Annotated in this window: 50 protein-coding genes and 1 pseudogene (2 of these 51 cut by a window edge); 22 read left to right on the forward strand and 29 right to left on the reverse strand. The window is 62.0% G+C overall.

All coding sequences use genetic code 11. The features are described from left to right. Window positions 1–914 carry the 5' portion of a proline racemase family protein gene (locus tag AMK02_RS27100; RefSeq protein WP_064807803.1) on the reverse strand. Its footprint begins 139 nt before the window's first position, so the window shows 914 of its 1,053 coding nt (coding positions 1–914); it begins with the start codon at window positions 912–914; its stop codon lies off the left edge, out of view. Window positions 915–1,205: 291 nt separating this feature from the next. On the opposite strand from AMK02_RS27100, the gene AMK02_RS27105 reads away from it, so the two are divergent. Continuing rightward, window positions 1,206–2,207, forward strand: a complete 1,002-nt coding sequence (locus tag AMK02_RS27105; protein WP_064807805.1) for an Ldh family oxidoreductase — start codon at window positions 1,206–1,208, stop codon at window positions 2,205–2,207. Window positions 2,208–2,235: 28 nt separating this feature from the next. Here the strand turns inward: AMK02_RS27105 and AMK02_RS27110 are convergent, their stop codons facing one another. The 12 genes from AMK02_RS27110 to AMK02_RS27165 all read right to left on the reverse strand — a co-directional run bounded on the left by AMK02_RS27110 (window position 2,236) and on the right by AMK02_RS27165 (window position 13,485). Continuing rightward, entirely contained in the window at window positions 2,236–2,913 is a 678-nt protein-coding gene (locus AMK02_RS27110) for a GntR family transcriptional regulator (protein ID WP_064807807.1), read from the reverse strand. Window positions 2,914–2,997: 84 nt separating this feature from the next. Continuing rightward, window positions 2,998–3,753, reverse strand: a complete 756-nt coding sequence (locus AMK02_RS27115; protein WP_064807809.1) for an SDR family NAD(P)-dependent oxidoreductase — start codon at window positions 3,751–3,753, stop codon at window positions 2,998–3,000. Window positions 3,754–3,822: 69 nt separating this feature from the next. Next, window positions 3,823–4,587, reverse strand: a complete 765-nt coding sequence (locus AMK02_RS27120) for an SDR family NAD(P)-dependent oxidoreductase (RefSeq protein WP_064807810.1) — start codon at window positions 4,585–4,587, stop codon at window positions 3,823–3,825. 9 nt (window positions 4,588–4,596) lie between these two features. Next, entirely contained in the window at window positions 4,597–5,631 is a 1,035-nt protein-coding gene (locus AMK02_RS27125; protein WP_064807812.1) for a proline racemase family protein, read from the reverse strand. Beyond that, window positions 5,628–7,118 (reverse strand): aldehyde dehydrogenase family protein, encoded by a 1,491-nt coding sequence (locus AMK02_RS27130; protein WP_064807814.1) that lies wholly within the window; start codon window positions 7,116–7,118, stop codon window positions 5,628–5,630. The genes AMK02_RS27125 and AMK02_RS27130 overlap by 4 nt, the downstream gene beginning before the upstream one ends. 34 nt (window positions 7,119–7,152) lie before the next feature. Next, complete coding sequence (locus AMK02_RS27135; RefSeq protein ID WP_064807998.1) at window positions 7,153–8,403, reverse strand: NAD(P)/FAD-dependent oxidoreductase; 1,251 nt, start codon at window positions 8,401–8,403, stop codon at window positions 7,153–7,155. A 22-nt stretch (window positions 8,404–8,425) separates the two neighbouring features. After that, window positions 8,426–9,460, reverse strand: coding sequence for a proline racemase family protein (locus tag AMK02_RS27140; RefSeq protein WP_064807816.1), 1,035 nt, complete (start codon window positions 9,458–9,460; stop codon window positions 8,426–8,428). Window positions 9,461–9,548: 88 nt separating this feature from the next. Further along, entirely contained in the window at window positions 9,549–10,427 is an 879-nt protein-coding gene (locus AMK02_RS27145; protein ID WP_064807818.1) for a dihydrodipicolinate synthase family protein, read from the reverse strand. A gap of 30 nt (window positions 10,428–10,457) precedes the next feature. Then, the gene (locus AMK02_RS27150) at window positions 10,458–11,123 is read right to left on the reverse strand and encodes an amino acid ABC transporter permease (protein ID WP_064808000.1); all 666 of its coding nucleotides are present in this window, start codon (window positions 11,121–11,123) and stop codon (window positions 10,458–10,460) included. A 12-nt stretch (window positions 11,124–11,135) separates the two neighbouring features. Further along, a complete protein-coding gene (locus AMK02_RS27155; RefSeq protein WP_064807820.1) occupies window positions 11,136–11,798 on the reverse strand; it encodes an amino acid ABC transporter permease in 663 nt (220 codons plus the stop codon). Between the two features lie 9 nt (window positions 11,799–11,807). Then, window positions 11,808–12,590, reverse strand: a complete 783-nt coding sequence (locus tag AMK02_RS27160) for an amino acid ABC transporter ATP-binding protein (RefSeq protein WP_064807822.1) — start codon at window positions 12,588–12,590, stop codon at window positions 11,808–11,810. 64 nt (window positions 12,591–12,654) lie between these two features. Beyond that, entirely contained in the window at window positions 12,655–13,485 is an 831-nt protein-coding gene (locus tag AMK02_RS27165) for a substrate-binding periplasmic protein (protein WP_064807825.1), read from the reverse strand. 200 nt (window positions 13,486–13,685) lie between these two features. Here AMK02_RS27165 and AMK02_RS27170 point away from each other — a divergent pair, with 200 nt between their 5' ends. The 4 genes from AMK02_RS27170 to AMK02_RS27185 all read left to right on the forward strand — a co-directional run bounded on the left by AMK02_RS27170 (window position 13,686) and on the right by AMK02_RS27185 (window position 17,121). Then, the gene (locus tag AMK02_RS27170; RefSeq protein WP_064807827.1) at window positions 13,686–14,405 is read left to right on the forward strand and encodes a GntR family transcriptional regulator; all 720 of its coding nucleotides are present in this window, start codon (window positions 13,686–13,688) and stop codon (window positions 14,403–14,405) included. Window positions 14,406–14,407: 2 nt separating this feature from the next. Continuing rightward, a complete protein-coding gene (locus tag AMK02_RS27175; RefSeq protein WP_145924257.1) occupies window positions 14,408–15,193 on the forward strand; it encodes a pyrroline-5-carboxylate reductase in 786 nt (261 codons plus the stop codon). A gap of 5 nt (window positions 15,194–15,198) precedes the next feature. Then, window positions 15,199–15,645, forward strand: a complete 447-nt coding sequence (locus AMK02_RS27180) for a DUF5086 family protein (protein WP_064807831.1) — start codon at window positions 15,199–15,201, stop codon at window positions 15,643–15,645. A 288-nt stretch (window positions 15,646–15,933) separates the two neighbouring features. Then, window positions 15,934–17,121, forward strand: a complete 1,188-nt coding sequence (locus AMK02_RS27185; protein ID WP_064807833.1) for a hypothetical protein — start codon at window positions 15,934–15,936, stop codon at window positions 17,119–17,121. An 86-nt stretch (window positions 17,122–17,207) separates the two neighbouring features. Here AMK02_RS27185 and AMK02_RS27190 read toward each other — a convergent pair whose 3' ends face one another. Continuing rightward, complete coding sequence (locus AMK02_RS27190) at window positions 17,208–17,756, reverse strand: cupin domain-containing protein (protein ID WP_020919480.1); 549 nt, start codon at window positions 17,754–17,756, stop codon at window positions 17,208–17,210. A gap of 142 nt (window positions 17,757–17,898) precedes the next feature. Here AMK02_RS27190 and AMK02_RS27195 point away from each other — a divergent pair, with 142 nt between their 5' ends. After that, window positions 17,899–19,233, forward strand: a complete 1,335-nt coding sequence (locus AMK02_RS27195; protein ID WP_064808002.1) for an aspartate aminotransferase family protein — start codon at window positions 17,899–17,901, stop codon at window positions 19,231–19,233. 48 nt (window positions 19,234–19,281) lie between these two features. Here the strand turns inward: AMK02_RS27195 and AMK02_RS27200 are convergent, their stop codons facing one another. Further along, the gene (locus AMK02_RS27200) at window positions 19,282–19,764 is read right to left on the reverse strand and encodes an Lrp/AsnC family transcriptional regulator (protein WP_064807835.1); all 483 of its coding nucleotides are present in this window, start codon (window positions 19,762–19,764) and stop codon (window positions 19,282–19,284) included. Window positions 19,765–19,870: 106 nt separating this feature from the next. Here AMK02_RS27200 and AMK02_RS27205 point away from each other — a divergent pair, with 106 nt between their 5' ends. From AMK02_RS27205 to AMK02_RS27215, 3 genes are read left to right on the forward strand one after another with little or no spacing between them, the layout of a single operon-like run. After that, a complete protein-coding gene (locus tag AMK02_RS27205) occupies window positions 19,871–21,082 on the forward strand; it encodes a diaminopropionate ammonia-lyase (RefSeq protein WP_064807837.1) in 1,212 nt (403 codons plus the stop codon). Next, window positions 21,079–22,326, forward strand: coding sequence for a Zn-dependent hydrolase (locus tag AMK02_RS27210; RefSeq protein ID WP_064807839.1), 1,248 nt, complete (start codon window positions 21,079–21,081; stop codon window positions 22,324–22,326). The genes AMK02_RS27205 and AMK02_RS27210 overlap by 4 nt, the downstream gene beginning before the upstream one ends. Then, window positions 22,323–23,483 carry a M20 aminoacylase family protein gene (locus AMK02_RS27215; RefSeq protein ID WP_064807841.1) on the forward strand — a complete coding sequence of 387 codons (1,161 nt, stop codon included), beginning with the start codon at window positions 22,323–22,325 and terminating at the stop codon, window positions 23,481–23,483. The genes AMK02_RS27210 and AMK02_RS27215 overlap by 4 nt, the downstream gene beginning before the upstream one ends. Before the next feature lie 442 nt (window positions 23,484–23,925). Here the strand turns inward: AMK02_RS27215 and AMK02_RS27220 are convergent, their stop codons facing one another. From AMK02_RS27220 to alr, 3 genes are all read right to left on the reverse strand, one after another. After that, window positions 23,926–24,945 carry a helix-turn-helix transcriptional regulator gene (locus AMK02_RS27220; RefSeq protein WP_064807843.1) on the reverse strand — a complete coding sequence of 340 codons (1,020 nt, stop codon included), beginning with the start codon at window positions 24,943–24,945 and terminating at the stop codon, window positions 23,926–23,928. 79 nt (window positions 24,946–25,024) lie between these two features. Beyond that, window positions 25,025–26,293 carry a D-amino acid dehydrogenase gene (locus AMK02_RS27225; RefSeq protein WP_064807845.1) on the reverse strand — a complete coding sequence of 423 codons (1,269 nt, stop codon included), beginning with the start codon at window positions 26,291–26,293 and terminating at the stop codon, window positions 25,025–25,027. 30 nt (window positions 26,294–26,323) lie between these two features. Continuing rightward, window positions 26,324–27,457, reverse strand: a complete 1,134-nt coding sequence (gene alr / locus AMK02_RS27230) for an alanine racemase (protein ID WP_064807847.1) — start codon at window positions 27,455–27,457, stop codon at window positions 26,324–26,326. Between the two features lie 123 nt (window positions 27,458–27,580). Between alr and AMK02_RS27235 the strand changes: the two genes are divergently transcribed. Then, window positions 27,581–28,045: an Lrp/AsnC family transcriptional regulator gene (locus AMK02_RS27235; RefSeq protein WP_064807848.1), complete on the forward strand. Its 465-nt coding sequence runs from the start codon at window positions 27,581–27,583 to the stop codon at window positions 28,043–28,045. Window positions 28,046–28,156: 111 nt separating this feature from the next. On the opposite strand, the gene AMK02_RS27240 is transcribed toward AMK02_RS27235, so the two are convergent. Together AMK02_RS27240 and AMK02_RS27245 are read right to left on the reverse strand one after the other, a co-directional pair. Beyond that, on the reverse strand, window positions 28,157–29,884 hold the full coding sequence (locus AMK02_RS27240; RefSeq protein WP_442966376.1) for a putative bifunctional diguanylate cyclase/phosphodiesterase: 1,728 nt from the start codon (window positions 29,882–29,884) through the stop codon (window positions 28,157–28,159). 145 nt (window positions 29,885–30,029) lie between these two features. Next, on the reverse strand, window positions 30,030–31,907 hold the full coding sequence (locus tag AMK02_RS27245; protein WP_064807852.1) for a HAMP domain-containing methyl-accepting chemotaxis protein: 1,878 nt from the start codon (window positions 31,905–31,907) through the stop codon (window positions 30,030–30,032). 690 nt (window positions 31,908–32,597) lie between these two features. Here AMK02_RS27245 and AMK02_RS27250 point away from each other — a divergent pair. Genes AMK02_RS27250 through AMK02_RS27265 form a run of 4 tightly spaced genes read left to right on the forward strand, consistent with a single transcriptional unit; the run spans window position 32,598 to window position 36,436 of the window. Further along, window positions 32,598–33,911, forward strand: coding sequence for a CmpA/NrtA family ABC transporter substrate-binding protein (locus AMK02_RS27250; protein ID WP_064807854.1), 1,314 nt, complete (start codon window positions 32,598–32,600; stop codon window positions 33,909–33,911). A gap of 56 nt (window positions 33,912–33,967) precedes the next feature. Continuing rightward, window positions 33,968–34,861: a nitrate ABC transporter permease gene (ntrB, locus tag AMK02_RS27255; protein ID WP_064807856.1), complete on the forward strand. Its 894-nt coding sequence runs from the start codon at window positions 33,968–33,970 to the stop codon at window positions 34,859–34,861. Window positions 34,862–34,872: 11 nt separating this feature from the next. Then, window positions 34,873–35,670: an ABC transporter ATP-binding protein gene (locus AMK02_RS27260; RefSeq protein WP_010021888.1), complete on the forward strand. Its 798-nt coding sequence runs from the start codon at window positions 34,873–34,875 to the stop codon at window positions 35,668–35,670. 46 nt (window positions 35,671–35,716) lie between these two features. Next, the gene (locus tag AMK02_RS27265) at window positions 35,717–36,436 is read left to right on the forward strand and encodes a 4'-phosphopantetheinyl transferase family protein (protein ID WP_064807858.1); all 720 of its coding nucleotides are present in this window, start codon (window positions 35,717–35,719) and stop codon (window positions 36,434–36,436) included. On the opposite strand, the gene AMK02_RS27270 is transcribed toward AMK02_RS27265, so the two are convergent. Genes AMK02_RS27270 through AMK02_RS27280 form a run of 3 tightly spaced genes read right to left on the reverse strand, consistent with a single transcriptional unit; the run spans window position 36,409 to window position 41,990 of the window. After that, window positions 36,409–37,767: a lysine N(6)-hydroxylase/L-ornithine N(5)-oxygenase family protein gene (locus AMK02_RS27270; protein WP_064807860.1), complete on the reverse strand. Its 1,359-nt coding sequence runs from the start codon at window positions 37,765–37,767 to the stop codon at window positions 36,409–36,411. The two genes, AMK02_RS27265 and AMK02_RS27270, sit on opposite strands and share 28 nt — an antisense overlap. Beyond that, entirely contained in the window at window positions 37,764–41,753 is a 3,990-nt protein-coding gene (locus AMK02_RS27275; protein WP_064807861.1) for a non-ribosomal peptide synthetase, read from the reverse strand. The genes AMK02_RS27270 and AMK02_RS27275 overlap by 4 nt, the downstream gene beginning before the upstream one ends. An 18-nt stretch (window positions 41,754–41,771) precedes the next feature. Continuing rightward, window positions 41,772–41,990 carry an MbtH family protein gene (locus AMK02_RS27280; protein ID WP_064807863.1) on the reverse strand — a complete coding sequence of 73 codons (219 nt, stop codon included), beginning with the start codon at window positions 41,988–41,990 and terminating at the stop codon, window positions 41,772–41,774. 193 nt (window positions 41,991–42,183) lie between these two features. Here AMK02_RS27280 and AMK02_RS27285 point away from each other — a divergent pair, with 193 nt between their 5' ends. The 3 genes and pseudogenes from AMK02_RS27285 to AMK02_RS32420 all read left to right on the forward strand — a co-directional run bounded on the left by AMK02_RS27285 (window position 42,184) and on the right by AMK02_RS32420 (window position 45,788). After that, window positions 42,184–43,173, forward strand: a complete 990-nt coding sequence (locus AMK02_RS27285; RefSeq protein ID WP_189637045.1) for a GNAT family N-acetyltransferase — start codon at window positions 42,184–42,186, stop codon at window positions 43,171–43,173. Continuing rightward, window positions 43,170–44,587 (forward strand): annotated as a pseudogene (locus tag AMK02_RS32415) (MATE family efflux transporter). The gene AMK02_RS27285 and the pseudogene AMK02_RS32415 overlap by 4 nt, the downstream one beginning before the upstream one ends. A 10-nt stretch (window positions 44,588–44,597) precedes the next feature. Next, entirely contained in the window at window positions 44,598–45,788 is a 1,191-nt protein-coding gene (locus tag AMK02_RS32420; protein WP_064808004.1) for a PLP-dependent transferase, read from the forward strand. Here the strand turns inward: AMK02_RS32420 and AMK02_RS30890 are convergent. Next, window positions 45,676–46,332, reverse strand: coding sequence for a sigma-70 family RNA polymerase sigma factor (locus tag AMK02_RS30890; RefSeq protein ID WP_082929725.1), 657 nt, complete (start codon window positions 46,330–46,332; stop codon window positions 45,676–45,678). The two genes, AMK02_RS32420 and AMK02_RS30890, sit on opposite strands and share 113 nt — an antisense overlap. Before the next feature lie 165 nt (window positions 46,333–46,497). Here AMK02_RS30890 and AMK02_RS27300 point away from each other — a divergent pair, with 165 nt between their 5' ends. The 3 genes from AMK02_RS27300 to fhuB are packed head-to-tail and all read left to right on the forward strand — an operon-like array spanning window position 46,498 to window position 49,816. Continuing rightward, a complete protein-coding gene (locus tag AMK02_RS27300) occupies window positions 46,498–46,989 on the forward strand; it encodes a GNAT family N-acetyltransferase (protein ID WP_064807867.1) in 492 nt (163 codons plus the stop codon). Window positions 46,990–47,021: 32 nt separating this feature from the next. Then, window positions 47,022–47,852 (forward strand): iron-siderophore ABC transporter substrate-binding protein, encoded by an 831-nt coding sequence (locus AMK02_RS27305; protein ID WP_064808005.1) that lies wholly within the window; start codon window positions 47,022–47,024, stop codon window positions 47,850–47,852. After that, the gene (gene fhuB, locus AMK02_RS27310; RefSeq protein ID WP_064807868.1) at window positions 47,852–49,816 is read left to right on the forward strand and encodes a Fe(3+)-hydroxamate ABC transporter permease FhuB; all 1,965 of its coding nucleotides are present in this window, start codon (window positions 47,852–47,854) and stop codon (window positions 49,814–49,816) included. Before AMK02_RS27305 ends, fhuB begins: the two co-directional genes overlap by 1 nt. Window positions 49,817–49,914: 98 nt before the next feature. On the opposite strand, the gene AMK02_RS27315 is transcribed toward fhuB, so the two are convergent. From AMK02_RS27315 to AMK02_RS27325, 3 genes are all read right to left on the reverse strand, one after another. Then, window positions 49,915–50,655, reverse strand: coding sequence for a metallophosphoesterase (locus AMK02_RS27315; RefSeq protein ID WP_064808007.1), 741 nt, complete (start codon window positions 50,653–50,655; stop codon window positions 49,915–49,917). Window positions 50,656–50,863: 208 nt separating this feature from the next. Beyond that, the gene (gene fhuF / locus AMK02_RS27320) at window positions 50,864–51,649 is read right to left on the reverse strand and encodes a siderophore-iron reductase FhuF (RefSeq protein ID WP_064807870.1); all 786 of its coding nucleotides are present in this window, start codon (window positions 51,647–51,649) and stop codon (window positions 50,864–50,866) included. A 4-nt stretch (window positions 51,650–51,653) separates the two neighbouring features. Then, complete coding sequence (locus AMK02_RS27325) at window positions 51,654–53,828, reverse strand: TonB-dependent siderophore receptor (RefSeq protein WP_064807872.1); 2,175 nt, start codon at window positions 53,826–53,828, stop codon at window positions 51,654–51,656. Window positions 53,829–54,210: 382 nt separating this feature from the next. Here AMK02_RS27325 and AMK02_RS27330 point away from each other — a divergent pair, with 382 nt between their 5' ends. Further along, window positions 54,211–54,885, forward strand: a complete 675-nt coding sequence (locus tag AMK02_RS27330; RefSeq protein ID WP_064807874.1) for a L,D-transpeptidase — start codon at window positions 54,211–54,213, stop codon at window positions 54,883–54,885. A gap of 14 nt (window positions 54,886–54,899) precedes the next feature. Next, window positions 54,900–55,436, forward strand: coding sequence for an OmpA family protein (locus AMK02_RS27335; RefSeq protein WP_064807876.1), 537 nt, complete (start codon window positions 54,900–54,902; stop codon window positions 55,434–55,436). 311 nt (window positions 55,437–55,747) lie between these two features. Here the strand turns inward: AMK02_RS27335 and AMK02_RS27340 are convergent, their stop codons facing one another. After that, window positions 55,748–56,221, reverse strand: a complete 474-nt coding sequence (locus AMK02_RS27340) for an Hsp20 family protein (RefSeq protein WP_064807878.1) — start codon at window positions 56,219–56,221, stop codon at window positions 55,748–55,750. Between the two features lie 232 nt (window positions 56,222–56,453). Continuing rightward, window positions 56,454–56,746 carry the final stretch of a beta-glucosidase gene (locus AMK02_RS27345; protein WP_064807880.1) on the reverse strand. The gene runs 2,173 nt beyond the window's last position, so only the last 293 of its 2,466 coding nucleotides appear in the window; its start codon lies beyond the right edge, outside the window — the gene reads right to left on this strand; the stop codon is at window positions 56,454–56,456.

Consider the following 56,746-nt stretch of genomic DNA (forward strand, 5'->3'; position numbering starts at 1 on the left):
TCGACCAGCCTGCCGGTGTAGATATTGCCGAGGATCCCCTGATGCCGGAAATCCTGATTGAGCGGCAACTCGCCCTTCGCATGCAGAACGGCCATCTTCGCGCATGTGCCAGTGCCGCAGGGGCAGCGATCGAGCGCTCCCGTCCAGGTCGCGGGATCGTCCCAGGAAAGATCACCCGTCGCCATCGTCACCGTGTTCTTCCAGTCGGCGTTCGGATCATCCGTTGGCCCCGACAGCTGCGAGATCGTGATGCCGACGCCGGGATAATGCGGATGGGCAACCGGCAATTGTTCGATGGCCGCCTGGCGGATCATCGCGGAAACACGCGCGATCTCCCGCCCGTGCGCCGGGATCAATTCGAGCCCCTTGAACTGCCTGACATCGGCGATGACATAGAACATGCCGCCCCAGCCGACATCGACCGTAACCTTTCCAAGATGCGGCACGTCGATGACGGCATCGAGATGGGCGGCAAAGGCCGGGACGTTCTTGAAGGTGACGTTCCTGACGTTGCCGTTGCTGCATTCCGCTTTGACGCGGATCAGGCCGGCGGGCGCCTCGAGCACCAGCTCGGTGATCGGCTCCTTCATCGGAAGCATGCCCATTTCCAAAAGCACGGTCACGACCGAAATGGTATTGCCGCCGGACATCATCGGATATTCGACCTGCTCGAGAATGATGTAGCCGGCATCGGCTTCCGGGTGACAGGGCGGCACGATGATGTTGCAGCAATGGGCGGGATAGCCGCGCGGCTCGCGCAGCATCAGCTTGCGCAGCTGGTCGTCGTTGCTCTCCAGCCATTTCATCTTCTCATAGACGGAATTGCCGGGAATATGCGGAATGCCGCCCGTGACCACACGCATCGGCGTGCCCGCGTGGGTATCGACTACGTGGATCGTTCTTCTGAAACCCATTTTTTTTCTCCAATGCCAGCTTTTCGGCGCGTTTACCTCAAGCGACCGTCGTGCCCGTCCACGAGAGCCTGACGAATGACCCGCGATCGCTATTGCTTTGTAATATCGTATACGATATCCAAAGATGCAGACCTGTCAATCGCCAAAGTGATGGCCATAGACACCATTGTACATTTTGGCCTGTCGGCGTTTGCCTGCTTTTGCTAGAACGCCGCATGGCCTGAACGCTGCGTCAAAGCTGGCGGATGCCCGCAAGGCATCCGAGGACAAAACAACGAATGGAGATCCGAGATGTCGGATGAGGTTTTACTCGATCAGTCTGAAGCCGAGACCTTGGCGATACGGGCCTGTCGGGCAGCCGGCGCAGCGCAATCCACCGCCCGCTCCCTGGTGGACGCCACCTTGTCCGCCGCGCTCTTTGGCCCTGCGACCCTCGGATTTCCGCACATGCTGGATTATCTCGACAGCTTTCGCGAGGGCCGCATCAACTGCCATCCAACGCCAACCTGCGAGCGACCGTTTCCCGCCTTCTTCGTCGCCGATGCCGATCGCGGTATCGCGCAGCTCGGCTTCGATCTGGCGTTAAACGATCTGGCCGAAGCGGCGCGAACTTTCGGGGTCGCCATCTTCACGCAAACGAACAGCTACACCGCGGGAGAGCTGGGCTATTATGTTCGTCGGCTTGCCGGCGAAGGCCTTGCCGGCATCGCCGCGACCAATGCAAATGCCATGGTGGTCGCCATAGCGGGCGGTCCCGCCGTCTACAGCACGAACCCGATGGCCTTCGGCTTCCCGCTCGGAGAAGGCTCGCTGCCGCTCATCATCGACCAGGCCTCGAGCGCAACGGCCTATGTCAACATCGTCGCAGCCGCAGCCGAGGGGCGCAGCATTCCGGAGGGATGGGCGGTCGACGAGACGGGCATGGACACTCGGGATGCCGCAAGAGCACTGGCCGGAGCTCTCCTTCCCTTCGGCGGGCGCAAGGGCGCCAATGTGGCGCTGATGGTGGAAATGCTGTCGGCCGGACTGTCCGGAGGCCCCTGGTCGCTGGACACGCCATCTTTCAGATCGGGAAACGCCAGCCCGGCGGTGGGATTGACCGTCATCGCAATGATGCCCGGACGCCCCGACGATGGCCTCGTCGAGCGCGCGCATCGCCAGGCAGCCCGGCTCCAGCAACACGGCGTGTTCATACCTGGCGTTGACGGGATCGAATATCGAAAATCGCGGTCCCAGAGCCTGAAAATGCCGCGCGCGGTGTTCGAGACCATCAAGCAGATCGCAGACGCCTGACGGACCGGTATCGATTTCAGAGTGCCGCTCAGCGAGGCCTTTTTGCCGGAAGATGTTCGAGAAGGGATTGGCAGGCGCTCATGATGTGAGCATAGACGAGACCGGTCGCCTTTTCTTCGTCACGCGCCCGGCACGCTTCGATGATCTGCCGATGTTCGCGGTCCGCTGTCTGCTGGCCGTGCGACAGCGTCAATTGTACCCGGAGATAGCGTTCCAGCCGGTCGTTGACGGAACGGATCGTGTTGACCAGAAAAGGTCGTTGCGCATCCTCGTAAAGACAGCTGTGAAACCGCCAGTTCAATTCCGACCAGCGCGCCACATCCGTTTCCTTGGCGAAGGCGTCGCAATAGGCGAGCGCCTTTTCAAACGTTTCCTCCGTCATACGAGGAATCGAGAGCCTGATGGCATTGGATTCCAGGATCGCTCGCACCTCGAAGATCTGGGCGATCTCAGGCCCCGAGACACTGGTAACGATTGCGCCCTTGTTCCGGTGGAATTCCACCAGGCCTTCGGCCTCCAGCCGCTTGAGCGCTTCCCGCACGGGGATCTTGCTGACATTGAACAGGCGGGCGACATCGTCCTGACGGATCGGCTCGCCTTCATCCAGCGAGCCGTCCGCGATGGAATCGCGGATGAACTTCAGGATGATATCCGAGGCGGTGGGGGCCTTCCCGAGATTGGTCACCTGAGCGGTGTTGAAAGGCATGGCCCAAGCTCCTTCTTGTTCTGCGGGGCGCGAAGATGCTTGGGATATCGTAGACGATCTCATTGCTCAAGGCCGATCGGCGCTTCAAGCCACGGCTTGCGCTCCGGTGATTTCCACCAGTGAGCCGCACATGAAGGCCGCTTCATCCGATGCCAGGAAGGCAACGAGCGCTGCCACCTCCTCCGGCCTGCCGATACGGCCGTAGGGAACGAGCTTGTCGAGATCGGCGATCGTCCGGCCGGAGCGGGTGACGCCCGCTTCGAGCATCGGCGTATGGATTTCGCCGGGGCAGACCGCATTGACCCGGACCTTGTCGGGCGCGTAGTCGCGGGCAAGATTCTGGGTGAAGGCGGCGACCGCTGCTTTCGTCGTGTTGTAGGCGATGTGGTTCGGCGCCGGGTAGAGCCCCCATTGCGAGGCAGTATTGACGATCGCGCCGCCGCCGGCGGCGATCATATGCGGCAGTGCGGCCCGGCAGAGATGGAACATCGAATCGAGGTTGACGGCGAAGCTCGTGTTCCAATCCTCGTCCGACAGCGCCAGCAGATTTCCGCGCCGGTTGATGCCGGCATTGTTGACCAGCACGTCGAGCCGCCCCTTGATCGCAAAGGCTTTCTCGATGAGGTCGACGCATTCCGATTTCCGCGAAATATCGACTCCGATGGCAATCGCCGATCCGCCAACGGCCTCTATGCCGGCGGCGACGTCACCGGCCGCTTCGGCGTTCGCGTCCGTCACCACCACCAAGGCGCCCTCATCGGCCAGCCTCCTGCAGATGGCCGACCCGATGCCGCCTCCGCCGCCCGTCACGACGGCGACCTTGCCCAAAAATCTCTTCATAACGAACCCCTTCCCTTTGTCCTCAGGCGATTGCGGACGCACTAGCGCTGCCGCACCGCTGGAGTTCCTCTACCTGATGTAGCTGCCGCCATTGACGTCGAATGTCGCGCCGTTGACCGATGCCTGCGACGGACGAAGCAGGAAGGCCACCAGTTCGGCGATCTCGGTCGGCTCGGCCATTTCACCGATCGGAATGTCGCCAACCGCCGCCTCCTTGCCGTGCCTTGCCACAAAATCCTCAGCCATATCGGTCCGCACCCATCCCGGCGCGACGGAGACGGCGACCACTCCGTCGCGACCGAAGCTCCGCGCGATCGACTTTGTCAGATTGGTGAGCGCCGCCTTCGTCGCCCCATAAGGCATGGCGTCGGCGGCGTAACCGCGCTGACCGGCGCGGCTGGCCATATTGACGATCCGCCCGCCGCCATGCTGCTTGAAATGCACGAGCGCCTCTTTGCAAAGATCCGCCGCAGCAAAGAAGTTCACCTGAAACTCCTTCTGCCAAGCCGCCCGCCAGTCGGCCGGATCGGCATCGATCGAAATCTCGTTGCGGACCCCGGCATTGTTGACGACGGCATGGATTCGTCCCGCCGCCGAAAGCGCGTCGCGCCAAAGCGCGAAGGCGCCGTCCGGACGGGAGAGGTCGGCCTGAATGATCAATCCGTTTCCGTCGAGCTGGCCGAGCAGGGCTTCCGCTCGTTGCCTGTCGCGACCGTAGTGGATGACCGGCCGCGCGCCTTCGGCTGAAAGGCGCTCGATGATGGCTGCGCCGATTCCGCCGGATGCCCCGGTGACGAGGACAGTCTGGCCAGCCAGAGGTTGAAGGTGAGACATTGCAGGCTCCTATCCGAGCAGGCCGACCTGCGGCCCCCATGTATCAGAGAGCGCAAAGCCGGCGACGAAGGGATCGTCGTCGGACATGCGCAGCTGCTCGCGGCCATAGACATAGGCGGGGCCGGTTATTCTCGGCAACACGGCAAGGCGGCCGCCCACCTCGGTTTCGCCGATCGCCTCCGCCAGGAATTCGCCGCCAATGATCGACCGCGACATCCTCGAGTCTCCGACGGCGACCTCACCGCGAGCATAAAGGGTCGCCAGATTGGCCGAGCTGCCGGTGCCGCAGGGCGAGCGGTCGACGCGGCCCGGCTGCAGCGTCGTGCAGGTTCTGACCGCACCGTCAGCCTCGCGCCCGCGAAACATCACATAGGCGATTTCGTTGACGCCACTCAGGACCGGATGGGCGACCGAGACTTGGCCAGCCAGAAGCGACTTGAGCTCGATGCCGGCTTCCGCCAGCAGCCGGGCATTTGCCGGGGCGATATCGAGGCCGAGCTGGTCGACATCGACCAGCGCGTAATAGACGCCGCCGAAGGCGACATCGACCTTGATGCGGCCCCATTTCGGCGTTTCTACCTCCCTGTCCAGCGCTTCGGCAAAACTCGGCACATTGTTGAGGCTGACCGACAGGCATCTGTTGTCACGGCAGGTGGCGCGCGCGACGATCAGGCCGGCGGGCGTGTCCAACCGCACCACCGTCTCAGGCTCCGACATCGGCACCCGCCCGCTTTCGAGAAGCGCGGTGACGACGCAGATGCAGTTGCTGCCCGACATCGGGTGAGCGCGGTCGGCCTGCAGCACGATGAAGCCGGCATCGGCATCGGCGCGGGTCGGCTCGACCAGCAGGTTCACCGACATGGCGACATTGGCGCGCGGCTCGAAGGTGACGAAGCGGCGCAGGCTGTCGTCGACAGTGTTGATGTGGTTCATCTTGTCGAGCATGGTCGCGCCCGGTATTTCGGGCGCGCCTGCGACGATGACCTTGCCGATCTCGCCCTGGCAGTGGACCTGCAGCAGGTCGAGGCTGCGGTTCCAGTTCATTCGGCCGCCTCCGGCTTGATGTACCAGCCCCAGGGATCCTCGCTGACGAAGCGGGTGATCTGCTTGGTCTCGAGATAGTTGTCGAGGCCCCAGCGGCCGAGCTCACGGCCGATGCCGGATTCCTTGTAGCCGCCCCAGGGCGCCTCGGTGAAAGTCGGCTGCGAGCAATTGATCCAGACGATGCCGGCGCGGAAGGCGGCGGCAACGCGCTCGGCCCTGATGTCGTCCTTTGACATGACGGCGGCCGCAAGGCCGAAGCGGGAATCATTGGCGAGGTCGATCGCCTCCTCCTCGGTCTTGAACGGCCGGATGCAGACGACTGGCCCGAATATCTCCTCCACCCAGGCGGCGCTGTCGAGCGGAACTTCGGTCAGAACGGTCGGCTGGAGATAATAGCCCTTGTCGAATCCTTCCGGGCGCGCTCCGCCGCAGGCGACCGTTGCACCGGCCTGCCGGGCCGCTTCGATCGCCGCGACGACCTGCTCGTGCTGGCGCTTGGAAACCAGCGGCCCCAGCAGAACGCCCTCGTCCAGGCCGTTGCCGATCTTGATCTTCTTCGTTTCCTCGATCAGCCGTTCGAGCAACCGGTCATAGGTGGTTTCCTGCACGAGGACGCGCGATGTCGCCGAGCAGACCTGGCCCTGGTTCCAGAAGATGCCGAACATGATCCATTCGACGGCCTTGTCGATATCGGCGTCTTCGAAGACGACGAGGGGCGACTTGCCGCCGAGCTCGAGGCTGACCCGCTTGATGTCGCGGGCGGCCGCCGCCATGATCTTCGAGCCGACCGGCCCCGAGCCGGTAAAGGCGAGCTTGTCGACTTGTTTATGATCGATGATCGCCTGGCCGGCGACCGAGCCGGCGCCGGTCAAGATATTGAGTACGCCGGGCGGCAGCCCGGCTTCGTCGGCAACCGCCCCCAGTTCAAGCGCCGTCAGCGATGTCAGCTCGGCGGGCTTCAGCACCACCGTGCAGCCGGCGGCCAGTGCCGGGGCGACCTTCCATGCCGCCATCAGCAGCGGATAGTTCCAGGGGATAATCGCGCCGGCGACACCGAGCGGCTCACGCACCGCCTTGGAGGTAAAGCGCTGATCGGGAAGCGCGATCGTCTCCTCGGGATTGTTGTCGAGCTGTTCGGCAAGCCCCGCATAGAAATCGAAGCAGCCGGCCGCGTCGGCGACGTCCCAATCGGCCTCGGGGAACGGCTTGCCGTTGTCGAGGACTTCAAGGCGGGCGATCTCGGCCTGGCGGGCGCGGATGCCACCGGCGATGGCCCGGAGATATCGGGCGCGCTGAGCGCCCGTCAACTTCGGCCAGCCGTCCTTGTCGAAGGCGCGGCGCGCTGCCTTGACGGCAAGGTCGACATCTTCGGCCGTTGCGGCGCCGATCGTCTGGATCACCTCTTCCGTTGCCGGGTTCGTCACCGTGCAGGTGCCGCCCTTGACCGGCTTCACCCACTGTCCATCAATGTAGAGTTCGCTTCGCATGTTCACTCCCTTTTGCCTTGCGTCAGCGTCGTGCTTAGAAGCGGTCGACGCGATAAGGTTTCATGTCCACGGGCGGCTGGACGCCCGTAACGAGGTCGGCCATCAAGCGGCCGGTCGTGGCGGCATAAGTCAGACCGAGATGCCCATGACCCGTCGCGTACCAGACGTTGCGGCGCTTAGCGGATGGACCCATGACCGGTACGGTGTCGGGCAGTGCCGGGCGGTGCCCCATCCATTCCGTCGCGCCTTCGGCCTTCAGCTCCGGCAACGCTTCCCGAGCCCGCTTCACCAGGATCTTTGCGCGCCGATAATCCGGCGGCGCGTCGAGGCCGGCCATTTCGACAGTGCCGCCGACACGGATACCGCCCGCCGTCGGCGTCACCATGAAGGCGCGCGCCGGCCAGATGATCGAGTGGCGCATCGAAATGCCGGGTTCCATGATCTGCGTGTGGTAGCCGCGTTCGGTTTCGAGCGGGATAGGCTCCCGCAGCAGGGCGGAAAGCCTCGCGGTAAAGGCGCCGGCCGCAAGCACGACCTTATCGGCCGCGACGCTGCGCCCATCCGCCAGGCGGAGGGCCGAGACGCCGGCCTCGCTTTGCTCGAAACCGGCGACATCGCCTTGAACCATCCTGCCGCCGAGCGCCTGGAACTTTTCGGCAAGAGCGAGGACGAGCTTGTGCGGATCGGTGATTGATCGGTTGTCGGGAAAGATCACGGCCTTGCCGATCTTCGTGGTCAGGGCCGGCTCAAGATCACGGATGGCATTGCCGCCAAGAATTTCGTGCCGGAAGCCGAAGCGCTCCAGGATTTCGATATGCTCGCGATCGGCCCTGAACTCGGCTTCGTCGGTATAAAGGCTCAGGCACCCCTCGGCCGTCAGCATATGCGTCAGCCCGGTCTCCTTCAGCAGCGCATCCAGGTCTTGGTAGACGCGCCGGCAGAGCACGGCGCCGGCCGCCTCCAATTCCCTCAATTTTGAGGGGCGGCTGGCAGCCAGGAATCTCAGGAACCACGGCACGAGTTTCGGCAGGTAGCCGGGCCGGATGCGCACCGGCCCTTCCGGGTCGAGCAGCCATTTCGGCATCTGCGCCCAGATGCCGGGGCGCGAGGCCGGCATGAATTCGGTGACGGCGATGCTCGCCATATTGCCGTAGGAGGCGCCCATGCCGGGGGCCGCCCTGTCCACCAGCACGACACTTTGCCCGCGCCGTTGCAGCTCATAGGCAATGGCGACGCCGATGATGCCGGCTCCCACGACCACCAGGGGGGCTTTGTTTGCACTCATATTCATTCCAGATCGTTCAACATCAAACAGTGGTCATCCAGGTGTCGGCGACGGTGAACCCCTCCTGATAGGGGTCGGTCGGATCCATGCCCATTTGATAGAAGCCCGTGATCCATGCCTGTCCTGAGATTGCCGGTATGACGGCATCATATTTTCCGACCTTCGCCAGCCCATCGATGGCGCAGGTGAAACGGCTTCCGGTGATGGATTCATGGATGAGAGTTTCGCCAGGCGCGATCAGGCCCTTGGCATGCAGCAGGGCAAGACGGGCCGAAGAGCCGGTGCCGCAGGGCGAACGATCGCAGCGGCCGGGAGAGACGACGACGCAATTCTTGGAGATCAGCTGGCCGTTTTCGCGACGCAGCGGCCCCATGAATTGCGTGTTGGTAATGCCGGGGATCGCGGGGTTGTCGGGATGCTCCACTGCAAGCTGCTCGGCGGCGGCGAATTTGAGCTTCTGCCCGATCTCGCAAAGGTCGCGGGCTTCGGAGGGATCGATCGAAAAGCCGAGAGCCGCGGCATCGACCATCGTATAGGTCATGCCGCCATAGACGATATCGACCCGGACGCTTCCCAAACCTTCGACGTCGATATGGCTGTCGAGATGATAGCAGAAGGCCGGCTGGTTCACGAGCCGCACACTCGTCACCTTGCCATCTGAACATTCGCACCGGACCCGGATCAGACCGGCGGGCGATTCCAGCGTCAGATTCGTCACCGGTTCCAGCATCGGCAGAATGCCGGTTTCCAGCAGGACGGTTGCCACGCACATGGTGTTCGAGCCCGACATAACAGGATATTCCGTCGTCTCCAGGATCACATAGCCGAAATCGGCTTCCGGATGATTGGAGGGCAGAACGATGTTGGCGTTGTGCCAAACGGCGCCGCGCGGTTCGAAGAGAACCATCTTGCGGATATCGTCCATGTGGGTTTCGAGATAGGTCCGCTTGTCGAACATGGTCTCGCCCTTGACCTGGCCGACACCGCCGACGATCACCTTGCCGCTCTCGCCCTCCGCATGACAATCGACGACGGACAGAACCTTCTTGAATCGCATCGCTTCAGCCTCCCGGTCTTTCCTGGGAACCACGAGTATGGTGGGGACCGGCCTGCCGCGGCCGATCCCGGTATCGATGTGAAAAATCCTACCAGTTGAGGATCGGCTCCATCGCCGCTCTGAACTCGGCCTTTTCCTCCGCGGTCAGCTCGCCGAGCGGCGCGCGGCACGTGCCCACGGGCAAGCCCTGAAGCTCGCAGCCATACTTGATCTTCTGCACGAACTTGCCGCTTTCGAGGATGTTCATCGCCCGATAGAGGGTCTTCATCATCTCGCGGGCCTTGCCCAGCTCTCCCGCCTTGTAGGTTCGGTCGAGATCGCAGCAGGCCTTGGCCATGCAGTTGGAAGGGCCGCAGATCCAGCTTTCCGCGCCCCAGAACATGAAGTCGAGCGCGATATCGTCCGAGCCGCTGACGAGCTGGATCTTGCCCTCATAGCGGCTGGCGATGTCGATGGCGCGCTGCAATACACCCGAGCTTTCCTTGATGCCGATCACCCGCGGATTGTCGGCAAAATGATCCATCAGCTCGAAGCTGATGTCTGAACCATCCTTAGCCGGGTAAGAATAGAGGACGAGGTTTACATCGACGGCCCCAAGCACGGATTCATAGTGCCTGATCAGTTCCGCCTGGGTTGGACGGGTATAAAAGGGCGGTGCCAGCAGGACGGTGTCATAGCCGATATCTCTGGCGAGCGCCGTCTGCTCGATCACCTCGCGGGTCGCGGGCGCATTGGTGCCGGCGATCAGGATTTCGCCGGGCCTGGCAAACTCCTTGACGAATTGCAGCACGTCGCGGCGCTCTTCCCTGGATTGGCTGAAATATTCGCCGGTCGAGCCGTTCGGCACCCAGCCGGTGACGCCTGCCTCGCGCAGATGCGTCAGAAGCTTCTCGAACGCCTTGAAGTCGATCTTGTTGTTCGCATCGAAGGGTGTGATGAGGGCGGGCATGACGCCGGAAAGTTTCATGGGATTCTCCTGTCCTGGGAACGACGGTTTTCAGATTGCAAGCTTCTTGAGGATGCGTCCCTCGATGAGGGAGACCGCCCGCGTGAGCGGGAAGGCGATGATGAAATAGATCAGGGCGACGACCGTCAGCACTTCGACGGGACGGGCGGTATTGTTCGAGATGTTCTGGCCGACGAACATCAGATCCGCCATGCCGACGGCGGAGACGAGCGCGCTCTCCTTGAACAGGCTGACGCAGTTCGACAGCAGCGTCGGGATGGCCCGCAGCACCGCCTGCGGCAGCACGACGTTGACGACCTGGACCCTCTGCGGCAGGCCGAGGGCGACACAGGCATCCAACTGCTCCCGGCCGATCGATTTGAGGCTCGCCCGGAAAGTTTCGCTCGTTATTGCGCCCATATAGAGCGTCAGCGTGATGACACCCGATGCGAGATTCGAAAGCTCGACACCGAGGATCAGCGGCAGGCAGAAGAAGATCCAGAAGAGCTGGATGAGCACCGGCGTGCCGCGGAAGAATTCGACGTAGACGCCCGCGACGGCGCGAAGGACGATGTTGCGGGACGTGCGGGCAAGGCCGACGAGGAAGCCGAGGGAGCATCCGAGCACGACGCAGATGATCGTCAGCTTGATCGTCATCCACAGGCCGAGCAGGAGCGCGTTTTCGAAGCGCAGCAGGATCGAGAAGTCGAGCGTCATCATGCTGGCCTCCTAGCTGACGAGGATCTGGCGGCGGCGTTCGAGCAGGCCGACGATCTGGGTTATCGGGAAGGACACGGCGAAATAAATGAGAGCCACGACCGTGAAGGTCTCGATCGGACGATAGGTTTCGGTCGCCAGCGTCTTGCCCTGGTACATCAGGTCCTGGATCGCCACGATCGCGACCAGCGCGCTCTGCTGGAAGATGACGATGCCGTTGGTCAGAAGCACCGGAATGGAAGCGCGGAACGCCGTCGGGAAGACGATGTAGAGCACCCGCTGCAGCGGATTGAGGCCGAGCGCGATGCCGGCGTCGAGCTGTTCGCGCGGCACCGCCTGGATCGAGGCACGATAGGCCTCGGCATTGAACGCCATCAGATTGAGCCCGAGGGCCATAATGCCCATCGTCATCGGATCGAGGAAGACATCGAACAGCATCGGCACGCAATAGAATATCCAGACGATCTGGACGATGGCCGGCGTGCAGCGGAAGAATTCGACGAACAGCATGAACGGCAGCCGCACGATCTTGATCGGGCTCATGATCAGCAGGGCCAATCCGAAGCCCAGAACGATGCCGATGATGTTCGCGGCCGCCGTCAGCTGCAGCGAAACCCACAGCCCCTGCAGCAGCGGGGCGATGGAGACGGCGTTGAAATCGAACGTGTAGTTCATCTGTGCCTCCTACTGCTTGATGTGGAAGACGCGGTCGATGAATTCCTTGGTGCGTTCCTCGCGCGGAGCGCCGAGCACCTGCTCGGGCGGGCCGTCCTCGACGACCACGCCGCCCGCACAGAAGATGACGCGCGACGCGATGTTCTTGGCGAACCACATGTCGTGGGTGACGATCATCATCGGCATGTCCTGGGCGGCGAGTTGCAGGATGACCTGTTCGACCTCGCTGACGAGCTCCGGGTCGAGCGCCGAGGTGACCTCGTCGAACAGCATCAGCTTCGGATCGAGCATCAGTGCGCGGGCGATGGCGACGCGCTGCTTCTGGCCGCCGGAAAGCTGGGCCGGATAGGCATTGGCCTTGGCGCCGAGCCCGAAGCGCTCGAGCAGAGCCTGGGCGCGGGTGGTCGCCTTCGCCTTGCCTTCTCCGCGCACTTTGCAGGGTGCGAGGATCAGGTTCTGAATGACGCTCAGATGCGGAAACAGCGTATAGTGCTGAAAGACCATGCCGATCGAGCGACGGACATGGGTGTCGATCTGGGTCTTCCTGGCAGCGCCGTCGGAAGAAATATAGGCCTTGCCATCGAAACTGATCGAGCCGCTGTCGATCTGCTCCAGGCCCATCATCACCCGAAGCAGCGTGCTTTTGCCGCCGCCGCTCGGACCGATGACGACGACGCGTTCGCCGGGCTTCATTTCGATATCGATGCCTTTCAGCACCTGGATTGCGCCGCCGCCATAGCTTTTGTGGAGCGCCTGCATTTTCACGAGGGGAAGGCTGAAGGACGTGGTCATGGCCAATCTCCGATGATCGAAGCTTGAAAGGGCCGGGGCGATCGTCGCACCGGCCCCGGCGAGGTTACTTCGCGCCCTTGAGGACTTCGTCGACGGCTTTGCGGATCAGCTCGTCGACATGGCCGGTGGCGACCCTCTCTTCGAGGAAGATATTGATCACTTCGACGTCGGCGGCCGAAAGCTGATGCGGCAGGCCGAAAGCGACACCCTGTTTGGCAAGGGCCGGCGTCGGGTTGAGCGCAACCGCCCAATCCGGGTTCGACTGGGTGAAGAGCTGGTTGGTGTCGGAGGCGTCGACCAGGATGTCGGCGCGCTTCGAGGTGACCGCCAGGCGGGTCTCGTCGTTGCCGGGCAGGCGCATGATCGTGGCGTTCTTGACCGCCGCGGAAATGGCCTTGTCTTGGGCCGTGCCTGACATGACCGCAAGAGTTACGCCCGCCTTGTCTATATCGGCCACCGAAGCGGCGCCGGCCGCGATCTTCGGATTGTTTTTATTGTAGGCGAGCGAGATCTGGTACTCCATCGCCGGGATCGAGAACTGCACGGCCATGGCGCGCGCCGGCGTCCGGTTAAGCGCGAGCGACAGATCCCATTTGCCCGCCTGCAGACCGGCGACGATATTGTCCCAGGTCGTATCGACGAATTCGGGCTTCACCTTGAGGACGTCGGCAAACTCCTTGCAGAGATCGGCGAAGAAGCCGGTGTACTCGCCCGTCGCCGGATCGCGCATGACATAGGGCGGCGCTACAGCCGCGCCACAACGCAAAGCGCCTGCCTTCTGCACGCCCTGCCAATATCCCTCGGCGGTCTGGGCGTGGGCGGCGGTTGCGGAAAGACCTGCCATCAGGGCGAGCGCGGGCAGCGCCCGCAGGGCGGACGTTATCAAAGAAAGCATTGGGCATTCCTCTTTTGTTGTGCGCGAAGCGCGCGGTTCCACTCGTCGGCTCTGGCCGTTTCTGTTGTTTTCTTGTCGGCTGCGTGTCGACTGGTAAGAATATGTCAACAGCGTGTCGACAAAGTCAAGCGGAAAAATTACATTGCCGACACGCTGTTTTTCTGGCCCAATGGACCCGGCGTCTGGAGAAAGGGACTTAAGTGTCTGAAGAATCGGAAGTGAAACGCATCCGCGGGACCGGCTGGAAAAGCGTCTATGAAACGCTGCGCAACGAGATCCTGTCGCTCGCTCTGCCGCCCGGCCAGCTCCTCGACGAGATGACGCTGGCCGAACGTTTCGACATGTCGCGCTCGCCGGTGCGCGAAGCGCTGATCCGGCTCGGCGCCGACGAGCTGGTGGTGACGCTTTCCAACCGCAGCACGATCGTCGCGCCGATCGAAGTGGCGACCTTTCCGAAATATGTCGAGGCGCTCGACATCGCGCAGCGGATGAATACGCGGCTTGCCGCGGCACTGAGGACGGAAGCCGATCTGAAGATCATCGCCAAGCGGCTGAAGTCGTTTGAGGCTGCGGTCAAGACAGGCAATCATCTCGCCATGTCGGAAGCCAACAAGGAATTCCACATGACGATCGCCCATGCCGGAAAAAACCAGTATCTCGCCTCGTTTTACGAGAAGCTTTTGTCGCAGGGCCAGCGCATGCTGCACCTGCATTTCGAATATCTGGAGCGGACCCATGAGGGCTATCTGCTGACCGACGAGCACACGCTGATGCTCGACGCCATAAGGGACAAGAACGTTGATTTGGCCGACGAGCTCGCCCACGCCCATACGCGCCAGTTCCAGGACAATTTCATCAACTTCATGCGCGAGAACTACACGACGGATGTCGCGCTGGGACCGCTGCGGGCTGCGGAGTAACAGTGATGATCAACAGCATTGGATTCGTCGGGACCGGCGCAATCACCGAAGCGATGGTTCGCGGGCTTCTGGCCGCACCGGCTTACGCCTCCGAGATTCACGTTTCGCCGCGGAGCGCGCACATTGCCGCCACGCTGGCAGAGGAGTTCGCCTCCGTCAGGATTGCCGGGGATAACCAGAGTGTCGTCGATCGCAGCGACATGGTGTTCCTGGCGATCCGGCCACAGATCGCCGAGGAGGTGGTGCGGGCGCTTTCGTTCCGGAAGGGCCAGCTGGTCGTCAGCCTCGTAGCCGCGACCGAGCGCCAGGCTCTTCTCGATTGGATCGGCACCGACGTGCACCTCGTCCAGGCCATCCCCCTGCCTTTCGTTGCGCAGCGGCAAGGCGTCACCGCCATCCTCCCGCCGGATGCCGCCGTCGCGGCGCTGTTCGATACGCTCGGAACCGCCGTCGAGTGTCAGTCGAAAAAGGAATATGATCTGCTCGCGGCGGCGAGCTCTGTGATGTCGACCTATTTCGGCATTATGGAAACCTTGGCCGGCTGGCTGGAAAAAAGCGGCCTCGAAAGGCCGACGGCAAATGCCTACATCGCGCCGCTATTCGCAAGTCTGGCGCAGAAGGCCAACAGCCCAGGCACCGAGCCGTTCAGCGCGCTGAGCCGCGAATTCGCCACCAAGGGCGGATTGAACGAGCAGGTTCTTTCCGACGTCGACAAGTTGGGCGGCCTTGCTGCGCTGACCGCAGCGCTCGACGGCGTGCTCGCCCGAATCGAGGGCCGCAGCAGCTGAAGCGCATGCGCCCCAAGCGAATATCCCTTACCGTCCTGTTCACAGTCGCCGCGATTTTGGGCCAGGCGATTTTAGCCCGCGCCGAACCGGTGGAGCGACCGACCATTTCCGCCATCATTCTCTCCGTCTCACCTCGGACCGTCCGTTGGGCCACCGTCCACACGGCTCCCGATCCCGGGGAAGACGATCCCTATTTCCACGTCGAGGTGATCGAGAAGGAGCGACGCACGCCGCCATGGCAATTCAAACGGCTTGCCACCCATGTCGTAGTGACGGCGGATGCGTTGAACAGGAGCCGCTCGCGACAGAAAGCCAGGACCTATTTTTACAAAGATATCGAATTCCGGATCGCCTACCAGAACTGGCGCGCCCAGCCTCGCCCACAGCGGGAGGCCGGTGTTTGCCGCACCACGATCCTGGAATGCGTCGGCGTCGCCGCCAAGCCCGACTGATTTCCGCTCCGCCATCAAAAATCGCGGTTGCAATAATCGAAGAAATGCAATTTTAGCTCTGACGATGAGTCACCAAACTACTTTTGCTAGAGAAAATATCCTCCCCCGGCCGCCGGCGGCAGGGTGGCCGAATTTCTCCGGCCTGCCGGTTCCGGCCGATCGCGATCGCATTCCCTCCAATGAGCTGATCTGACGAACCGTGACGTCCCCGCCGCTCTGCGAGCAGAGCGCCGCCGGCGCATATTCCATGTATTCCCCCGCATCTACCTTCAACACAAGGACATCTCCATGAAGCAACTGCGCAATTTCCACCTGATGATGGCAAGCACGGCGTTCCTGACGCTGGCCGGCCCGGCGCTTGCCCTCGACGGCGCGGATATGATGAAGAAGCTCAGCGCCGCGGCCAATGCCGGCGGCACGGTCATCACCTTCGAGAAGGCCGAAGTCGCCGGCGACACGGTGACGGCAACGGGCGTCCAGGTGGGATTTGCGAACCTGCCCGGCGATGCGCTGAAGATCGGCGACCTCACCTTCGAGGGCGTGGAAGAAAAAGAAGGCGGCGGCTATTACGCCAAGACACTTTCCTTCCCGGATGTCGATATCAGCCAGGAGGGAGGGCGCTTTTCCGCCAAGGAGATTCTGTTCACCGGCCTGACGATTCCGGCCAATGCGACCGGCGAGACGCTGGACGACATCCTTCTCTATGAAACCGCCAGCACCGGGCCGATCGCGCTCAACATCAAGGGCAAGGATGTGCTTGCGATCGAAGGCGTCGAGGCAAACATGGGGCGCCAGGACGGCGGCTTTGCCTACGACGCCAACGTCGCCGGATTCAAGGCCGACCTGTCGCAAGTCGAGGATGCGGCTGCGAAGGAGGCCATCGAGAAGCTCGGACTGACGACGCTCGACGGTACTATGACGATGAAGGGAAGCTGGGAAGTCAAAAGCGGCAAGGTTGCCCTCGACGAATATGCTTTCGATTTCAAGAATGTCGGCCGGCTGAATTTTGCAATCGACTTCTCCGGTTATACGCTCGGCTTCATCAAGTCGCTGCAGGAGGCGGTCAAGACAGCCGAAGCCAATCCGAACAAGGAAGAGGCCAACCAGGCGGCCGGACTTGCGATGATGGGGCTGATGCAGCAGCTGACGTTCAACAGCGCCTCGATCCGCTTTGACGACGCCTCGATCACCAAAAAGGCGCTCGATTATGCCGGCGCGAAGCAGGGCGTCACAGGCGACCAACTGGCACAATCGCTGAAGGCGCTGGTTCCGATGATGATGGCGCAACTCAACGTGCCGGAACTGCAAAGCCAGATATCGGCAGCCCTCAACACCTATCTCGACGGGCCGAAGAGCCTGACGATCAGCGCCGCTCCGGAAAAGCCCGTTCCCGTGCCGATGATTGTCGGTGCTGCCATGGGTGCGCCGAACACCATTCCTACGGTGCTCGGCGTCAAGGTTTCGGCGAACGACTAAGTCAGATCAATCGCCGGAGGCGGGTCCTTACCGATCCGCCTTCGGGATCATCTTTCCGAAACCACTGCGCATTTTCTGAAATTGCGTTAAAACGTCGGCGGCGTGCACGCGCTGATAACCTCGCAGGGCACCGGTCCGACGCAGCGGAACCGATGCGGACGCCGGCTTTCGAAATAATAAGCGTCTCCCGGTCCAAGGATACGCCGTTCGTCGTCAACCGTGACCTCGAGTCTTCCCGAGAGCACGATCCCGCCCTCCTCCCCTTCGTGAACAAGGGGAATTTTTCCGGTGTCGGCACCCGGCTGGTAGCATTCCTTCAGCATCTGCAGGCTGCGCCCGAACAGGGTTTCGCCGACCTGCTTATAGGAAATGGCGCCCTTTCCGATCTCCACCAGTTCCTCGGCGGCGTAGAAGGCCTTTTTCGGGCGCTCCGGTTCGAAGGCGAAGAATTCCGCCAACCCGATCGGAATGCCATCTAGGATCCGCTTCAGAGCGCCGACCGAAGGATTGGAGGCGTTCGATTCGATCAGTGAAATCGTCGAGTTCGGCACGCCGGTGCGTTTGGCGAGTTCACGCTGGGAAAGCTTATGGGCGATGCGCAGGTGGCGAAGGCGGCTGCCGATATCGACTGACATGATGGATCCGTTTGCATTGTGCAGAATATCGCAAAATCTATCTTCTTCATTGTTCAATTTCAATAAGTTGCACCAGCAAAGAAAAGGACTTGTTTGAAGGATGGAAATTGCCATTCTCCGGGCGATTTCAAAGGAGGCCAGGATGGACCAGATCAGCAAGACGAACGCGCCCGTACTCGAAAACTTCTGGATGCCGTTCACCGCCAACCGGCAATTCAAGGCCGCGCCGCGCCTGCTGGCCGCTGCGGAAGGGATGTATTACACCGACGTTGATGGCAACCGGGTGCTGGACGGCACGGCCGGCCTCTGGTGCTGCAACGCCGGCCACGGCCGCAGGAAGATCGCCCAGGCGGTCGAGCGGCAGCTCGCCACGCTCGACTATGCGCCGACCTTCCAGATGGGGCATCCGATCGCCTTCGACTTCGCCGCCAAGCTCGCTGCGAACGCGCCGGGCGGGGTTGACGCCCAGCTCGACAGGGTCTTCTTCACCGGCTCGGGCTCGGAATCGGTCGATACAGCTCTGAAGATCGCCATCGCCTACCAGCGCGCGATCGGCCAGGGCACGCGCACCCGGATCATCGGCCGCGAAAAAGGCTATCACGGCGTCGGCTTCGGCGGCATTTCCGTTGGCGGTCTCGTCAACAATCGGCGGGTCTTCCCGCAGATCCCGGCCGATCACATGCGCCATACGCTGGATATCGGGCGCAATGCCTTTTCGAAGGGGCTTCCCGCCCATGGCGTCGAACTGGCCGACGATCTCGAACGCCTGGTGCAGCTGCACGGCGCCGAAACCATCGCCGCCGTCATCGTCGAGCCGATGGCGGGATCGGCAGGCGTTATCCTGCCGCCGAAGGGCTATCTGGAGAAGCTGCGCGCGACCGCCGACAAGCACGGCATCCTGCTGATCTTCGATGAAGTCATCACCGGCTTCGGGCGTCTCGGCACAGCTTTCGCGGTGGATTATTTCGGCGTCGTGCCCGATCTGGTCACCACGGCGAAGGGCCTGACCAACGGCGCCATCCCCATGGGCGCAGTCTTTGCCAGCCGTAAGGTCCATGACGGACTTATGGTCGGACCTGACAATGCGATCGAACTCTTCCACGGCTATACCTATTCCGGCCATCCGGTCGCCTGCGCCGCGGGGCTCGCGACCCTCGAAATCTACGAGGAAGAAGGGCTGCTGACGCGTGCATCCGACCTGGCCGAGTATTGGCAGGACGCCCTCCATTCGCTGAAGGGCCTGCCTGGTGTGGTCGACATCCGCAATCTCGGACTGGTCGGCGCAATCGAACTCGCTCCGCGTGACGGAGCACCGGGAACCCGCGCCTACGACGTCTTCGTCGATTGCTTCAAGAAGGGCCTGCTGATCCGCGTGACCGGCGATATCATCGCGCTTTCTCCGCCGCTGATCGTCGAGAAAGACCAGATCGACACGATCGTCTCGACGATCGGCGATGCACTGAAGCGCGCGGCATAATCCCACCGTTTCCTGCCGATACGGTGGCGACCCGGCCGCCGCATCGGCTTACTCCAGAGGCACGCCAAGCCCGACTTTGACCCGGTCCATCGCAACAAAGGTGCGGAAGCGCTTGACGTTGTTGTTGCCGAAGAAGAGCCGCCGGGTGAGTGCCTCGTAATCGGCCATCGACGGCACGACGATGACAAGGATGAAATCCGCTTCGCCGGTGACGTAATAACATTGCTGGATTTCCGGCGTGGCTGCGAACTCCGTCTTCGCCCGCTCGATCTGATCGGCGGTTTCGCTGATCACCTCCACCTCGACGAAGATCGTGATCGACTGCCCGACAGCCTCCGGCGCGACGACCGAGACATCCGCCCGGATCACTCCCTCCTCCCGCATCCGCTTGATCCGGCGCTGAACGGCCGGCGCGGACAGGTTCACCGCATCGCCGATCGTGCGCTGCGGGGTCATATTGTCCCGCTGGAGAATGGCGAGGATCTTGCGATCAAAGACATCGAGCGGCGAGTGCTGAACGCGCTTGTTCAAGTGGGGACTCCGACGAAACAAAATTGCAAGCTGACGGCCTAATATCAGCGCCTTTTTCGTGAGCGATGCAATAGAGTTCAGCAACCGCACGAAATCGAGGTTTGCCATGTTTCTGTTGAACACAACCGCCGACTATCGTCTGCCGCTTGATCCACGCGATGAGAAGACGCTCGGCATCGCCGGCGCCGAGGAGGTGGAACGCTACCTCAGCTTCCGTGAAGACCATGCGATAACACCGCTCGTCGCCCTGCCGGGATTGGCGCGCGAGATCGGCGTTGCCGCGATCCACGTCAAGGATGAAGGCCATCGCCTCGGTCTCGGAAGCTTCAAGGCGCTCGGCGGCGCCTATGCGGTGATCCGCCTCGTTCTTCAAGAGGCGGAGCGGCGGCTTGGGCGCGCAGTCGATATGGCCGAGCTGCATTCGGAAGAAGTCCGCGCCATTGCGCGCGGAATGACCGTTGCCTGCGCCACCGACGGTAATCATGGCCGCTCCGTCGCGCAAGGAGCGCAGCTCGTCGGGTCGCGGGCCGCAATTTTCGTCCACTCCGGCGTCAGCGACGAGCGGGTCGCCGCCATCGCCCGCTTCGGCGCCGAGATGATCCGGGTTGCGGGAACCTATGACGACTCCGTACGTGAGGCGGCCCGCGTGGCCGAGGCGAAGGGCTGGACTATTGTTTCCGACACATCCTGGCCGGGCTACGAACGCATCCCCGGCTTGGTGATGCAGGGTTATACCGCACTCGTTCGGGAAGCACTCCGGCAGATGCCGGAGCCGCCGACACATGTGTTCATCCAATCCGGCGTCGGCGGCATTGCCGCGACGGTCGCCGGACATCTGGCGATCGCGCTCGGCGAGCGGCGTCCCGTCTTCACCGTCGTCGATCCCGCCCGCGCGGCATGCCTCTTCGAGACGGCCCGTGCCGGACATCCCGTGACGATCGCCCATGGCGAGCCAACCGTCATGGCGATGCTCGAATGTTACGAGCCCTCCCTTGTCGCGTGGCGGATCCTTTCCCGCGCCGCCGACGCTTTCATGACGGTGGACGAGATGGATGCGACCTCGATGATGAACCGCCTTGCCCGTCCCGTTGCCGGTGATCCCGCCATCGTCGCCGGCGAAAGCGGCGGCGTCGGCCTCGCAGCCGCTATCAAGGCCGCCGCCGATCCCGCGATCAAGGCGGCGCTCTCGATCGAGAGCCGCTCCCGCATCTTCGTCGTCAACACGGAGGGCGCGACCGACCCCGGCAAATATGAAGAGATCACCGGACTGCCGCCCGCCGCAGTCGCCGCCGAGAACCGGGAAGGAGCCTTGACATGAGCGGCCCATCCATCGACGCGGCGCGTCTCCTCGGACGTATCAGAACGCTCGGCGAAATCGGTCGGGATAGCGACGGCCGGCTCGTGCGGCTGGCGGCTTCCGATGCGGAAAAGCTCGGCCGCGACCAATTCGTGGCATGGATCAGGGAGGCGGGGCTCGAGGTCGCCGTCGATCGCATCGGCAACATTTTCGGCATCTGGAAGCCTGACGGCGTGGCGAACAAAGCCCCCATTCTGCTCGGCTCGCACATCGACACCGTCATCGGCGCCGGCATCTATGACGGCTGTTACGGCACGCTTTCGGGGCTCGAAGTCATCGAGATGATGAAAGCGGAGAGCCTGGCGCCATCCCGGCCGATCGCCGTGGCCGCCTTCACCAACGAGGAAGGCGTGCGCTACGCGCCCGATATGATGGGATCTCTGGTCTATGCGGGAGGCCTTGATATCGATGCGGCGCTTGCCGCCATTGGCACCGATGGAACGATCCTTGGCCGCGAACTCGAGCGGATCGGCTACGCCGGCGAGCATCAACCGGGTTTCCTTAAGCCGCACGCTTATATCGAGCTGCATATCGAGCAGGGACCGGTCCTTCAGCGCGAGGGCATTCCGGTCGGCTCCGTCGAAGATCTTCAAGGCATTTCCTGGCAGCGGGTGACCATTACCGGCGACGCCAACCACGCGGGAACGACACCGATCTCCATGCGCCGCGATGCGGGTCATGCCGCAGCTCGGGTCGTCACCTTCCTGCGTGAGCGAGCGAAAGCGTCCAATACGCCGACCGTCGCCACGGTCGGCTGCATGAGTTTCGAACCGAACGCGATCAATGTGATCCCGTCGCGGGCGATCTTCACGGTCGATCTCCGCGATCCCGACGAAGATCGGCTGAGAGAAGAGGAAGCGGCACTTGCAACCTTCCTCGACACACTATCGACCGAGGAGCAGGTCGGTATATCCGTGGAAAGACTTGCTCGCTTCGAGCCTGTAAAATTCGATCAGAGCATCGTACAGCTCATCGAAAAGGCTGCGCGGGAACGGGGTCTTGCCTGCCGGCGAATGACATCGGGCGCCGGCCACGATGCGCAGATGATCGCAAGGATTGCCCCGTCGGCGATGATCTTCGTCCCGAGCGCCGGCGGCATCAGCCATAACCCTAGGGAATATACGGCCGACGAAGATCTCGTCGCAGGCGCCAACGTCCTGCTCGACGTCGTCCGTCGCCTCGCCACGGAAGGAGCGCCGGCATGAGCATCGATAGGAACACGCTTCATGCCGAGATGACGGCGTGGAGACGCGATCTACACGCCCATCCCGAATTCGGTTTCGAGGAGCAGCGGACATCCTCCTTCGTTGCGGCCAAGCTGCGGGAATTCGGCTGCGACGAGGTCGCCGAAGGCGTCGGCGGCACCGGCGTCGTCGCAACGCTGAAGCGCGGCAACAGCAATCGCGCCATTGCGCTGCGCGCGGATATGGATGGGCTGAGGATTAACGAACAATCGGACCTGCCGCACCGCTCGCAAAACCCGGGCATCATGCATGCCTGCGGCCACGACGGCCACACCACGATGCTGCTCGGCGCGGCAAAAATCCTGGCTGAGGAAGGCGGTTTCGATGGCGCCGTGCGCTTCATCTTCCAGCCGGCCGAAGAATGGGGCAAGGGGGCGCTCGCGATGATCGCCGACGGGCTCTTCGAACGGTTCCCCTTCGACGAGATCTACGGAATCCACAACATGCCGGGGCTCGGCGTCGGCAATTTCCGCACGCGCCCGGAAGCGATCATGTCGGCCGAGGACAATTTCGAGATCACCTTGACCGGCATCGGCGGCCATGCCGCGCGGCCGCACTGGGGCAATGAGGTGCTCGTCGCCGCCTGCGCGCTGGTCACCAACCTGCAGACCATCGTCTCCAGGCGGCTCGACCCGGCCGATATCGGCGTCGTCTCGGTCACCGAACTGATCACCGACGGCACGCGCAATGCGCTTCCCGGTCTCGCCCGCATTCTCGGCGATGCCCGCAGCTTCCGCTCCGAGATCAGCGAGCAGATCGAAAAGCAGATGCGGGTCATCGCCGAGGGTACGGCCACGACTTATAACGTCAAGGCCGAGGTCTTCTACACCAGGGAATTCGTCCCTCTGATGAACGACCCCGCCCTGACGGAGGAAGCGCTTACCGTCGCGCGCGATCTCTACGGCGCGTCGAATGTTGCCGTCGCGAGCAAGCCGATGACGGGATCGGAAGACTTCGCGCAGTTCCTCGCGAAAGTGCCGGGCTGCTTCGTCTTCCTGGGCAATGGTGAGCGCTCGCCGCCGCTCCATAACCCGACCTATGATTTCAACGACGACGGCCTCCTGCACGGCGCGAACTTCCATGCCGGAATTGCACGCCGGCGGCTTCCATCAAGCTGATACGCGAAGGTTGTGAAGCTCGGCGTCTGAAGATCTGCGACGGCAATTGACCGAACGCCTTTCATTCGGCTGCAACAGGCCTGCCGATGGGAAACATCGACATGACAAGCTCGGGCGGCTGCGGCACACGCCTGGGGGAAGGAAAACTACGTTCGGCGCGGCGCTGAAAGGAAGTAAATCTTTATTAACCCCGTGACCCCAAAGTGGTGGTTAATCGTTAACGCAGCAGGAGTCGGGGGGCCGATGGGGTCGACCGCAGGCACGCCGAAGACCGTCACCTCTGACCGAACACTGAGCTCAGCTGTGCCCATGACCGTCCGCGCGAACGCGGCTGGTCATGGGCCAGAGCATGTTGCGCAAAAGTGCCCGCGGTTTTTCGATAACGACATGCATAAAAACAGGACCTGAAGCGCGGCAGGCGACGCGCTTCAGTCTGCCTCGATCAATCCCTCAAGGTCTGTGACGGCAGCTGACCGAAACGCTTCTTGTATTCGGCGGCAAAGCGTCCGAGATGCGTAAATCCCCATCTGAGCGCGATATCGGCGACGGCCTGCGTCGAGTCGGCGTCCAGCAGATCACGATGGGCGGCAATCATCCTGATTTCATGCAGATAGGCGATCGGAGTGGTGTTCCTGAACTGACGGAAGCCCTGCTGCAAAGTCCGAACGCTTACCTTGGCCGCCGCCGCAATGTCGTCGAGCGAAATCGGCTCGGCAATGTGTTCCTGCATGTAGTCGATGGCCCATTTCACATGGCGCGGGGCCGGCGCCGCGGCCGCCTGCGCCAGCTCGTTCGAATAGCGATTGGGACAGGCTTCCAGGAGCAGATAGATCGCCGCGTCACAGAGGGAGTTGAAAGCCAGCGGCGATCGTCGCAGCGGTCCGTTTTCGGAAAGACCGCCATGAAGATTTGCCACGATCTGCTGCAGTACCAGCCCCGCACCTGATGTAAGATCGATATCGGGATGAATATCGAGGTCGCCGCCGATCGTCCGCTCGAACATATGCGTGAGGCGCTTGGTGATCCTCGCCTGATCGATGAACATGCAGAGGTGACTGCGAGGACCGAACATGCTGGTGCCCCTGGCATCGCCCGGCTCCAGGATCACACCTCGACCGGGCACCGAATATATCGGCTCCCATTTCCCTCCGAAGGTCATATTCCCCTCCGTCGGCAGGAATATAGCCATCCTGTCGACGACCCCGTCCCGCTTTCCGACGATCGTGCCTTCATAAGAGCAATCGGCAACGCTGACATCGTCCACCGAGATGAAATTGCAGCGATATGCAATGGGCGCATCGCCTTGCGCCGTCATCTTGATCGCGGCTTTCGGCGTGGACAATGCGTCCGAGAGCTCGTCCACGTCCGTTCCGCTCCGCGCAGTTTCTCGAACCGTCATGCTCTGTAGAACCGGCTGCCGGGTTGAGCTGCCGGCAATATGCCTATCGGAATCAACGGACATGCGTGCCCCCCGCAAGACGATCTACGCTTGGGATAGCCGATTTAAATTGTAATACAAATTCCTTTTTGTCCTGCCCTGCTCAGTTATATCGGCTGACTGCAAGGTCCTTGGCGTCGATTTCAGGCGAACGGCTGCTGACGAGATCGCCGATCAGCCGCGCCGAACCGGTGCTCATGGTCCAACCGAGCGTGCCGTGACCGGTATTGAGGAACAGGCCGACGACCTTGGTCGGGCCGATGACCGGCGTGCCATCGGGCGTCATCGGGCGCAGGCCGGACCAGAAGGAAGCCTTGGAAACATCGCCGCCGGGGAAGAGATCGGTGACGGAATGTTCGAGCGTGCTGCGGCGGGCGAGACCAAGATCGTTGGTGTAACCTGATATTTCTGCCATACCGCCGACGCGGATGCGGTCGCCGAGCCGGGTGATCGCGATCTTGTAGGTTTCGTCCATGACGGTCGATTCCGGCGCGCGTGACGCATCGGTGATCGGGATGGTGAGGGAGTAGCCCTTGACCGGATAGACCGGCAGGCTGATGCCATAGGGCTTGAGCAGCAGCGGCGAATAGCTGCCGAGCGCAACCACCACAGCCTCCGCGCTCATCCGCTCGTGGTCGCGATCGGGATCGCGAGCGGTGACAATCCCGCGCACGCGGCCGCCTTCGACGTCCAGCGCCTTGATCGTCGTCCCATAGGCGAAGCGGACGCCGATCGCCTCGGCTTTGGCGGCGAGCGCATTGGTGAACTTGAAACAGTCGCCGGTTTCGTCCTTCGGCGTCAGCAGCCCGCCGACGATCTTGTCGCGCACGTGCCTGAGCGCCGGTTCGACGCGAATACAGCCGTCGCGGTCCAGTACCTCATAGGGAATGCCGTCGGCGGCGAGCGCCTTGACGTCCTTGGCCGAAGCATCGAGCTGCTGCTGCGTGCGGAACAGCTGCAGGGTTCCCTGCATGCGTTCGTCATAGGCGATGCCGGTTTCGGCGCGAAGCTCGGCGAGCGCGACGCGGCTGTAATCGGCAAGGCGCAGCATGCGGCTTTTGTTGATCGCGTAGCGCTCGGAGGTGCAGTTGGACAGCATCCTCGCCATCCAGGCGAGCATGGCCATGTCCAATTTCGGTCGCAGAATGAGCGGCGCATGTTTCATGAACAGCCATTTTATGGCCTTCATCGGAATGCCGGGCGCCGCCCATGGCGAGCAATAGCCGAAGGAGACTTCGCCTGCATTGGCAAAGCTCGTCTCCAGCGCCGGCCCCGATTGCCGGTCGACGACGGTAACCTCATGGCCTGCTTTGGCCAGCTGATAGGCGGATGTGACACCGACGATGCCGGCACCCAGAACGATGACTTTCATGATTTCCCCAAGAATGAAGCCAGCCGGCTCTCAGCGATATTGCCTGTAATACCGATCGCCGAGACCGGTCAGGATTTCATAAGATATGGTGTCGGCATCGCGCGCAATATCCTCAAGCGTCTGGTGCGGACCGAGCACTTCGACAAGACTGCCGAGCGTCAGCGCGCCTTCGGGCAGCGCCGACATATCGACCGTGATGCTGTCCATCGAAACGCGGCCGACGATCGGCAGGCGCGTACCCTTGTAATAGACGGCGCCGCGGTCGCTGAGGCTGCGCGGCAGGCCGTCGGCATAGCCGGCGGCAATGGTGGCGAGACGCATTTCCCGTTGCGCGACATGCGCGCCGCCGTAACCGACCTTCGTGCCCGGTGATACGCACCGCGTCTGTATGACAGCTGCATCGAGGCTGACGACCGGCTCCATCGGGTTCACGGTGCCGGCGGTCGGAGCGCCCCCGTAAAGGGCGATGCCCGGCCGCGCGAGCACGCCATGATAGGCTTCGCCGAGGAAGACGCCGCCGGAATTGGCGAAGGAAAGGTCGAAGCCTGGAAATTCGTCGGCGATGCAGGACATTTCCGCCAGCTGATCGCTATTCTGCTCGCCATCGGTCTCATCGGCCGAAGCCAGATGGCTCATGATGAACAGGACTTCGATATTGGCGCCATTGCGAAGGGCTGTCGCCAGATCCGCCCTTTCCTCCGGGGGAAAGCCCAGCCGCGACATGCCGGTGTCGAATTGCAGGACAGCCGGCAGGCAGCGCTTCAGCGCGCGCGCCGCCGCCGACCATTGCTGCCATTGGGCGAGCGAATTCAGAACCGGAACAATATTCATGTCGGCGCAGGCAATTTCATTACCCGGCTGCAGGCCGTTCAGCACGAAAATCTGCGCGTCCTGCGCAAGCACCGGCCGGAGCCTCACGGCTTCGACGAATTGAGCAACGAAGAAATGCCGGCAACCTTGGGCGTAGAGCGCTTTCGCCACCTGTTCGGCGCCGAGACCATAGGCATCGGCCTTGACGACGGCGCCTGCGCGAACCGGGGCCAGCATCGACACCAGCTTGCGATAATTGCGGCCGAGTGCAGCAAGATCGATTCCGAGGTAACCTGTGGCTCCCTGCGTGATCGCGGCAGTACGGGCATGGGAAACCAAAATATCGCTGTCCATGTTCACCCTCTTATCCCAGGCAATGTATGAAAGAATGAGCGATATTACCGGTTAATTCGTCTTCGTTTATTGCAAAATTTGCATATTACACGCATAATCGACGAAATTTTGGAATAATCGATCATGCCCGCCCTTGACACGACAGATCGCAACATTCTCAGGCTGCTGCGCCTTGACGCCCGCATGAGCAATGCCAAGCTGGCCGCCGAGGTCGGCCTCTCGCCATCGGCTTGCCTCAGACGCATCAAGATCATGGAAAAGACGGGCGTGATCCGCGGCTATACCGCGCTTCTCGATACGAGCAATGCGGATGCGATGATTGCCGTCATCATCAACATCACCCTCGAACGGCAGACGGAAGACTATCTCGACCGTTTCGAGGCGGCCGTCCGCCGCCATCCGGAAATCCGCGAATGTTTCCTGATGACGGGTGGATCCGACTACCTGCTGCGCGTGGAAGTCGCCAATGCCGGCGAGTTCGAACGGATCCACAAGGAAATATTGTCGGCCTTGCCAGGCGTCCTCAGGATTCACTCCAGCTTCTCGATCCGAAACGTTCTGGCGACGCGCAGCAGGGGCAAACGCTGAGCAGGGACCGGGCAGGCTTATATCAGTTCGAGCGCCGTCGCCTTGGCGACCGCTTCGCTCGTCGTCGCGACGGTCAGCTTCCGGCGCGCAGGCGCGGCGTGATCCGCCGTATCAACCCGCGCAGAGGACATCGGCTTGCCCGAACTCCAGTGCCTCCTGCTCCAGTCGCGCCGCCAGATCGGCAAACGATTGCGGCCGTCCAAAAGCATAACCCTGGAGAGTGTGGACGCCGAGATCGGCGAGCACTTTGGCATGGTCGAGCGTTTCCACCCCTTCCGCAATCACTTCCATGTCGAGCGCCCGTGCAATGTCGACCAGTGAGCTCACCAGCCGGCGACTGGGCACGGATTGCAGGATCGGCATCACAAGCTGGCGATCGATCTTGACGCGGTCCGGTCTCAATTCGAGCAGGCCCAGCAAGGAGGCATGTCCCGATCCGAGATCATCGATCTCGATGTCGATACCGAAGGACTTGATGGCCTGGATGTTCTGGCGCACCCGATCGCTCAGGCTGTCCAGGAATATCGTCTCTATCAGCTCGAAGCTCAACCGGCCGGGCGGGATGTCATAGCCGCCGAGCTTCGTTGCCAATTCCGGATCATCGAGACGATCGGCCGAAAGGTTGATGGATAGCCGGATGCCCTCCAGCAGGGAGGCCGAGGATTTCATATCCGAAAGGACAGCCCTCAGGACGACTTCGTCAAGCTCTGCGACCAATCCGTTCGACGAGGCGAGAGAGAGGAAATGCGCCGGGGCGAGAATTCCTCTCGTCGGGTGGTGCCACCTCGCCAGCGCTTCGACGCCGTTTACCCGCAATGACCTGGCGTCGACCTGCACCTGGTAAAATGGACGGATCTGGCCGAGCGCCAGTCCGGATCGCAGATCCTGGGCGAGCTGCCTTTCGTTCGCGAGGCTCGAAGCCATCTCGTCCGAGAATATCTCGGCGCGATTCCGGCCGTTCCGCTTGGCGTGGTACAAAGCCAGGTCGGACTGGGAAAGCAGCTTGGCGAAGTCTGCGCTCATGGCGCTGGCCACGCCAATGGAGCACTGCACGCTCAGCATCTGGTCGCCACCGGGAAGCGGCCTCTCCAGACGTCGCTGAATATGATCGAGCACGGCCTTCGTCTTGTCGGACTCGCCTTCAGTGACGACGACAGCAAACTCATCGCCGCCGAGCCGTGCCGCGACGTCACCCGCGGAAATGGCCTCCAACAGAATCTTGCTGACATGACAGAGAACGATGTCGCCGACCGCATGCCCGAAACGATCATTGATCTCCTTGAAATGGTCCACGTCTATATGGAGAAGCGCAATCTTGACGCTCTCCTGCCTGGCAAGCTCGGACAGGGCGAAATCGAAGCTGCGCCGGTTCAAGAGACCGGTGAGGTGATCGTGATCGGCGGCAAACCGAGCTTCCGCCCGGCTCCTCTCCAGCTCCTTGTTGAGGAGGACGTCGTCCGTCACATCCCATTCGGCGCCGACAAAGCAAGGATCGCCGGCCGCATCGACGAAATAGCGAGCCCGCGAACGCAGATAGCGGATCGCTCCGTCCGGTCGAACAATGCGAAATTCCGATGCATAATCCGATCTGGTTTCGATCGCGCGCAGAAATATTTCATTGGTCGGCGCCAGGTCGTCGGGATGGATGCTGTCGAGCCAGACGACATCGAGCGGCGCTTTCGGAACACCATAGATCAGCTTGAGCTGCTCGTCCCAACGCGTCTGGTTTTTTGCGATATTGTGCTGCCAGATTCCAATCCCGGATGCCTCGAGAGCCAGGCCAAGCTGGCGAAGCAGGTTCTCAAGCTCGACATTTGTTCTGGATCGTTTGCTGCTCAAGGCGCTCTCGCTGTTTCGTTCGCCCGAATGTCGCATTGAATATTTGAAAGAGTGCTAATCGAGCGCAAGCTGAGGCCGTTCCGCTCCCTCTCTTAGACCGAAGCTGCAACATTCGTCTCGTCAGCGGGACTGACGGCGCCGCAAATCACCTTTGCATCGCAGGCCGCAGAGCGATCACCTGCGACTGCATGCTACTTTCCAGGGACCGCGTATTGTTCCGGCCATGCGCGGGGCTCCTGTCACCGTCCAACTGGAACTGGTTGACCAGCTCCCGCAGACGGCTTGCCTCGGAAGACAGTGAAGAGGCGGCGGCCGTGGACTGTTCGACCATTGCCGCATTTTGCTGGGTTGCCTGATCCATGTGATTGATGGCGGTATTGATCTCGGAAAGTCCGGTGGCCTGCTCGCGCGCCGAGGTGGCGATCGCGTCCATGGCTCGATTGATCTCGGCGACACGTTCGCCGATCGATTTCAGTGACGTCCCGGTTTCGAGAACAAGCCTGACCCCGTGTTCCACTTCGGTCGACGACTTCTGAATAAGACCTTTGATTTCCTTGGCGGCTTGCGCAGCACGCTGAGCGAGTTCGCGGACTTCTTGTGCGACCACCGCGAAGCCCTTTCCTGCCTCACCTGCGCGCGCCGCCTCGACACCGGCATTAAGCGCCAGCAGGTTCGTCTGGAAAGCAATTTCATCGATCACGCCAATGATGTTTGAAATCTGCTGCGAACTACCCTCGATGCGTCGCATAGCCTGCTCCGCCTCCGACACGACCGTTGCCGAGCGCTGGGCGCTGACATTGGCTTCCACGGAGATGTTGCGCGCCTCCTCGGTGCGCTTCGTCGCCATTGCGACATTCGACGTAATTTCGTCCAACGCGGCGGCGGTCTCCTCGAGCGAAGCCGCCTGTTGCTCCGTGCGCTTTGACAGGTCCTGGGCACCGGATGCTATTTCGGCGGTCCCATTGTCTATGCTGTGGACCGTCTGCAGTACTGCGCCAATGGTCGCGCCCAATTGCCGGAGTGAAATATTGAAGTCGTCGCGGAGTGTTTCGTATTCGGCGGCAAATCGCTCCGAGAGCTGGAACGATATGTCACCCGCGGCAAGGCGCTGGAGACCTCCGCCCAACGTCGTGGTCGCAAAGCGCAATTGCTCCGCTTCGCGTTCAGCGCGCTGCTGGGCTGCGGCGCGCGCCGCCTCGCCCTCACTGCGGGATTCGGCAGCCTCCTTCTCAAGCCTGACAACGTTGAGAGCATTCTGGCGAAACACTTCAACTGCGCCGGCCATTTCACCGATTTCGTCCGCGCGGCCGGCATAAGGAATATCGCTGTCGAGATCTCCAGCCGACAACCGCTTCATGGCGGACGCCGTATTGCGGATCGGATTGGCAATGCCGGAAATCGCAAAGACGATACCCGCGATAGCCACGAGCAAGGCCAGCGAGGCGATCGCAGCAGTCAGCATGAAAGCGGATTTCGCGGAAGCATCACTTGCCGCCACGAAGCCTTCGGTCTGGCTGAGAATGAATGCCACCAGATCCGCTACCCCATTGTTCACCAACTCGGCCTGCGGCTCCATCTTCTCTTTGAAAAGCCGGACTGCCTCAGCTGTCTTGCCGCTATCTTCGAGCGCTGTCATCTGCTCCGCCAGTGCGCGGTATTTGTCGAGTTCGGGCTTTATCTGATTGATCAGCTGGCGCCCGCGCTCGGTGCGAACGCCCTTTTCGTATTCGCCAACAACCGTGTCGAGCCCCGATGAAGCGGCCGCGATCGCCTGCTTTTCGGTTTTGTCGTTCTCCGCGGTGTCTTCGAGCAAGTACCGGGCGTGGGCAAGTTTCAGATCAAGAAAGTTCGCTTTGATCTCACGCGCCGTCACCAGCCGATGCACCCAGAACGTACCGACCTGTTCCGCATTTGCGCGAAGCGAGGAAATGGTGTCCAGCGAGACATAGGACAGACCAAGTATGAACATGCTGATGATGGACAGGTTCAGGATGAGAGCTTGCTTGATACTCGGGCGCTTCATGCGGGTCTCCTCTTGGGACGGTCGCTGCCGGTTAATGCGAAATTTCCCATCGGATTCGATAATTTAGTATTAACTAAACGAGGAGAGGCGTTCGGTTTTCAAAATCTCTGGTGGGCGCAATTACTTCCGCGATCAATTCGAAGCCGCCTCCACTCAAAGTTACTGGAAAATAAGCAGAATTACGACTTTGCCGGACGCGGAAATTCAGTGCTGCGGGCGCCGCCAGACTGCCGCCGCGTTGCGATTCGTCAGACCGCCAACATGATAATGGGTCGTTTGATGCCTTCGGCAGTCGACCGCACAGTGCGGCCTTCGATTGGATCCGGAGGGCTTAATTCGCGTGGCCACTTTATGTGCGCTGCACAAATTTGGCGCTTCGCGCGTACGCCCGCATTCGCATTCGCACAAATCGTAATCACATTCTGCTTATGCACATTAAATAATCACTTCTGAAATTTCCGATTTTCTTGTTTCGCTTCCTGCTGTTACTTGCCCTCCTCTGAATTGGCACGCGGGTTGCAAGTTCCCAAACGCCCGGTCAACGGCGACTGAGGCAGAGAGGCGCGGCATAGGCGCCGATTTCGACACCGACGTCGCAAGGTTTTTGCTGTCCGGGATCTCCCATTCCGAACGCAGATGCCGGCGGCGTTTTTTTGCGTCCGAACTCAGCAAGCAGAGGGGAACCTGCAGATGAAAAAGATTTCGACGACTAACATTTCGACAACCGGCATCACCCGCCGCAGAATGCTCAAGACGACTGCGGCAGCCGCCCTGATCGGCGCCGTCAAGACTGCCTTTCCCTCCGGCGCCTTTGCAGCCGGGACGGGTCCTGAAGTGAAGGGCGTCAAGCTCGGCTTTATTGCCCTGACAGACTCCGCGCCGTTGATCATCGCCAAGGAAAAAGGCCTTTTCGACAAGCATGGCCTACCGGAAACCGATGTCGCCAAGCAGGCCTCCTGGGGCGCGACGCGCGACAATCTGGTGCTCGGCGGCGCGGCCAACGGCATTGACGGCGCCCACATCCTCTCGCCGCTCCCCTACCTCATGCAGACAGGCAAGGTGACGCAGAACAACAAGCCGGTGCCGATGGCGATCCTTGCCCGGCTCAATCTCGACAGCCAGGGCATCTCAGTCGCCAAGGAATATGCCGAAACCGGCGTGCAACTCGACGCTTCAAAACTGAAAGCCGCCTTCGAGAAAAAGAAGGCGGAGGGCAAGGAGGTCAAGGCCGCCATGACCTTCCCGGGCGGCACCCACGACCTTTGGATCCGCTACTGGCTCGCCGCCGGCGGTATCGATCCGAACAAGGATGTTTCCACAATCGTCGTGCCGCCGCCCCAGATGGTCGCCAACATGAAGGTCGGCAATATGGACGTCTTCTGTGTGGGCGAGCCGTGGAACGAGCAGCTCGTCAACCAGGGCATCGGCTTCACCGCGGCGACCACCGGCGAGCTCTGGAAGGGGCATCCCGAAAAGGCGCTCGGCCTGCGCGCCGACTGGATCGAGAAGAATCCGAGCGCCGCCAAGGCCCTGCTGATGGCCGTTATGGAGGCGCAGCAATGGTGCGAAAGCATGGACAACAAGGCCGAGATGGCGGAGATCCTCGGCAAGCGCCAATGGTTCAACGTTCCGACCAAGGACGTGCTCGGCCGCCTCAAGGGCGACATCAACTATGGCAACGGCCGCGAGGCCAAGGCCACCGACCTCTATATGAAATTCTGGAAGGACGGCGCCTCCTATCCGTTCAAGAGCCACGACACCTGGTTCATGACCGAAAATGTCCGCTGGGGAAATCTGCCTGGTACAACCGACATCAAGGCGCTGGTCAACCAGGTGAACCGCGAGGACATCTGGCGCGAGGCCGCCAAGGATCTGGGCGTCGCTGCGGCCGACATTCCCGCCTCCTCGTCGCGCGGCAAGGAGACCTTCTTCGACGGCAAGGTCTTCGATCCTGAAAATCCCTCCGCCTATCTCGACAGCCTTTCCATCAAGGCCGTCTCCTGATCCCGCCTCCGGCGCGCGCGGCGCGCCGGCCTTCCATTCCCGTGAGGAGCGCGCTGATGTCCGCCCTGGCAAATAAAGAAACTCCCTCGATCGTCGCCTCCGCCAAGCCGGCGGCGAAGGTGCTGTCATTCTCCGGCAAGCAAGGCTCGCGGATCGATTTTCGCCGTGCGGCGCTGACCGCACTTCAAAATGTCGTTCCGCCGGCCGTCGTGCTGGCGCTCGTCCTCCTACTGTGGCAGGCGCTCTGTTCATCGGCGGACGCCTCCCTGCCTTCGCCGCACCAGGTCTGGCAGGACAGCTACGACCTCATCGCCTACCCGTTCTTCAACTACGGCTCCCAGGATATCGGGCTCGGCTGGCGCGTGCTGGTTTCGCTGCAACGCGTAGCTTACGGCTTCGGTCTTGCCGCCGTCGCCGGCGTCATCGTCGGGGCGATCATCGGCCAATCGGTCTGGGCGATGCGCGGCCTCGATCCGATCTTCCAGGTGCTGCGCACGGTGCCGCCGCTCGCCTGGCTGCCGCTGTCGCTCGCCGCCTTCCAGGATTCCAATCCTTCGGCGATCTTCGTCATCTTCATCACCTCGATCTGGCCTGTCATCATCAACACCGCCGTCGGCGTCCGCAATATTCCGCAGGATTATCGCAACGTCGCCGAGGTGCTGCGGCTCAACCAGTTCGAGTTTTTCTGGAAGATCATGCTGCCGTCGGCAGCTCCTTACATCTTCACCGGCCTCAGGATCGGCGTCGGGCTTTCCTGGCTCGCCATCGTCGCGGCCGAAATGCTGACCGGCGGCGTCGGCATCGGCTTCTTCATCTGGGACGCATGGAACTCCTCGCGCCTTCCCGACATCATCGTCGCGCTCGCCTATATCGGCATCGTCGGCTTTGCCCTCGACAAGCTGGTGGCAGCGCTCGGCAAACTCGTCACCCGCGGCGCCATGGCCAACTGAGGACCATCCCGATGAACGCCTATCTCAAGCTCGATCATATTGACAAGCATTTCGATCGCGGCGGCGTGCGCGCCGAAGTCCTGAAGGATATCAACCTGACGATATCCGAGGGCGAATTCGTCTCGATCATCGGCCATTCCGGCTGCGGCAAGTCCACCCTGCTCAATCTCATCGCCGGCCTGACGCCGGTTTCCTCAGGCGCCGTGCTCCTGGAAAATCGCGAGGTCAACGAGCCGGGCCCGGAACGCGCCGTCGTCTTTCAGAACCATTCGCTGCTGCCGTGGCTGACGGTCTATGAGAACGTGAATCTCGCAGTCTCCAAGGTCTTCAGCCGAACGAAGACCAAGGCCGAACGGCATGACTGGGTCATGGCCAATCTCGACCTCGTGCAGATGGCGCATGCGAGGGACAAGCGGCCCGCGGAAATCTCGGGCGGCATGAAGCAGCGCGTCGGCATTGCCCGCGCGCTTGCCATGGAGCCGAAGATCCTGCTGCTCGATGAGCCCTTCGGGGCGCTCGATGCGCTGACGCGCGCCCATCTTCAGGATGCGGTGATGGAAATCCACGCCCGGCTTGGCAACACGATGGTGATGATCACCCATGACGTCGATGAAGCGGTACTGCTCTCCGACCGCATCGTGATGATGACCAACGGCCCGGCAGCCCGCATCGGCGAAGTGCTCGACGTGACCATGCCCCGCCCCCGCAACCGCATCGAGCTTGCCTCCGACAGGACATATCTCAAATGCCGCGAGGCCGTGCTCAAGTTCCTTTACGAACGCCATCGCTTCATCGAAGCCGCGGAGTAGACCCCGCGGCGATTGCCAATCGGTCCGCGGTACGCATACTGGCCTGATGCAGCAATCAGACGATCAACCGGCCGCCATCGATGTCGCGCTCTGGCAATATCCGCAGAACGAAGGCGATGAGAAGCGCTGGATGCGGTCGCTTTCATCGAATGAGCTGGAGCGCGCCACGGCCTACCGGTTCGAACGGGACCGGACCTCGTTCATTGCCGGCCGGTATCTGCTGCGGCAACGGCTGGGCGTGCATACGCAAACTCCGCCTGACAAGCTCGTGTTGGTGGCGGACGCATACGGTAAGCTGGAGGTCGCGGATCAAAATAGGCTGCAATTCAGCCTTTCCAATGCCGACGGGCTGGTGGCGGTCGCGATCGCTTCAGGATGCGAGCGCATCGGCATCGACTGTGAACGCGCCGACGCCGAAATCGAAGCGGCGGCGTTGGAGAGCTATTGCAGTCCGGACGAACGGCGTTGGCTCGATCAATCGCCTGCGGGTGAAGGGCCGCGTGCGGCCATTGCACTTTGGACGCTCAAGGAGAGCCATCTCAAGGCGCTCGGGGTGGGCCTGCGCGAAGATCCCCGCAGCGTCGCCTTTTCCTGGCAGGACGGCATCCCTGTCATGGTTCAGAGCGGCGAACCGAACCGGCAATGGCATCACCGGCTGATCAGGAGCGGCGGCCAGCACGTCGTCGCGCTGGCCGTCCGCTCTCAATCAGAGCCTCCCGGCATTCACGTCCGGATGTTTCAGGACGAGAGCATGCCGTCCGAATAGCCGGCGCGGAGCTGATGCGGTATGGCGGAAGCGGCCTCCGTCGCCCAGACCACCTGCGCATTGTCGGGCTCGGCATCGAAATGCTGGCGGCCGAGAAGCGCGTTGACGATGGCGGCGCTGCGCCAGGCCATCAGGCTGAGCTGCGAGTCGGCGATGCCGTGCGAGTATCGGCCGGCATTCTGCGCAAACAGCCGGTTGGTCCGCGGGCCTGTCCACTGCATCGTGTAGTCGTCGTTCAGGGTGGGATAGCCGTTTCTGTCGAGGCTGATCCTTTCCCCGAGCGATCCGAGCGCATCCGGTAAACGGAACCTGTAGCCGGTTGCCAGCACCACCGCATCGGCATGCAGCACCTCGATCCCGCCATCGAAATGGTTCCGGACGATCAACCGATAGGCATTGCCGTTCCGCTCCATCTGGATCACGTCGCGGTTCGGCGACAGAGATGCGTTGAGCGCGCTCTGATCGAGGTAACGCAGCGCGTAGAGGCGGCGGTAGATCGAGTGGATCGTCGAGATCGACAGGCCGTCGCTGGTCAGGATCGAGTTCTTCAGCGCCGCCTGCTTCTGCTCGCCGCTGAGCTTCAGATAGGCCTGCACATATTCCGGCGAGAAGACCTGGTTCGAAAACGGCGTGTCGTTGATCGGCTCGAAATTGTGCCGCCGGCTGATCCAGGTCAGCTCCTTCATCGCATCAGGATTGCCAAGCAGCGCCTCGACAACCTCGCCGCCGCTCTGGCCGCCGCCGACCACGACGATGCGGGCGGCGCGAAGATCCTTGAGACGCGATTTGGCCTCGCTGTTGTGGAAGCAATCGGGCCCAAGGAAGGGTTTCGCCCAGTCGGGCACGAAGGGCGAAGACCCCGTGCCGATCACCAGGTTCTTCGCTTCTTCCTGGCCGTTGTCGAAGCGCAGGACGAAACGGTCGTCGCGGTGCTCGACATCGCGAATGTCAGTTGCGTAGCGCAAGCCGTCGACGCCGTTGGCGACCCAGGCGAGATAGCGCGCGAATTCCTGCCGGGGAACGGCGTCGTAGTTCGCGTTCAGGAAGGCGTAGAGCCTCTTATGCGCCACCAGATAGGAGACGAAGGACCAGGGGCTCGTCGGCAGGACGGGGGTGACGAGGTCCTTCAGGAAGGACGACTGCAGCTCGACGCCAGGCATCATCATACCGGGATGCCAATCGAACGAGGCTCGCCGCTCGAAGAAGCGGCTGCGCACTTCGGGCACGGATTCCAGCAGGCAGGCAAGGCTCAGATTGGAGGGACCGATGCCGATGCCGGCAAGATCGAGCGGCTCGTTGAGGGCATCCCTGCGGGTAAAAGCGACGGTCATGCGTTATCCTTCTCTGTTTCCTTGAGACGCAGGGCGAGCCTTGAATGGAAGGCGGGAGACCCGATCATGTGCAGATGGTTGGTGCCGGTGATGATTTCGGCGGCACGCGCCCGCGGCGACAGGCGGCGCCAATCGATCAGGTTGAGGCCGCGGTTGAGGCTGTCGTCGGCCGCCCAGGGATAGATCGGCACGTCATGGGGAACGAGCCGATGCTTGCGGAAGATCAGAGCGTTGTCGATCAGCACCCAGAACGTATGCTCGCGGCTGCTGATGTCGGGCCCGTCTGTGGGAAGCGGGTCCTTCTCGTCGCCGACGAAGCGCAGGAACTGCTCGTAGGTATCAGCGTCCATCGTCGACAGCAGCCGGTCCCATTCGGGCCGCATCGCCGTCTTTTGCAGCCATGCCTGCACGTCCCGGTGCAGCATGTCGCGTTCGCCGGGCCGGAACCTCGGCTTGGCGCCGATGGCAAATTCCGATCCGAGGTCGCAGACATCGACCATCGCCATCATCCTGACGTCGACCTCGTTGGCAAGGGTGCGGGCGGCCTCGTAAGCCAGGAGCCCGCCCCAGGACCAACCGAGGAAAGTGCAGGGCGCGCCGCCGCTGTGCTTCCTGATATAGTCGACATAGCTCTCGATGATCTCTTCAACAGGCGCCCCGACTTCCTTCTTCTCGGACAGTGAGTGGCAAATGAAGCCGGTCGCCGGCTGATCGGCGCCGAGATAATCGACGAGCTTCACATATTCGCGGGTGCTGACGAGGAGCCCCGGGAAGCAATAGAGCCGCGGCTTGGCGCCGGAGGCGCGCAGCACGATCACCTCGGAGAGATCGCGCTCCTCCCCCTGCTCCATCACGCCGGCAAAGGCGCGGATGGTCGGGTTGTTGAAGATATCGGCGACAGTGAGCGGGATCTTCGGCCGGCGCTGCCGGATCTGCGAAAGGATGCGGATTGCGCCCAGCGAATTGCCGCCGATGGCAAAGAAATTATCCTCGACGCTGATCGCTTCCAGCCTGAGAACCCGGCGCCAGACATCCAGCACTTCCTCTTCCAGCGCGGTCGCCGGCTCGATGATTGCGCGTTTGACCGGCTGGGGTGCGGGCAGCGCGAAGCGGTCGAGCTTGCTGTTCGGATTGGTCGGCATCTTTTCGAGGTCGACCACGGCCGCCGGCACCATATAGGACGGCAGGCTGCGTTCGAGGCCGGACCGAACAGTCTCGACGTCAAGCCTCTCGTCTTTCTTCGGAACGACATAGGCGACCAGCGCCTTTTCACCGGCATCGTCGTCGCGCAGCACGACCAAGGCTTCGCCGACGCCGGGCTGCTGCAGCAGCGCCGCTTCGATCTCGCCGAGCTCGATGCGGTAGCCGCGCAGCTTCACCTGATGATCAACGCGACCGACGAATTCGACGGTTCCGTCCTCGCGCCAGCGCGTCAGGTCGCCCGAGCGATAAAGCCGGCCACCCTCTTTCGAGAATGGATCGGGGATGAAGCGGTCCGCCGTCGTATCCGGCTTGCCGAGATAACCGCGGGCGATGCCCTCGCCGCCGATATAGAGTTCGCCGGTCACGCCGATCGGGCACAGATTGAGGTCGGGATCGAGCACATAGACGCGCCGCAGCCCGACCGCGCGGCCGAGCGGAGCATAGACGCCCTGGAACTTGGTGCCGGCCCTCACCTTCCAGACCATCGGCGTCATGATGGTTTCCGTCGGGCCGTAACCATTGATCAGCCATTCCGCTTTCAGCGCCCGCGACAAGAGGTCGAAGGTCGATTGCGCCAGCCCTTCGCCGCCGAAGGAGTAAAGCCGCATCGGCGGCGCGCCATCGGTGATATCGGCCCATTCCGCCAGTTGCTGCAGATAGGTGGTGGGAATGCTGGCATTGTTGGCGCCGTGCTTGCGCATCGCCGTCAGCGTCTCCTCCGGCGTCCACAGCGGCTGATCGGGAAGGATGATGCTGCCGCCTTCCATCAGCGGGTTCATCCACCGCTCATGGCCGCCATCCGAACTGAAGGGCAGGAAGGGCAGTTCGCGGGATTCCGAGCTCATGCCGTAGACGCGCGAGGTATTCTGCAGATGGTGGGTCAGCGGCCCGTGCTCGACGGCGACACCCTTCGGCAATCCGGTCGATCCCGACGTGTACATGACATAGGCGAGTTGATCCTTGTGCGTGGGAATATAGAGCGGCGTATCCGGCTCGCCGTCGAGATCGAGCTTGTCGAGTTCGACGATAATGGCATCGAGTTCGTCCGGCAGCCGATGGCGCAGCCAGCTATGGGTGAGAACGATCTTGACGCCGCCGTCGCGCAGAATGTGGTGGTTGCGCACCGGCGGATGGTCTGGCTCGACGGGGACATAGGCGCCGCCAGCCTTCAACGTCGCGAGGATGCCGACGATCGCCTCCGGCGAGCGCTTGATGAAGATCGCGACCGTCACCTCGGCGCGAACGCCGAGCTGCCGCAGCCGATGCCCGAGGCGGTTGGTGCTCGCCTCCAGCCAGCCATGGCTCCACTCCTCGTCGCCATAGACGATCGCGGTCTTCTCAGGCGTCCGGCGCGAATGGGCCGATATCAGCTCGTGGACCGGCCGGTCATCGTTGACGACGTCGTCCTCATAAGGCGCCGACAACCAGTCGAGCTCGTCGCTGCCGACGAGTTCGATATCTTTGATCCGGAGATTTGGCTGCGCGACGATCTGTTCGAGCACCAGGCGGAAATGCTTGGCGACGCGGGCGATCAGCGTGCCGTCGTAAAGATCTTGGGCGTAATCGATCAGCCCGAATGCGCCGCCGTCCGAACGCGCCTCGACGACTAGAGAAAGCTCGCTGTCGGCGCGCGCGCCTGATGGTTCCAGGTTCGTCGCATCTCTCGGCACCGGATAGGGTTCGCGGAATTCGAACAGCGCCTTGACCACGGCTTCCTGGGCGGCCGCTTCGTCGACCACCAATTCCTGCGTGATGCGCTCCAGCGGCACGAGGCGGGCAAGCCCCCCCTCCGCCACCGAGGAGATCGCCGCGACGACATCGTCGAGGGATAGTCGGGAAGCGAGCGGCAGGACAAGGGGAAGCACCTGTTCGGCGCGGCCGCGGCTGGCGAAATGCTCCGTGCGGGGCCGGGCGACCAGCAGACCGGTCAGCAAAGCATAGTTGCCGCTGTAGCGTGCCAGCAGCGCGCAGAAGGCGGCGTGCAGCACACGCTCGACCTGGAATCCCTTGCCCTGTGCATACCGTTCAAGCTTACCCCACAGCTCGGGCTCGATCGCAAACCGATGCTCAGCGCGCGCCACGCCGGCAAGCCCACCGCTGTTGAAGCGAGTGGGAAAGGTCGAGGCCGCATAGTCGAGACCGATCGTGTCGCGCCAATAGGCCAGCGCTTCGCGCGCTTCATCCGTCTCCAGCCATTCTTCCTCCCGCGTTCCGGCCGAGATTTCCGCCGAGCGCATGTCGCCGGCCGGCGCGCCGTCGAGAATGCGCGCCAGCGAGCCGGCAAGAACGGATTTTTCGTGGTCGTCTGAGATGATCGGATGCAACACGATCGTCAGCAGCGACTGCCCGTCGGCAAGCCGGATGATCTGGATACGCGCGCCCGGTCCTTCCAGAAGATCGAAGCGCTTGTCGCGAAAGGCTTTTCGCGCGACCAGGGCTTCAGCCTCGGAAAGAGCGGCTCCTTCCTTGCCGAGGATTTCCATCGGCACGGAGTTCGATGCGCCGCGATACTGCTCGATGCGGCCGCCCGCCAGCCGGCGGAAGCGGGTAGCAAGCGACGGATTCTCAGCCACGAGCGCACGGCAGGCTCCGGCAATCGTCTCGATGTCGATCGCGGCACTCAATCGCAGCCCGATGACCTGATCGGGAAAGACCGTGTAGTTGCCGATCTGCTCCAGCGACCAGATGCGCTTCTGCGCGATCGTCAGCGGAAAGCTCTCGAAGACGGTGTCCACAGCATCGGTCGGGCGGGCATCGGCGAAATTGGTAATCTGCTTGTTCATCTTGCCATCCAGACGTTTTCAGAGACGTGCATCGGCTGCCATGGCCGAGCGCAGGGAGAGCGGGCGCGGGTCGGGCCAGACGTCGCGGATATGGGCTAGGCACTCCTGGCGCGAACCGGCAAAACCCGCCGCCTGCCAGCTCACCGGAATCCGCTTGTCCTGCGGCCAGACCGAGTAGTGATGCTCGGTGTCGTGGACGACGATCCAGAAATCGTCGCGGGGCTCAAGATTGTCCATTCGAAGCTCCTGCAGAGATTGACGTCATGCGCAAATGACGGATCCCCCCTGCTGGAGTTTAGAAAATTGCTGAGAATTTTTTTCTTCGCTTCCCCTAAATCCGCCCAGGGATGGATCGTCATTCTACCAAATCAGCGCAGGCGCGGGCTTCATGCTCGCAGCATCAAAAGCCCTGCCGATCACGGAGAACATCATGGATTTCGACGCCGCCAAACAAAGGCGGGCTCTGCAGGCGCGCAGCTATGTCAGGCTTGCCCCCAATATCGTCCATCTCAACACCGTGTACGGGAATCACGAAGTCGCCCTCGAAGTCGAAGCCGGCATCGCCTCGCTGACCTTCTACGAGGGAAATCCCGTGCAATCGGCGGAGCTTCTCATGGCGGCCGCCGAAGCGGTGACGGCACAAGACCGCTCGATCAAATCGGTCGCTTTCGAAGGGACTCAGACAAGCCTTCCCCGGCACATTTCAGCGATCGATGGAAGGCTCGACTCCGCTATCCTCTGGCAATGGCCCTCGCTATGGCTGCCGCAGATGTCCTATCCGCTGCCGCCCGTGCAGGAGATGACTGCCGGCCGCTACCATCCGCGCCGGCCGGCAAAGCCCAAGGGCACGATCTACCAGCGCTTCATCCCGTGGCTGGAGCGGGATATCAGCTTCAGGGTGGCCGATCCCGAGATCGATCTTGCCGTCTTCCACCGCTGGATGAACGACGAGCAGGTCAATACGATCTGGGAGGATGCGGGCTCGATCGACAAGCACCGGGAGATCCTGGAAGAGAGGATCGCCGATCCGCATGTCCTGCCGCTGATCGGCAGTTTCGCCGACATTCCCTTCGGTTATTTCGAAGTCTACTGGGCCAAGGAGAACCGGCTCGGTCCCTATTACGATGCCGACGATTACGATCGCGGATGGCATGTGGCGATCGGCGAGCCCGATTATCGCGGCAAGAAATGGATCAGCGCGTGGCTTCCCTCGCTGATGCATTTCATCTTTCTGGACGATCCCCGCACCAGGCGCATCGTCGGCGAGCCGCGCGCCAGCCACGAGCAGCAGATCCGCAATCTCGACCGCTCGGGCTTCGCCAAGGTCAAGCATTTCGATTTTCCGCATAAGCGGGCGCTGCTCGTCATGCTGACGCGCGAGCGCTTCTTCGGCGATCATCTCTGGGTGCCGGCATCATGAACGATATGAGCGAGACGAGCGGCAACCTGCGGAAGCGGCGGCTTGCGCCGGAAGATCTTGCCAGCACGCAGTTGTTCAGGCTGCTGCTGCGGCTCGGGCTGCCCGCCATGTTCGGCCTGTCGATCAATGCCGCGCATCACACGATCAACATGGTCTTCGTCGGCATGATCGGCGAAGACCAGATCGCCGCCATCATGATCGTGCTGCCGGTCCTCATGCTCGTCGCCGCTTTCGGTGAAGGCATCGGCGTTGGTGTCGCGACCGAGGTCGGACGCGCGCTCGGCGCCGGCGACCGGTCGCGGGCGAGCACCCTTGCCTCGGTCAGCCTTGCCGCCGGCGTCGCCTTCGGCGCGGCAAGCGCGGTTGCGATCGTCGCCTTTCCCTCTGCCCTGCTGTTCGGCGCCACATCAGCGATCGAGCCGCTGGCGCAGCATTATCTCCTCATCATCGCGGTCTCGATACCGCTGACGATGGCGCAGATCATTCTCGATTTCCTGGCGATCGCCGAGGGCAATGCCCGCTTCAGCATGTGGACGCTGGTCGCCTGCTTCGCGCTGAACATCATCCTCGACCCGATCATGATCTTCGGTTTCGGCCTCGGCCTGCAGGGCGTGGCGATGGCAACCATCCTCTCTCAGCTCGTGGCGCTCTCAATCTACGGCGCCTACCACGCAAGACGGCTCGGGACGATCCGGCTGACGTTCTCCTGGCGCTTCGCCGATGTCAGGCACCTCAAGCCGGTCCTTGCTGTGGGCGCACCGACGACACTGACGAGCCTCGCAACGGCTGGCGCGATTGCCTTGATGCTTTCGGTCGCCGGCACCTATCACGGTGAAGACGGTATCGCTGGGGTCGGCATCGCCTTGCGGCTGCTTGCGGTCGGCGCACTGCCGGTCATCGGCATTTCGCTCGGGGCGCAGTCCATCCTGAGCTTTGCCTGGGGCCACGGGGATATATCCCGGGTTCTGGCGTCAGCCCGCATGCTTTCCGTGGTTACGAGCGTCCTCGGCGGCGTCTACGGGCTGGCAGCGACCATCTTTTCCGTGCGCCTTGCCGCGTTCTTCACCGACGAAGCTTCAGTGCTTACGATCGCCGGCCAGGCAATCATTGCAACCCATCTTCCGTTCCTGCTGTTCGGCCTGCGGCAGACCGTGCTGATCCTCTTCCAGGCTCAGGGCAGGCCGAAAGCCGCGCTTGCCGTCGGCCTGGCGCAGAACGGGTATCTTCTCTTTCCGCTGCTCGCGCTCCTGCCGCCCTTCTTCGGCTTTTCCGGCCTGCTCGCCGCCATGTTCCTGGCCTCGGCGCTGACCGGCCTGCTGTCATGCGTCTGCCTGGCGAGATCGCTCAGTGCGCTCCGGCAGCGCTCGGCCGACGATCTGACCGCTCTTCGCCCCATCCCAGCTTTTGTCCATGAGAGGATTATCATGAACCAGTCGTTCAGCCCCCGCGACCTTGGCGCCCATGCGGCCGCCGACGATCTCTTCACGCCCGTCGATCCGGCGGCATTCAACGCCGTCTCGCCGCCGATCTTCCAGACGTCGCTCTTCACCTATGACAGCTACGAGGCGATGGAGGATGTCTTCGCCGGCCGGACGCGCAACTTCATCTATTCGCGCGGCGACAATCCGACCGTCCGCGAATTCGAGCTTCTGGTCGGCCGCCTCGAGGGCGCCGAAGACGGCCGCGCCTTCTCCAGCGGAACGGCCGCCATCACAGCGACCATTCTCAGTCTGGTGGAAGCGGGCGACCGGGTCGTTGCCGTCCGCCACCTCTATAATGACGTCTACCGCCTTCTGGTGAAGCTGCTCGGCAGGCTCGGCGTCACCGTGGATTTCGTCGATCCTTCCGACCATGACGAGGTGCGCAAGGCGCTGCCGGGCGCCAAGCTGCTCTATCTGGAAAACCCATCGTCCTTCATCTTCGAGCTACAGGACATCGTGGCCCTGTCGGCCATGGCGAAAGAGGCCGGCGTCACGACCATCATCGACAATTCTTGGGCGACACCGCTCTTCCAGAAACCGATCCAGCATGGCGTCGATATCGTCATCCACGCCGCCTCGAAATATCTCGGCGGCCACAGCGATACGGTTGCCGGCGTCGTCGTCGGCACGAAGGAGGCTATCGCGAAGATCAACTCGACGTCCTATCCCTATGTCGGCGCCAAGCTTGCGCCCTTCGAGGCATGGCTGCTGCTGCGCGGCATGCGTACGCTGCGTGTGCGCCTCAAGGAGCATGAGCGCAGTGGGCTTCTGCTTGCCGATCGGTTGAAACAGCATCCCGACATCGCGCGCGTTCGCCATCCGGCCTTTCAGGATCATCCCGGACGGGCGACGCTCTCGGGTTACGCCGGGCTCTTCGCCTTCGACCTGACGCCCGATATCGATGTAGCGCGCTTCGTCAACGCGCTTCGCGAGATCCGCCTCGGGGTCAGCTGGGGAGGACCGGAAACGCTGGTCGTTCCGGCCAAGGTCGCGCTGCAGATCCCTGACCGGATGACCACCTTCATCCGGTTCGGCGTGAGCGAGCAGACGATCCGTTTTGCTGTTGGGCTGGAAGAACCGGAGTTGCTGTGGAGCGATTTGCAGCAGGCGCTGCACGCCGCGAAGCGGCAATAACCCGCAGGCGCTCGTGATCGGGGCGGCCGGGCGCGGCGATTGCCAGGTGGCAATGCTGCTCCGCCGCCTTGATCATGAAGTTGACGAGGGTTCTGGAGACGCCGAGTTCGGCTGCGATATCTTTCTGCGGCACGCCGTTCAGGCGATGGCGGATGAAGGCGTCGTTGGTGCGCTTCGGCAGCGCCTCTAGCGAGGCAAGTACATCTCGTAGGGTCTCTGCGGCGACCAGCTGATCGAGTACGGTGGGGATGGGCGCCGTCATTTCTTGAACCTGGTCGATCGACCTATAGTTGTTCACCTGCTGGCGTCGTCGGCGGCTCTCGTCGAGGGCGAGATTATACACCATCCGAAATGCGTAACCGATCGGGCAACGGATGTCGCCGGTTTTGACCCCGTAAGCTTTTATCACTCCATCCTGAAATATATCCTCAGAATATGATCTTGATTTGACAACGCTTTCAACCGTTTTGAGGAGCTTATCCTTGTTTTCGATCATGGCGTTGACCACGGCATTTCCGTTCACATCACGATGCGATGCTCGCATTGTCCTGTACCCTTTTTACAAATGGAAAATCAGGCTCTGTCGTTGCTGGTCGGTGCGGTCTTGGCATTCCTTTATCGCAGGAAGCTACACGATGTGATTGCAGTGTCTATTTTAAGGTGATAACAGGAGTCAAGTTTAAATCGACCGAACGAAGGCGAGAAAAAAATGGGACGAACAGTCGAGATTCTGACCGGCAAGGCGGAGCTCTGCCGATCGATCATGGGGGCTTTGCCGGAGTGGTTTTCGGAACCCGAAGTCATCGAGGCAAGCGCCGAGGCGGTCGAGGACCTGCCGGTGTTCGGCTATATCGAAGCGGACGTCGTTACCGCCTTGATCGCCTTGAAACCGCACCTGCCTGATGCCGTCGAGATCGCGCTCATTGCGACCCGGCCCGCATATCACGGCCGCGGCGCCGGGCGGCATCTCGTCGATGCGGCCGAACGTTTCGCCCATCAATCGGGCGCCCGGCTGCTGACGGTCAAGACGCTGGCGCCGCGCGGCCGCGACGAACCGCAATTCGAGGCGACGCGGCGCTTCTATGACCGGAACGGCTTCGTCAGAGCGGAGGTGTTTGCCAAGCTCCGGCATGAAGATCATCCGTGCCTATTCATGGTCAAGCCGCTCGCCGGAAATCAGCCGAGCGAGACCGCGCTTTGAGACGACGGGACTTTCTTCTGGGCGCGCTGGCGATAGCGGGCGCGCCCGTCATTGTGCACGCCGGCGATGACGGCGTCGTTTCGCTCGATTACGGATTGGCATCGACGATGCTGGCGCTCGGCAGCGTGCCGCGTGCGATCGCCTCGCTCAGGAACTGGTCGGAATGGGTTGTCGAGCCGTCTATGCCGCCAGGCGTCGTCGATGTCGGCACCACGTCGGAGATCAATCTCGAAGTCCTCACCAGCCTCCGGCCATCGCTGATCCTCAGCACGCTTTTCCTGGCGGCGCTGGATGAAAAGCTCTCCCGCATCGCGCCCGTGGAGACTTTCACCGTCTATGCCGAGAACGGCGATGCGCTCGACCGCTCCTACGCCGAAACGCTGCGTCTCGGCGCTATGATCGGGCGACAGCGGGAAGCGGAGGCGTTTCTCTCCCATGCCGATGCCACGTTCGAGCGGTTGCGCGAGCGGGTGAAAAGCGTGTCCGCACCGCCTGTCGCCGTCATCAATTTCATCGACCAAAGGCATGCGCGCATCTATAGCGGCCCCGGGCTTTACGGCGGCGCCATGAGACGCATCGGCCTGGAGAATGCCTGGAAGGGCGAGGCGAGCTACTGGGGATTTCAGACGATCGGCCTGGAGCAGCTCGCCGAACTCGATGAAGAAGGCCACCTCGTCGTCGTGTCGCCGCTGCTTCCGCCCGATGTCCTGACCCGGCTTTCCGAAAGCCCGCTCTGGACCAGCCTGCCCTTCGTCCGGCGGCAGCGGATCTCGGTCGTTCCAGGCGTCCTGATGTTTGGAATGGTCCAGGAAGCGCTGCGCTTTTCGACCCTGATGGTCGATGTTCTGGAGACTGCCGCCTGATGAAGCCTCAATATTCCCGCTTCGGCGCGCCGGCACTTGCGGCGCTGCTGCTGTTTTCAGGCATCAGCCTGGCGGTCCTCGATCTCCTGCCGGCGCTGCCGCATCTCGAAACGACAGGCGGTTACGACGCCCAGCACCTTCTGCTTGTCTATTCCACGCTGCCGCGCATGGCGACGGCGCTGATCGCGGGAGCCGCGCTCGCACTCTCGGGAACGATCCTGCAGCAGGTGCTGCGCAATCCGCTGGCCTCGCCGACGACACTCGGCGTCTCAGCCGGCGCCAATCTGGCGCTGGTATCCGTCATGCTCGCCTTTCCCTCGCTGGCGGGATGGGGCCGAGACGCGGTCGCACTGACGGGAAGTGCCGCTGCAGCCCTCGCGATCTTTTCGATCAGCGCCCGGCACGGTTTTTCGCCCTTTTCCCTCATCCTCTCGGGCATGATCATCGGCCTCTGGTGCGGGGCAGCGGCGGCGATCCTCATTCTTATGAACGATCAATATCTCTCGGGGATCTTCATCTGGGGCGCCGGATCGCTCTCGCAGCAAAGCTGGGCGATCCCGCTATCGCTGTTGCCGAAGGTCGCGCTGCTCGCCGCCCTTGCCCTTCTCGCCACACGGCCGCTGGCGCTGAGCCAGCTCGGCGATGCCGGCGCGACCAGCCTCGGCCTGCCGATCAAATGGGCGCGGGGCTTCATCCTGGCGATCGCGATTGCGCTGAGCACTCTCGTCACCAGCGCCGTCGGCGTCATCGGCTTCATCGGGCTGGTCGCCCCGCAGATCGTCCGGCTGGCCGGCGCCAGACGCATCCTCAGCCAGTTGATCTGGTCACCCATCGCCGGCGCCGGCCTTCTCCTCCTGACGGACGAGACCATTAAGCTTCTTGCTCCCGGTGATTTCGTGCCGACGGGGGCGGTGACGGCATTGCTCGGCGGGCCGATCCTGATTGCGCTTCTGCCACGCCTTGCGACAGCCTCACGCACGCTGCCCGCCATGACCTCCCCACGGCTCGCGGTCAGCAGCAAAGCGTCCCCCCTCGTCGTGCTGCTCGCCTCCGTTGTCGCACTGGCGATTGTCGCGATCTTCTTTGGCCGTGCACCCGACGGAAACTGGGCCTGGCTGCCCGCCGCCTCATGGGGCGAAACCCTCCCCCTCCGCCTGCCGCGAGTCGCCGCAGCGTTCGGTGCCGGAACGGTGCTCGGCGTGACGGGGCTGATCCTGCAGCGGCTGACCGGAAACGAAATGGCAAGCCCCGAGGTGCTCGGCGTATCGGCCGGGGCGACGCTCGGTGTCGCAGCCGCTATGTTCGCTTTTGCCGCGCCGGGGCTGACGGTCCAGCTTGCGTTTGCCGGCGGCGGAGCGCTCTGCGTACTGCTGTTGATCTTCCTCTTGAGCGCCCGTTCGGGCTTCGGTCCGAACCGCGTTCTTCTCGCTGGCATCGCCTTCGGCGCAATGCTCGACGCCGGGATCGGCGTCCTTGCCGCAAGCGGCGATCCCCGTGGCCTTGCGCTCATCCGCTGGATGGCGGGCTCGACCTATTTCGTCGACAATGCGGTTGCCGCAAGCGCCCTGTCGATTGCGCTGGCCTGCCTCATCGCCGCCTTTCTCGCCAGCCGATGGCTGGCGCTGCTGCAGCTCGGGCCGGAGGCAGCAGGCGAGCTCGGCCTCCGGATCGTCCCCACCCGCGCGGTGCTGTTCGGGCTCTCGGCGATCATGACGGCAGCCGCCACACTTGTTGTCGGCCCCTTAAGCTTCATCGGGTTGATGGCGCCGCACCTCGCCCACGGTCTCGGCCTTCGCCGGCCTTCCACCCAGCTTCTCGCCGCCGCCCTCATAGGCGCAACCCTGCTCGTCATCGCCGACTGGGCCGGCCGTATGCTCGCCTTCCCTTATCAAGTGCCGGCCGGCTTGATCTCGGCCCTGGTCGGAGCCCCGATGCTGCTGATCGTGCTGCGGCGGCGGGCATGACGAGCTGGCTTGGAGCTTAGCCGCGTCAAAGCTGCCCACGACAGAGATATGTCCGCGCCGACAGCCGAAAGCGAGGATTCTTAACGACGCCAGACCCGTTAATTGCCGGTCTGCAAAAGCTTCATTTTATCGCCATAGATTAGCAGTGCGCTGAGAACACCCGTTTCACAGGCACCTGTGTCCAGATTGATTTTATGCGGGTTACCAAGGGCGGCCTTGGCAATCGGTGTATGACCATGAATGACAGCCAGACCATTCTCATATGGTCCCTCCGAAGACAGCCAAGGCTCGCGAATCCATGCGAGCGTCTCGGCATCCTGACATTCTAGCGGCATGTGAGGGTCTAGGCCCGCATGAACGAAGAGCAGCTTTTCAAACTGCAGTTTCAGAGGCAAAGAGCACAGCCATCCCATAAGCTGCTCGCCCAGCTCCTTTGTCATCGCCTGTTCCCAGGGGCCAGTCGGATCGACACTCAATTCCTCAAAAAACTCTACTCCACCGTTCTTCAACCAGCGTTCCATCATCCCAGCATCTGACATTTCGAGCAGTTGAAGCAGGCGGTGTTCATGGTTACCCAAGAGCGTGTGGCTCTCAACGCCGGGAATACCGTCCATCGCCAGTTTCAGAGCACGTATGCTTTCCGGACCGCGATCAATCAGATCGCCCAAATGGATACAATGAGCGGCGTTTGGCGCGATCAGGTCAATTTCCCGGGCAAGCCCAAAATGAATCTCCGCCAGAAGCTCGGCGCATCCATGAACGTCTCCTATTGCACACACTGCAACATTCGGATCGATTTCGCGAATGGCGGGTAACCATTCGGAATGAGCAATGGCCATTTCGTGCTTCCTTGCCTGGTGTCTTTTGAAAGGCATACTAAAAGTCGCCAAGGTGGCAAGGCAATCGGACCGTCTGAGGGTCCTGAGCATCACAAATCTGACGCGGCTTGGTTGCCGGAGCGTTTCCCCGCTTTTCTCAAGTCCTGGAAACACCATGCTTCTCTCGCACCATGTGAGCTAACTTGTGCGCAGTTCTGATGAGGGTGCCTCAATGCCGCCCGTCCGGCAGCGGGCAGGCTTCCCCGCAGCCGCCGACGCCGGGCAGGTTATAGCGCAGGCAGCAGACTTTGCGGCGAGCAAATTCGAGGCCGCATTGCTGGCGCGCGATGCGGATCATGCCGAACATCGGATTGCGCCGGCCGCATGGCCATGCGGCTTCGTCAAGCAGCGCCAGACCGCCTTCGACGAGAGCGGGCTCGTGGCGGTGGGCGATCTCTTTCAGGATCCAGGAAAGATATGCCGCGGCATTGTTCCAGAGAAGCTTCGGCGCCACGCCTGCATTGGCCGCGATCGCCGCGATGATCGGTTCGGCATGGCCGAGCATCAGCCGGTGAAGCTCGGCAGCCGGATCGGCCGCAGCCTCCGGCCGATCGGACATCACGAATGCTTCCGGTTCACCTGTCTGCTCACTGCAGATCAGCGACAGCCGGTCCATCTCCAGCGGCAGCGCGATGCGGTTTACCAACATATGGACGGTCGGCGCGATCGTCAGCATGCTGAAATAATAGAGCGTCCACATGGAGACGATCGCGCGGCGGTCGCTGCCCGGGAATTTTTCGGAATAGCGCGCGATGATGCCGTCAAAGACGTCCCGGTCGCCAAGATCCCTGCAGGGAATGACAATCCCGGCCGGCGGCGGAGAGGCAAGCAGCTTCCCGCGGCAATAGGCGAACGGGCCATCGCCCACCAAGCCGTCGAGGTCGACGGCTTGGTGGGCGACAGGATGATCGGCGATCGAAGGGCGTGAGCCCGCCCCGTTCATCTCCGCCGCCATGGTGCTACCACCGATACTTCAGGGTGCCGGTCATGTTGCGACCCTGGCCGAGGTAGCAGAAGCCCTCGTTGCAAACGGTATCGCGTTCATCGGCGATGTTGCGGATATTGAAGGCCGCAGTCAGGCCTTCGTATTTCTTGTCGACCGCGCCGAAATCATAAGCGGCGGACGCGTCGATGTAGAAGCTCGAGGGGTTCTTTGACGTATTCGCCGTATCCGTCCAATTCTCGCTGACATAACGAACACCCGCGCCGACGGAAAGGCCATGGAAGGGGTTGGTTTCCTGGAACGTGTAGTTGGCCCAGAGGCTGGCGACATGCGAAGGTGTGAGGGCTGGCGTATTGCCCTCGTTTTCGCCGCCTCCCGTCACTTCTGAATGGTTGTAGGTGTAGGCCGCAATAAGATCCCAGCCATCGGCTACCGCCGCGCGGGCTTCCAGTTCGATACCCTTTCCGGTCACCTCACCGATCGATCCATAGGCAAACAACAGCGGGTCGACCAGCACCGGCTTGTTCTTTTCGACGATGTGATAGGCAACGGCCGACAGCAGGATGTCGGAGCCCGGCGGCTGGTATTTCACACCGACCTCGTACTGTTCACCCTCTGTCGGCGCCAGGATCTTGCCTGAGGTCGAACGGTTGGTCACCGGATCGAACGAGGTGGCGTAGGAGACGAAGGGAGCAATGCCGTTGTCGAAGAGATAGAGGGCACCGGCTTGCCAGGAGAAGGCGTTCTTATCGACCTCCTCCGAGCTGACCGCGGGCAAAGTCGCATCGCGCGTCTGGTTCACCCAGGTCTGCCGGCCGCCGAGGTTGAACCGCCAATTTCCGACCTCGATCTGGTCCAGCGCATAAATGCCGACCTGCCGCATGTCGGCGTCGGAAGCCAGGATGCTGTAGTCCGGCGTGGCGCCCGAGACACCATAGGTCGGATTGGCGATATCGAAGTCGAACGCCGGATCGGCAGCGCCGGCGCCGTAGCCAAAGCTCGACTGGAGATTGGTGTAGTCGAGCCCGAACAGCATCGTATGGGCCAACGGGCCCGTGTCGAACTTCGCTTCGAGCTGGTTGTCGACCTGGAAAACGTTCATTTCGTCGCGGATCGCATTTGTGCCACGATGCGCGACAGTCCCGGTCCAGCTGGTCACGCCGAGATAGCGAGCCTCCAGATCGAGATGCGAATAGCGCAGGTTCTGCCGGAAGGTCAGGCCGTAGTCGAATTCATGCTCGAACTGATAGCCGACCTGCTGCTGCTTGACCTTCTGGTAGTCGTAGTCGGGATCGCTCTCCCTGAGCTCGTGGATCTTCCCGTCCAAGGTCGTGATCGCGCCGACGTTGGAGTCGGTCTCGTCCGACTGCGCCAGACCGTACACCGTGAAGGTCGTGCCCTCGTCTGGCTTCCAGGTAAAGGACGGCGCCAGGAAGTAGCGGTCGTCGGCAATGTCGAAATTGGTGTCGCCCCGCCGGGCGAGGCCGACGATGCGGTAGAGGAAATCGTCGTTGTCTTCGCTGATCGGCCCACCGAAATCGAACATTCCCTGCACCCGATCCTTGGTGCCGTAGGTGATGCCGACTTCGCGGATCGGCTCCTCGGTCGGAAGCTTCGAGATCTTATTGACGAGGCCGCCCGGCGATCCCGCGCCATAGAGAACCGAAACCGGTCCTTTAATCACCTCGACGCGCTGCAGCTGATAGGGATCGGTTCGGAACATGCCGTAATTGATATAGGGCTGGCGCAGGCTGTCACGAAAGTCTCCGACGGTCGTGATGTTGAAGCCGCGAATGTAGATCTGGTCGAAACGCGGATCGAAGCCGTTCGGTCCGGTCGTCACGCCGGCCGTATAACGAACCGCCTCGATGACCGACTGCGCGCCGCGCTGCTCGATTTCCTTCTCGGTGGTGACCGAGATCGAACGCGGCGTCTCGACGAGCGGCGTGCTGATCTTGGTCGCACTCGCGCTGTTCTTGGCGGCGACCGACGTCCGGTCGGTCTTGCTATCAGAGGCTGCACCTTGAATGACGATCGGCTCCAGTGTCGTCGCGGTGTCACCTGCGGAGGCGCTCTGGGCGGCGGCCGGCGATGCTGCAATGCCGATCAGGACGATCGCGGTCGTCGCAAAAAGGCTGTCTCTGTAAATTCGCGATACATTATTAGAAACATTCAAAAAAACACGCGCCATTGCTTGGTCCCTACGTCACGGATGCGGGCGGAACCTATGGAGCGAAATAGAGCTTGTCAACATAAGGTGATTATTTTTGTCATCTTTTATTCGATGATCTGGCGGTGACGGCCGTTCGCGAAGAGGTTGCACGCAGCATCGACACTGGAACGCTGGCACGGGCACCTGCGATTCAGGCTCCCGCCGCGCCTCCTGTCGATTTCCGGATCCGTACGCAGTCGGCATAACATTCTCCCGCCCGGAGTAACGACCGAAGCAATACAGCATCAGGCGACCCTAGATTCTCTATCGATCTTGGTAGGGAGAGGAGTTTTCTATTGAGGCAAATAAAAAATCTGGTTTACTGCACTTCGCTTGTTGGCTTTCAGGGGGGATTTAGCCGATGGTGTGGACCCGCAGGAGTATTATGCTCGGTGGATTGGCGTTGCTTGGGACCGGCGCCGTCAGCAAACCGGCAGCCGCCGCGGCAGCTTCTTATTTCGACGGCCCAGCCATCGACAACGGCGTGACGTTTCGCAGCACCAATTTCGCCAAAATCGACAGGCGCTGGCATCGCCAGGTCGTCAAATATTTCAGCAGCGAGCCGATCGGCACCGTTGTCGTCGATACAAGGCACCATTTTCTCTATCTGATCATGGAGAACAAGACCGCCATCCGTTATGGCGTCGGGGTCGGCCGCGAAGGCTTCAAATGGTTTGGCCGCGCCACCATCGACGCCAAATCGCTCTGGCCGCGTTGGACGCCGCCGCCGGAGATGCGCAAGCGCCATCCCGAACTGCCGGAATTCGTCGCGGGTGGCTCACCGAAGAACCCGCTTGGCCCCCGCGCCATGTATCTGCATCGCGACGGCGTCGACACCGGCTATCGATTCCACGGCACGCTGGAGCCATGGAGCATCGGCAAAGATGCCTCCAGCGGCTGTATCCGCATGTTCAATGAAGACGCCATCGATCTTTATCAGCGCTGCCCCATCGGCACTGCTGTACAGGTTCTGCCGCATATTGCCGACCAGGCTGAGGGCGCCACGCAGGTTAGCGAAACAACTCCGGTCGAATGAGGAATATCACCCCTATGTCTGCGATGATCGGATACACCAAGCGCCTTGCCGGCGCAGCCATGCTCTTGGCGCTCGCCGCCTGCTCCACCACCGAGGTCGCCTCCCTGGAAGAACCCGCCGCGGTGCCGATGACCGGCCAGACCAACGACCCCGCCCCCGGCTTCGAGAATGTCGCGCTGGGCAGCGAGGAGGATTTCATTCTTAATGTCGGCCGACGGATCTACTTCAAGCAGGACTCCGCCGCGCTCGATTCCGTCGCCATGGCCACTCTGGATAATCAGGCGGCCTGGCTCAACAAGAACCCGACCTGGCTGCTCAAGCTTCAGGGCTTTGCCGACGACTCCGGCTCCGCCTCCAAAATGCAGACGCTCTCGCAGAAACGGGCCGATGCGGCGATGGCCTATCTGGCCTCGAAGGGCGTGGACCCCAAGCGCATGTGGGCCAAGGGCTACGGCAGCGACCGCGAAGTCCGCGACTGCACAGAGCGCTCCTGCAAGGTGCAGAACCGGCGCGTTGTCACCAATCTGCGCACCCAGCCTGATGCAGTCTGATTGCAGGTGGACCTGCAGGAGGGCCGAACGGAGGGCCAAGCTTGTTAGGCCGGGATTTGCGGCAAGAGAGTTCGAGGGGAGAACAAACTCAGTCCACCTCGTTCGTGCACAAGGGCCGGCCACATGGCGCCGGCCCCGATTGACATGGAAGCCCTGTTCAGGATCGCGCTTCAGAAACCGCGTCCGCGCTGCGGAGCTTGCCTAACGATTTCGAAAACAGAGACTTTGCCGCGTTTTTTGCGCTGCTTCCGCGACGTTTCCTGATCTCTACGATGAACGGCTTTATCCGGGACTTCATGGAGAGGCTCTCCTTAAGCCACCTGACGCTCGGATTCGATCTGAAGAGGCGCCTGCTGAAAGGAGCCGTCACCGATAACGATCTTGCGCGGTTTCATGGCTTCGGGCACTTCACGCTTCAGCGCAATCGAGAGAATACCATGCCTCAGCGAGGCATTCTCGACCCTGACGTGATCGGCGAGTTCGAAGCGCCGTTCAAATGCGCGCCCGGCGATGCCGCGATGCAGATATTCGCCGTCCTTTCCGTCGGCCGCCTTTTGCCCCTTCACCAGAAGAACGTTCCGCTCCTGGGTGATGTCGAGGTCGCCTTCGGCGAAGCCGGCCACTGCCATCTGGATGCGATAGTCGTCTTCGCCCGTCTTGACGATGTCGTAGGGCGGCCAGGCATCAATCGCCTGCAGGCGCTGCGCATTGTTCAGGAGATTGAAGACACGGTCGAAGCCGATGCTGGACCGATAAAGGGGGGCGAAGTCAAGTTCGTTTCTCATAGCCATATCCTCCGTAAAGCAACATGGGATGGAGACGCGTCGCAAACCTGCGTCTCCGCACTACTCATCGGCCCGCTTTTGCGCTGCCGACGAAAATGATCTGGTTTCGCACGATTTTCGATTCAAGAGGAGAATCTAAAATTTCAGCCTGCTTCATCCGGCAGGCCGGAAAAGCTCTTGAGCACTGTTTTCATTCACCTAAATCGATGACGCCTGACCGTTTCGACGTGGGTCATGCGATCGACGGTGGCAGCACGTAGCCGGCTGGCGACGGCAGGTGGATCACGGATCTTGTGTCGGCGGCATTCGCCGCCAGGACCAGCTGATAACCACCCGGTTCGGCCCGGAAGGCGCCGGCCTCGATATCGAAATAGGCCAGATCGCGCGGCAGAAGCTTCATGACGGCCGTGCCTGTTTCGCCGGGTTGCAGCGACAGCTTTGCGAAGGCGCGCAGTTCCTTGTCCGGCCGTTCCACTTTGGCTAACGGCGAGCGCACATAGAGCTGAACCAGCTCCGAGCCTGGCC

The sequence above is a fragment of the Rhizobium sp. N731 genome, from assembly GCF_001664145.1.
Lineage (GTDB): Bacteria > Pseudomonadota > Alphaproteobacteria > Rhizobiales > Rhizobiaceae > Rhizobium > Rhizobium esperanzae.

What these genes read in the sequence shown, in the direction of transcription:
- AMK02_RS27105 (WP_064807805.1), top strand. Translation starts at nt 1,206, where the DNA reads ATGTCGGATGAGGTTTTACTCGATCAGTCTGAAGCCGAGACCTTGGCG.
- AMK02_RS27110 (WP_064807807.1), bottom strand. Translation starts at nt 2,913, where the DNA reads ATGCCTTTCAACACCGCTCAGGTGACCAATCTCGGGAAGGCCCCCACC.
- AMK02_RS27115 (WP_064807809.1), bottom strand. Translation starts at nt 3,753, where the DNA reads ATGAAGAGATTTTTGGGCAAGGTCGCCGTCGTGACGGGCGGCGGAGGC.
- AMK02_RS27120 (WP_064807810.1), bottom strand. Translation starts at nt 4,587, where the DNA reads ATGTCTCACCTTCAACCTCTGGCTGGCCAGACTGTCCTCGTCACCGGG.
- AMK02_RS27125 (WP_064807812.1), bottom strand. Translation starts at nt 5,631, where the DNA reads ATGAACTGGAACCGCAGCCTCGACCTGCTGCAGGTCCACTGCCAGGGC.
- AMK02_RS27130 (WP_064807814.1), bottom strand. Translation starts at nt 7,118, where the DNA reads ATGCGAAGCGAACTCTACATTGATGGACAGTGGGTGAAGCCGGTCAAG.
- AMK02_RS27135 (WP_064807998.1), bottom strand. Translation starts at nt 8,403, where the DNA reads ATGAGTGCAAACAAAGCCCCCCTGGTGGTCGTGGGAGCCGGCATCATC.
- AMK02_RS27140 (WP_064807816.1), bottom strand. Translation starts at nt 9,460, where the DNA reads ATGCGATTCAAGAAGGTTCTGTCCGTCGTCGATTGTCATGCGGAGGGC.
- AMK02_RS27145 (WP_064807818.1), bottom strand. Translation starts at nt 10,427, where the DNA reads ATGAAACTTTCCGGCGTCATGCCCGCCCTCATCACACCCTTCGATGCG.
- AMK02_RS27150 (WP_064808000.1), bottom strand. Translation starts at nt 11,123, where the DNA reads ATGACGCTCGACTTCTCGATCCTGCTGCGCTTCGAAAACGCGCTCCTG.
- AMK02_RS27155 (WP_064807820.1), bottom strand. Translation starts at nt 11,798, where the DNA reads ATGAACTACACGTTCGATTTCAACGCCGTCTCCATCGCCCCGCTGCTG.
- AMK02_RS27160 (WP_064807822.1), bottom strand. Translation starts at nt 12,590, where the DNA reads ATGACCACGTCCTTCAGCCTTCCCCTCGTGAAAATGCAGGCGCTCCAC.
- AMK02_RS27165 (WP_064807825.1), bottom strand. Translation starts at nt 13,485, where the DNA reads ATGCTTTCTTTGATAACGTCCGCCCTGCGGGCGCTGCCCGCGCTCGCC.
- AMK02_RS27180 (WP_064807831.1), top strand. Translation starts at nt 15,199, where the DNA reads ATGCGCCCCAAGCGAATATCCCTTACCGTCCTGTTCACAGTCGCCGCG.
- AMK02_RS27185 (WP_064807833.1), top strand. Translation starts at nt 15,934, where the DNA reads ATGAAGCAACTGCGCAATTTCCACCTGATGATGGCAAGCACGGCGTTC.
- AMK02_RS27190 (WP_020919480.1), bottom strand. Translation starts at nt 17,756, where the DNA reads ATGTCAGTCGATATCGGCAGCCGCCTTCGCCACCTGCGCATCGCCCAT.
- AMK02_RS27195 (WP_064808002.1), top strand. Translation starts at nt 17,899, where the DNA reads ATGGACCAGATCAGCAAGACGAACGCGCCCGTACTCGAAAACTTCTGG.
- AMK02_RS27205 (WP_064807837.1), top strand. Translation starts at nt 19,871, where the DNA reads ATGTTTCTGTTGAACACAACCGCCGACTATCGTCTGCCGCTTGATCCA.
- AMK02_RS27210 (WP_064807839.1), top strand. Translation starts at nt 21,079, where the DNA reads ATGAGCGGCCCATCCATCGACGCGGCGCGTCTCCTCGGACGTATCAGA.
- AMK02_RS27215 (WP_064807841.1), top strand. Translation starts at nt 22,323, where the DNA reads ATGAGCATCGATAGGAACACGCTTCATGCCGAGATGACGGCGTGGAGA.
- AMK02_RS27220 (WP_064807843.1), bottom strand. Translation starts at nt 24,945, where the DNA reads ATGTCCGTTGATTCCGATAGGCATATTGCCGGCAGCTCAACCCGGCAG.
- AMK02_RS27225 (WP_064807845.1), bottom strand. Translation starts at nt 26,293, where the DNA reads ATGAAAGTCATCGTTCTGGGTGCCGGCATCGTCGGTGTCACATCCGCC.
- alr (WP_064807847.1), bottom strand. Translation starts at nt 27,457, where the DNA reads ATGGACAGCGATATTTTGGTTTCCCATGCCCGTACTGCCGCGATCACG.
- AMK02_RS27235 (WP_064807848.1), top strand. Translation starts at nt 27,581, where the DNA reads ATGCCCGCCCTTGACACGACAGATCGCAACATTCTCAGGCTGCTGCGC.
- AMK02_RS27245 (WP_064807852.1), bottom strand. Translation starts at nt 31,907, where the DNA reads ATGAAGCGCCCGAGTATCAAGCAAGCTCTCATCCTGAACCTGTCCATC.
- AMK02_RS27250 (WP_064807854.1), top strand. Translation starts at nt 32,598, where the DNA reads ATGAAAAAGATTTCGACGACTAACATTTCGACAACCGGCATCACCCGC.
- ntrB (WP_064807856.1), top strand. Translation starts at nt 33,968, where the DNA reads ATGTCCGCCCTGGCAAATAAAGAAACTCCCTCGATCGTCGCCTCCGCC.
- AMK02_RS27260 (WP_010021888.1), top strand. Translation starts at nt 34,873, where the DNA reads ATGAACGCCTATCTCAAGCTCGATCATATTGACAAGCATTTCGATCGC.
- AMK02_RS27265 (WP_064807858.1), top strand. Translation starts at nt 35,717, where the DNA reads ATGCAGCAATCAGACGATCAACCGGCCGCCATCGATGTCGCGCTCTGG.
- AMK02_RS27270 (WP_064807860.1), bottom strand. Translation starts at nt 37,767, where the DNA reads ATGACCGTCGCTTTTACCCGCAGGGATGCCCTCAACGAGCCGCTCGAT.
- AMK02_RS27275 (WP_064807861.1), bottom strand. Translation starts at nt 41,753, where the DNA reads ATGAACAAGCAGATTACCAATTTCGCCGATGCCCGCCCGACCGATGCT.
- AMK02_RS27280 (WP_064807863.1), bottom strand. Translation starts at nt 41,990, where the DNA reads ATGGACAATCTTGAGCCCCGCGACGATTTCTGGATCGTCGTCCACGAC.
- AMK02_RS27285 (WP_189637045.1), top strand. Translation starts at nt 42,184, where the DNA reads ATGGATTTCGACGCCGCCAAACAAAGGCGGGCTCTGCAGGCGCGCAGC.
- AMK02_RS32420 (WP_064808004.1), top strand. Translation starts at nt 44,598, where the DNA reads ATGAACCAGTCGTTCAGCCCCCGCGACCTTGGCGCCCATGCGGCCGCC.
- AMK02_RS30890 (WP_082929725.1), bottom strand. Translation starts at nt 46,332, where the DNA reads ATGCGAGCATCGCATCGTGATGTGAACGGAAATGCCGTGGTCAACGCC.
- AMK02_RS27300 (WP_064807867.1), top strand. Translation starts at nt 46,498, where the DNA reads ATGGGACGAACAGTCGAGATTCTGACCGGCAAGGCGGAGCTCTGCCGA.
- fhuB (WP_064807868.1), top strand. Translation starts at nt 47,852, where the DNA reads ATGAAGCCTCAATATTCCCGCTTCGGCGCGCCGGCACTTGCGGCGCTG.
- AMK02_RS27315 (WP_064808007.1), bottom strand. Translation starts at nt 50,655, where the DNA reads ATGGCCATTGCTCATTCCGAATGGTTACCCGCCATTCGCGAAATCGAT.
- fhuF (WP_064807870.1), bottom strand. Translation starts at nt 51,649, where the DNA reads ATGGCGGCGGAGATGAACGGGGCGGGCTCACGCCCTTCGATCGCCGAT.
- AMK02_RS27325 (WP_064807872.1), bottom strand. Translation starts at nt 53,828, where the DNA reads ATGGCGCGTGTTTTTTTGAATGTTTCTAATAATGTATCGCGAATTTAC.
- AMK02_RS27330 (WP_064807874.1), top strand. Translation starts at nt 54,211, where the DNA reads ATGGTGTGGACCCGCAGGAGTATTATGCTCGGTGGATTGGCGTTGCTT.
- AMK02_RS27335 (WP_064807876.1), top strand. Translation starts at nt 54,900, where the DNA reads ATGTCTGCGATGATCGGATACACCAAGCGCCTTGCCGGCGCAGCCATG.
- AMK02_RS27340 (WP_064807878.1), bottom strand. Translation starts at nt 56,221, where the DNA reads ATGAGAAACGAACTTGACTTCGCCCCCCTTTATCGGTCCAGCATCGGC.